Here is a 57671-nt window from a genome sequence, read left to right on the forward strand (position 1 = left end):
AGTCTTTTTTATATTTTCGGGAAGTAGCTCAGCTTGGTAGAGCACTTGGTTTGGGACCAAGGGGTCGCAGGTTCGAATCCTGTCTTCCCGATTTTTTATTTTTATTGATTTTTCTAGAAATGTATTTTATAATTTAAATGAACTGAATATGCGCCCATAGCTCAACTGGATAGAGTGTTTGACTACGGATCAAAAGGTTAGGGGTTCGACTCCTCTTGGGCGCGTTAATACGGAATCCTGCATTCCGTATTTTTTTATATTTTTAATGATTTCTAAGGGAAAAGTCTTTCTTCTTTCTTTCTGATATTAAATTCGCTATAATTAAGGTCAATATTAGTCAAAGGAATGAGTAAGATGGCGCATCAGAATACCTCGGATTTAATTGAATCATATATAAAAAAGTTTTTAGAAAAGAATGAAATGATTGAGATTCGCAGGATTGAACTGGCCGACCTCTTTAATTGTGTACCTTCTCAAATTAATTATGTGATTAATACTCGTTTTACGATTCAGCGAGGTTATTTGGTTGAGAGTAAACGTGGCGGTGGTGGCTACATACGGATTGCCAAAGTAAGAATTTCTGATAAAAGGCATATGTTGGAACAAGTGAATCAGCTATTCAATGAAACGATTAGTGAAAAAAATGCTTTTGCAATCATCCAAAAATTATATGAGGATCAAATTGTTACTAAAAAAGAAGGCAATTTAATGCTGAGCGCAATTGCCAAAAATACACTGAATGTAGATGGTGGGCTAGAAGATTATGTTCGTGCTCGAATTCTTCGAGCATTTCTTGAACGATTAAGCTATGAAGATGGGAAGTGAAGATGAATGGAAGAACTTTTTACGCAAAGAGCACAATTAGTATTAGAAATTGCACAAGATGAAGCAAAAAAGTTTAAGCATCAGTCTGTTAGTTCTGAGCATATTTTGTTGTCATTGGTTATTGAACCGAATGGAATTGCTGGGAAAGTACTACGTGAAGTTGGATTAACTGAAACAGACATCTACGAAGAGATTGAGCATTTGATTGGCTACGGTACAATGACTTCATATCCTCAAGGAACCTTTTTACCTTATTCGCCACGCATGAAACAAATTTTTGCATTGGCAAATAGTGAAGTAAGAAAAATGGGTGCTCAAAAAGTGGGAACGGAACATATCTTATTGAGTATGCTAAGAGATGAAAGTATCATGGCTACTCGGATGATGATCAATTTGGGGATCAGTTTAACGAAAGTCCGACAATCTTTGAAACAAAAAATGGGCATAAAAAATGATAGTCGTAATAATAGTATCCGTCGTAAAAACCCACAAGAAAAGCGTCAAATGGTAAAAGGTACTCCAACGTTAGATTCTTTAGCAAGAGATTTGACGAAGTTAGCGAGAGACGGAAAACTTGACCCAGTTGTTGGGCGTTCAAGAGAAGTAAAACGCTTGATTCAAATACTTAGTCGCCGAACTAAAAACAATCCTGTATTAGTAGGGGAACCTGGTGTTGGTAAGACAGCGATTGCTGAAGGTTTAGCCCAAAAAATCGTGATGGGTGAAGTTCCTGAAGAGATGCAAGAAAAACGCTTGATGATGTTAGACATGGGGTCTTTAGTAGCGGGAACAAAATACCGTGGAGAATTTGAAGACCGTATGAAAAAGGTGATTGACGAAATCTATAACGACGGTCAAGTCATTTTATTTATTGATGAGTTGCATACCTTGATCGGTGCCGGTGGTGCAGAAGGGGCAATTGATGCATCTAATATTTTGAAACCTGCTTTAGCTCGTGGAGAATTACAGACAATTGGTGCTACAACGTTAGATGAATATCAAAAGTACATTGAAAAAGATTCTGCCCTTGAACGACGCTTTGCTCGAATTCAAGTAGATGAACCGACACCTGAAGAAGCAGAAGAGATTTTACGTGGTCTTCGTTCAAGATATGAAGAGCATCATGGTGTAGAAATCACTGATGATGCGATAAGAGCTGCGGTTCATCTTTCTGTACGCTATATCACTTCTCGTCAATTACCTGACAAAGCAATCGATTTGATTGATGAGTCAGCTGCTAAGGTACGCTTAGATCAAACAGATGATCTTTCGGAATCTACAGTAATTAAGCTGGAAATCGAACAATTAGTCAAAGAAAAAGAACGAGCAATCCAAAAACAAGACTTTGAAATAGCAGCACAATTGCGAAGACAAGAAAAAGCATTACACAAAAAATTAGTAAAACTATTGATACTAGAAGAAAAGCAGGAAAATGGTTATGCTGATCGTGTGACTGAAGAAGATGTAGCCACAGTCGTTTCTGAATGGACAGGTGTTCCATTACAACAACTGGAAAAGAAAGAAAGTCAGCGTTTATTGGAATTAGAAGCACTTTTACATGAACGTGTTGTTGGACAAGATGAAGCAGTCAAAGCAGTATCAAGAGCAATTCGTCGGGCTCGTAGTGGGTTAAAAGATCCAAATCGACCAATTGGCTCCTTTATGTTCTTAGGACCTACAGGAGTTGGTAAAACGGAACTTGCCAAAGCTTTATCGGAAGTGATGTTTGGGGACGAGAATTCCTTGATTCGGGTTGATATGTCTGAATTTATGGAAAAATACAGCACGAGTCGGTTGATTGGGTCACCTCCGGGCTATGTTGGGTATGATGAAGGTGGACAATTAACAGAAAAAATTCGACAAAAGCCCTACTCTGTCATCTTATTAGATGAAGTAGAAAAAGCCCATCCAGATGTATTTAATCTGTTATTACAAGTACTAGACGATGGCCATTTAACAGACTCTAAAGGTCGGAAAGTTGATTTTAGAAATACGATCATGATCATGACTTCCAATATTGGTGCAACCCAAATTCGAGAAGAAAAAAACGTTGGCTTCAATGTCCAAGACATTACCAAAGATCATAAAGCCATGCAAAAGCGTATTTTAGAAGAATTAAAGAAAACATTCCGTCCAGAGTTCTTGAACCGGATAGATGAAACAGTTGTCTTCCATTCATTAAGCAAGGATGAAATCCACTCCATTGTTCAAATTATGAGTCGAGCAATCGTCAAACGTTTGAAAGAACAGGATATCCAAGTGAAGATCACTCCGGCAGCAATAGATGTGATCGGAAAAGCTGGTTTTGATCCTGAATATGGCGCTCGTCCAATACGAAGAGCGTTGCAAAAAGAAATAGAAGATCGCTTAAGTGAAGCATTATTAGGTGGAGAAATCCATTTAGGCGATCAAGTGACAGTGGGAGCCTCCAAAGGAAAAATCACTTTGAATGTACGTCTTCCAAAAAAGTATGTAGTTGAATCATAGGAGTTAAAAAAGAAGTGAGAGAATTTTGTTCCACATAACGATTGAAGGTTATGGGCAAAAGGCTCTCACTTTTTTATTTTTTTTACTTTTTTTCTTGTGAATTTAAATTCAAAAATCCACCAATAAATGTAAGAAGTGTTGGCAACTTTTTTAAGCTATGCTACTATTATGGAGTTGTAGGAGGAGGAAATGATGATCGAAATCATAACTACGGTAGAAACTTTTGAACAAGCAAAAGAATTACTTGAAGCAGGAACAGATACTTTGTATTTTGGCGAGGAACTATTTGGTTTGCGATTACCTGCGTCGTTTACAAGAGAAGAACAACGTCAATTAGTTGAATTGGCGCACACATATGGTAAAAAAGTAAATATTGCGATGAATGGGATTATTCATCCTGAAAAAATGAAAAAAGTACCTGAATATCTACAATTCCTGAAAGAAATTGGGGTAGATCAACTGACAGTAGGTGATACAGGTATCATATACACCATGAAGAAACATCCAGAATGGCGTATTCCCTACATTTTTGATGCAGAAACGTTAGTTACTAGTGCTAGACAAATCAATTTTTGGGCAAAAAGAGGAGCTGTTGGAGCCGTTTTGGCTAGAGAAGTTCCTTTTGAAGAAATGAAAGCCATGGAAGAAAAACTAAATGTTCCTGTAGAAATTCTAGTGTATGGTGCTACTTGCATTCATCAATCAAAACGTCCTTTATTGCAAAATTATTATCATTTTACCAAACAAGAAGAGCGAGTAGATCGTGATCGGGGATTGTTTATTTCAGAACCTAAGAAAGACGACACACATTATTCCATCTATGAAGACACTCATGGGACCCATATTTTTGCCAGCAATGACATCAACCTGTCAAAAGAATTAGGGTTATTGTATCAACATCAGTTCCGTACATGGAAACTTGATGGTTTATTTACCCCAGGAGAAAATTTTGTAAAAATTACCAAAGCATTTGTGGAAGCGAAAGAACAAATCCTTGCAGGTACTTGGAATGAGGAAAGTGCTGAAATATTAAGCAAAAAGATAAGTGAATTACATCCTCAAAATCGTGAATTAGATACTGGCTTCTTCTATATTGATCCTGAAGCCATCAAGTAAGGAGTATGACGAGAAAAAATGACAACAAAAAGAAAATTGAAACGACCCGAAGTCTTAGCTCCAGCTGGGACACTTGAAAAATTAAAGACAGCGATTCATTATGGCGCAGATGCAGTCTATATTGGCGGAAATGCTTATGGACTAAGAAGTCGCGCAGGTAACTTTACCTATGAAGAGATGGCTGAAGGCGTAGCTTTTGCAAAAGCACATAACGCAAAAGTATATGTTGCTGCAAATATGGTGACACATGAAGGAAATGAAGAAGGTGCTGGAGAATTTTTCCGTCAATTACGTGATGTCGGAATTTCTGCCGTAATTGTTTCAGATCCAGCGCTGATTGAAATATGTGCGACAGAAGCACCGGGCTTACCGATCCATTTATCGACACAAGCATCTGCCACTAACTTTGAAACTCTTGAATTTTGGAAAGAAGAAGGATTAGAGCGTGTCGTTTTAGCTCGTGAAGTTTCTATGGAAGAAGTGGCTGAGATTCGTAAAAATACGGATGTGGAAATTGAAGCCTTTATCCATGGTGCGATGTGTATTTCTTATTCTGGCCGTTGTACCTTATCTAATCACATGTCAATGCGTGATGCTAATCGTGGGGGCTGTTCACAATCTTGTCGTTGGAAATATGGATTATTTGATATGCCTTTTGGCCAAGAAAGAAATCATCTGACAGAAAACGGCGAAATAGAAGAAGAATTTTCAATGAGTGCAGTAGATATGTCGATGATCGAGCATATCCCGGAATTGATTGAAAATGGGGTAGATAGCTTTAAGATTGAAGGAAGAATGAAATCAATCCACTATGTATCTACAGTTTCTAATGTTTATAAAGCTGCGGTCGACAGTTATATGGAAGACCCTGAAAATTATGTCTGCAAGCAAGAGTGGATTGATGAGTTATGGAAAGTGGCACAACGAGAACTTGCTACAGGATTTTATTACAATACACCAACAGAAAATGAACAATTATTTGGGGAACGTCGTAAGATCCCTGTTTATAAATTTGTAGGTGAAGTAATGTCTTATGATGAAAAAACCAAAATTGCAACGATCCGTCAACGAAATCTATTTTCTGTGGGAGATGAGATCGAATTTTATGGTCCAGGATTCACTCATTTTAGCCAAACGGTTGAGGTAATGTACAATGAAGAAGATGAATCCATTGATCGGGCACCAAATCCGATGATGATTTTAACTATGCCAGTGACACAACCTGTAAAACCAGGAGATATGATTCGGAAAAGAAAATAAAAGCATACGCTAACCAATCGAATAAAAATAAAGCATCAAAGTTATATTATCTGTTTAAACGTGTTAAACTTATTTTTTGTAAGGATAAAAAGAGTAGAGAAGAAATTTTTCTTGAAAATTTATCCAAAGTAAGAAGAAAAGCAAGCATCTTCTTAAATTAGGAGGCATAGCATGAAAACGTATGATTATATAGTTGTCGGTGGTGGTTCTGGAGGGATCGCCTCTGCGAATCGTGCCGGAATGCACGGTGCAAAAGTTTTATTAATTGAAGGAAATGAACTTGGTGGGACTTGTGTGAATGTTGGTTGTGTACCCAAAAAGGTAATGTGGCAAGCCAGCACGATCCTAGAAACAATGGAACGAGATGCTTCAAGTTATGGGATCCAAGCAGATGTAAAAAAAGTAGATTTTAAAGAGTTAGTTGAAAAGCGTGAGAAATATATTGACTTTTTACATGGTGCGTATCAACGTGGCTTAGATAGCAATCAAGTGGATGCAATTAAAGGATATGCTACCTTTATAGACAGTCAAACCGTGGAAGTAAATGGGGAAACCTATCAAGCAACAAAAATTCTGATTGCAACTGGTGGTAAGCCTAGCAAAATGACGATCCCTGGTGGCGAATATGCAATTGATTCAAATGGCTTCTTTGAGATGACAGAATTGCCAAAACGGACAATTGTTTTAGGAGCAGGTTATATTGCCGCAGAACTTTCTGGTGTTTTACACGGGCTAGGTAGTGAGGTAATGTGGGCGTATCGAAAAGAACGTCCATTACGAACTTTTGACAAAATGCTATCTGATAACTTAGTTGAGATGTATCAAGAAGCTGGGATCAAAACTTACGCTGGACATATAGCTAAAGAAATCATCAAAAACGACAATGAGTATACAGTTGTATTTGAAAATGGTGAACGACTCTCTGGTGATTGTGTATTGTTTGCAGGTGGTCGAGTGCCTAATACCGATCAATTAGGATTAGAAAATACCCAAGTAAAATTAGATGAACGTGGTTTTATAAAAGTTGATAAATATCAAAATACCACAGATCCACATATTTTTGCGGTGGGAGATGTGATCGGTAAAATTGATTTGACACCAGTGGCAATTGCTGCAGGTCGCCGTTTATCTGAACGGCTATTTAATGGGAAAGAAAATTCTTATCTAGACTATCACTTAGTACCAACAGTTGTATTTACCCATCCACCAATTGCAACGATCGGTGTAACAGAAGATGAAGCATTGGCTACCTATGGAAGTGATCAGATCAAAGTTTATCGTTCACGATTTACACCTATGTATTTTGCATTGAATGACTATCGTCAAAAATGTGAGATGAAATTGATTTGCGTAGGAGAAGAAGAAAAAATCATTGGCTTACATGCAATTGGTATTGGTGTCGATGAAATGTTACAAGGTTTTGCTGTTGCAATTAAAATGGGCGCGACAAAAGCAGATTTTGATGATACGGTCGCTATCCATCCAACTGGTGCAGAAGAGTTTGTTACTATGCGATAGAAAGTATAACTATAGTGCGAGTCCAAAGTTAGTTTTTAGACTAACTTCAGGTCGCACTATATTTTTATGCTGTGATACCGATGTTAAACGAGCAATGATGTAACTCCCTTATGCATAAAGAAGTTCTTTTAGGTTACTCCAAAAAGCAGAAGTGGGAATTTTTGATATTTTTAACATATTAGTCGAGATCTTCGTTTGATTTAGCTCGATATCAGTTAAAATTAGGTCATATTGATTGATTTTCACATAATCAACAGAGAAAATATTTTCTTGATACATATCAATTTTATATAACGACGGAAATTTTTTTAACAGCAGTTGTTTATAGAAAGACAAAATCCGTTCTTCCTGATAAGAAACAATGACGATGGATAAATGTTTTTTATAAGGAAGGAGTGTTGATAATAATTGTGGAGATAATGTAATCAGTTCTAAAAATAATTCTTCATAAAGCAATTGGTTTTCTTTGATTTCAGTCAAACCGGCTTGTTCGATTGACTTTTCATAAGCTGATAATAGTTTTTCTGATTCTTTGATAAATGTTTGTGACAAAAGATCTATGTATGTCGTCTTAAAGGATTGCAATCGTTCATTAAAATGGATAAAGTCATTTAGTCTTTGTATGTCATTAGGAGATAAGGTAATATCTATACCCATATAACGATAAAAACTATGAACTAAATTTTGTAATTTCTTTTGCTCCATTAATTCATCATTTTTTGAATTAAAAAAATATAAATGACTATATGAACTTAATAGGTTATGGACATTTGACTTTGTAATACTAAAATTATATTTCTTTTCAATGATCGAACAAAGAACGGTACTTTTTGTCAATAAGTCAAAAAATAATCGTTCACTTTCGGTTTCTTTTTTTAAAGGGTAATCAATTATGTGTCGTTGTCCGATACGAATAATGGACGTATAAAAATAGTAACTATTTAAAATTAACTTATATGTACTTACTGAAGAAAACGTATGGTTTTTATTATGATAACGTTGTAACAAGTCAAATATATAGTCAAAATGTGGTAGTTGCTGCGGGGTATAAATTTCACGAAACATGCTACAAAAAAAATGCCGTATAAAACTTTCGTCACCTGTAATTTGTAACTGAGAAGCAACTTTGATCATGATTGGCCAGTTTCTTTCAGAAAAATATTCATTGATTTTAAAAATAATTCGCCGAATACTGGTTTCACTTAAAAATAATGTTTCAGCGAGTTTTGACAAAACAGGCTCATTGATAAAAATCGTTTTTAAGATTTGAACGTTCGTAGAATGATTTAGTATTTTTTTGATTAAGTCTTCCAGATTCATATCATTAGGCATTTTTAATGTTATGATTTGATATTGATCAATTTTAACGACAACAGGTGAATAGGTGTGGTTAAAAAAAACAATGTCACTTAATAATGTTTTTTTTGTCACATTTAATTGCTTTGTTAGCGTGTTGCACTCAATTGATGACATACCCAGAAGTAATGCTAACTTGACTTGTCTTTCTGAAGTTTTTTCCAGTATATTAAGTTCTTTCATCATCATTTTGGATTTCAAAATCTTAGAAATCGCTTCCTCCCACCTTTCTCTTATGGTATATAAATTATTTTATCATATATTTTTGTTATGTTAGTGTTTTTTTTATAAATTTCTATACTTGTTTTTTATTAACTTTATAGTAAATCGTTCATGGTTATTTGTTACATTGGTTATTATTGTATTTAGTTATTGTTATTTAAAAAATGGAATAAATATATTCTATATGATTGGATTTTTAAATTTTATATTTTAACACAATTCAAATATTTTTGAGAACTTAAATTTCTAAAACTAGAAAAAAACATACGGGAAATTAAAGGAATTGACTGTACGATACTCTTACATGATGTTTAATAGAAGGGAGTTTTGTACTTATGGGGTTACTTGAAAAGCAATTAGAAAGGCAAGTTACCTTACTTTATTTGTTAAATACTAGGTCTTCCAATCTTAACAAACTAGCAAGGAAGCTGACAATTACCGATAAAACACTAATTGCTGATATTGAACACTTCAATGATTCCTACTTTCCTGTTCATATTGAGGTAAATAATCACAAAGAAGTGAGTTTGACGATACCGAACAATGTCAATTTAGATGATATTTTTGTAAAAATACTGAATAATTCAATTAATGTCAAAATACTAAAATACATAGTCATATACGAACCAACACTAACTGAAATTTCTCAATCTTTATTTTTGAGTAAAACAAGTATTCGCAGGATTGTGTCAAAAATAAATAATTATTTTTTTACAGAGACCATAAATATTCAGATCGATTTACAAGCAAAATTAATGGTAGTTGGCAATGAAACGGAAATTAGACGTTTATTTGCATGCATGTTTAAAGAGATGTATCGAATACAAGAGTTTGCTTATTTTGATTCTATCTATCAATTAATACGTAGGTGTCTCAAAGCACAAAATAAAACGGCTAGTGCTCCTAAAATTATTTATTCGGTGTATTACATTTTTCTTTCGATCATTCGTATAGGTCACAAGCACTTTGTACCGGAAGATGAGTTGGAGAATAAAGAAATGGTTGTCACTGAGCTTTTAACAGTAATTCAAAAAGATACGGTCTTTACAACGTTGATGAGTCAAAAATATAAGTTTAATGTAACTAGAAATAATGTAGCAAATGTCTTAAGTTCCTATTTCGGCTTGCTCTTTACAACAGATACTAATCGCCAGACAATCATGCCTAAGAAAATTGAAACTTTTCTTACTCATTTTTATTATTTACTTAATATTGAAGGATCGGTCAGTAAAAGGACAATCGACTACTTATCTGACTTTATCAATTTTTATAAAGAATTAATGATCTTTAAAGTCAGTTATGCGGATATATTTTATCAAAAAGTGATGCAAAACAATCCTAAGATTTGGCAAGCGTATCATCATTCGCTAGAAGTTGCAGAACTGAGCTTTATTGAAAAAAGTGAATTATTACATAAAGACTTATTTTTGGAATTACTTATTTCTTCCAATCAATTAGTACATATGATCGAACCACAAGTGAAAGAAAAGTCAATTTTGGTTTTAAGTACACAGGAAATTGGTGTCGCTTTACTTTATAAAAATATTATTTTAAACAAGTATCCTTTTTTTAAGCAGATTGATATTTATGAACAAGATATCTTTTCAATTGATTACCAGGTATTGAATCAATATGACTTGATACTAACAGATCTCTCCCTGAATTTTGAACGAATCAATGCGGATATTTTAAAAATTTCAAAAGTGCCAACGCCAATTTTTTGGTCGAATTTTGAGGCGTGTTTATATTCTTCCTAAGGACAACTTTTACGAGTGCCATCTTTTTTTATTTTTTGGAAAAAATAGGATGGAGCTAGCTAGAAAGTCAGGTATGATTAAAATAAACAAAAAAATAAAAAAATTTCAAGGAGGAAAAAGTGATGAGTTCTGAAGATTGCAATACGTTATTTTGTGTAGGTATTCTATTTTATGGTCTTTGGATTACAGTTAAGGAAATAGTTAAATTTGCTTGGGAAGTAGCGAAGTGGACTGGAGCTAAGCTTTGGAAAGTAGCAAAATGGACTGGGGTTAAACTTCGAGAAGGATATAAAGTTCTTAAGAACAAATGGGATGAACGGCAAGCAAGAAAGGCATTGGCCAAAGAAAAACAAGACCTAAGCCAAGAAACAGATAAGGTCCCATTACTTAAAGATGAACAAGTTCCAGAATTACAACCAATTGATAAACAAGTTCCAAAATTACAACCAATTTGGGTAGTAGCGCAACAACAAAATCCTGAGAGAGTACCAGTACCAATTAAACAAGTAGATGACAAAAAGAGTATGAAAGATGTCACTACGGGAGCAGTAAGAACCAGTATAAATACTAAAAATAGTCTAACAAGTGGTTTCCAAATAAACAACGGTCATAGTGCAATTGCACATCAGCTTTAATCAAATTGCGCTATTACGCAATTAGTATAGATCTAGTAGAATGATCCAAGAAGGATGGAGGAGGAATGAACTACTTGGTAAGAAAGAATATATTGGAGAACGAAACCGGTGAATGGCAAAATAAATCTAATTTAAAGTCAGAGTTTATCAAAGAAGCATCGTCGTTTTCTGTCAAAAAAGAAAATGTCTTTACTCTTTGTGAAAAGCCAATCCAAGAGAATAATGGAGAAAAGACTGCACTTTTAAAAGTGCAAGATATGTTAGATGACTTTAAATTTGAAGTACTTCGACGGATGGCTGGGGATCGTAAAGTGTTTGAATTACAAAGTGAAAAAACTGAGTATGAAGCAAGAATCGAACACGCCGAGGGAAAAATCAGTGGGGAGCAACTTCAACAAAAAATTAATGTATTAGAAAAGGAACAAGAAACGAAGATCGTAAAGCATGAAAGGGATAAGGCCACAATAGAAAAATTAGAAACAAAGGACGTTTTTTTATCTAATAATAGTCATGAAAGTAATGATTATCTTGGAGCCATCGCAATAGATGAAAAAAAGAAGTACTTTGAGAATAAAGATCTGGCCGAAATATTAGCTAGTCAGATCAGTCAATCGAAACAAGAACTTACTGGGCTTAAGCATCACAAACGAAACGAAGTAGCAGATTGTAACAATAAATTAAATGAATTAAATAATGTTAGTCAGAAAAATCAAAAAATGATTCAAGAGATGTTAAATAAGTCAAATACGCCCAATACGCTAGATCCGCCAAATGCGCCAGATAAGGTAAGAGACCAAACAATAACAGACGCTAAGATTGTTGATAAAATTAAGAAGCTTGTTAAAGAATTCATGAGAACTGAGAATTTTGAAATAATAAAAACGGATACTTTGGAAGAGATGTATGCAAAAGCTACTGCAGTTGATATTACGAGGGAGGAAGTAGAAAACAGAAAAGACAAGGCGAAAAAAGTTCTCGTAGAGACAGCCACTATAAGGAGGAAAAAAAGACAGGATAGGGGGAGTGTATTAGAACAAAATCAAGACCAAATGAATGTATCAGAAAGGGTTGCAGCGTTTGAAAAGAATGGAGAGTCAAAACCCGACCAAACAGTATCAGTAAAAACACCTAATAAAAATGGAAGTAATCTACCAAACGGAAGCAAGCATCAAACGAATAATTCTTTCAATCGATCAGAAGTCGATTTGCGAGATCAAGTAAAACCTGAACCTATCAATCGCCTAAGTAATAGTAATCTATCAAAAGAGAACGAGCATCAAACGAATCATTCTCTCGATGAACCAGAAGTCGGTTTGCGAAAGCAAGCTAAGCCTGAAATTCAAGCTACTAATAGTCTCCCAAATGGTGCATCAGAAAAGGATTCGGCAAATGCTAGACCTTACAGTGGCAATGTGCGAGGGCTAATCGATAAATTTAATAGCGAAAAAAAAGACTCTCACGAGCTTCAGAAAGGTCCTAGAATAACATTCGCTCAAGGACATAGCCAACAAGAAGTGTCTAACCCAAACGGAAATAAGCAGCAAACGAATAATTCTTTTAATCGATCAGAAGACGATTTACGAGAACAAGTAAAACCTGAACCTATCAATCACCTAAGTAATAGTAATCTATCAAAAGAGAACGAGCAGCAAACGAATCATTCTCTCGATGAATCAGAAGTCGGTGTGCGAAAGCAAGCTAAGCCTGAAATTCAAGCTACTAATAGTCTCCCAAATGGTGCATCAGAAAAGGATTCGGCAAATAATAGACCTGTCAGTGGCGATGTGCAAAGTATAATCAATCAATTTAATAGCAACAAAGAAACCTCTCCCGAGCTCCAGAAAGGTCCTAGAATAACATTCGCTCAAGGACATAGCCAACAAGAAGTGTCTAACCCAAACGGAAATAAGCAGCAAACGAATAATTCTTTCAATCGATCAGAAGACGTTTTACGAGAACAAGCAAAACCTGAACCTGAATCTATCAATCGCCTAAGTAATAGTAATCTATCAAAAGAGAACGAGCAGCAAACGAATCATTCTCTCGATGAATCAGAAGTCGTTTTGCGAGATCAAGCAAAACCTGAACCTAAATCTAAATCTATCAATCGCCTAAGTAATGTATCAGAAATAGTTTCGACGTTTGAAAAGAATGGAGAGTCAAAACCCGACCAAACAGTATCAGTAAAAACACCTAATAAAAATGGAAGTAATCTACCACAAGGAAACAAGCAGCAAACGAATAATTCTTTCAATCGATCAGAAGACGATTTGCGAAAGCAAGCTAAGCCTGAAATTCAAGCTACTAATAGTCTCGCAAATAGTGTATCAGAAAAGGATTCGGCAAATGCTAGACCTGGCCCTGGCCATGTGAAAAATCTAATCCATAAATTTAATAATATAGAAGAAAAAGACTCCCTCGTGCTCCAGAAAGGTCCTAAAGCAAATTTTATTCATGGACTTAGCCAACAAGAGGAGCGTAGACCAAATAGAATAGCAAGATCTAGATCAATTAGTCACACATTACATGAAGTACATAGAGAACAAACAGATAAAGGTCGCCGAAACAGTGCACCAGAACTCACTATGCCATCTGAATCTCCATTACGTTCAGAAGCTATGCCATCTGAATCTCCATTACGTTCAGAAGATCGAGAAACATCTTCACCCATGTATGATGACAGTCTTCATGAACGGCATTTAAAATTATCAGATTTTGAGTTAGATCCAGAGAAAAAACCATTTGATGATACACAATTTGACAAATTTCAAAGGTTTGAAAATGATATTCCATTGCGTTACATTGGAAAGTTACGGAATTTAACCAATTCAGAACGTATACTATCATCATTATCTACAACTCAAGATTTAAAGAATCATGACAAGTTAGTTCGTAGAAATTCGGCTCCCGGAGTAATGACGGAACAGGCTATACCAAGTCACAGTTTTGACCAATTTGACCGAATTCTTATACCAAGAGTTAAATTGCGTTATGTTAATGGTAAAGTTAGTTTATCAAAGGAAATTACAAATCAAACTGCTGAACTCAATAAATTTCCAGAATTAAGCAGTTTTACAAACCAAGTTTTAACACCAGGAGATTCCTTAGACCAACCGTCTACACCCAATAGCGATTCAGAAATAAATAATTTTACAAATCAAGTTCCACTACCAAAGGATTCTTCAGATTTACGTTCAGTATCAGAAGGTGACATGAACCAAACTTCTATGCCGGAAAACGTCAACAGTACATTAGATGAAACAGATAGTGTGAAAAAATCAGTTTCGGTTGAGGATCTAAAGTTAGCATACGTAGAAAGATTACGATCTCAGGTCGCGTTTGTCGAACAAAAGATAAAGCACGATGAAGAATTAAAAAAATATGGACCGTACAATAATTTTTTCCTTGATCAATCGAAGAAGTCTAAAGCAGCAAGATCTAAGATAGAAATCGATCTTACTAAAAATAAAACACTATGTGAAGGTTTAAAGACAATTCTTGGCGATGAAAAAAAATTAGCTGAATTTTTAGAAGAGATACAGCCAAAGGATCCTCAGGTGCTAGCTAAGGAACTTGAAAATGTTAAGCAAGATACGGCAGAATTGATAGGAAAAGCCGAAGAGTTAAAAGAAATTACTTATAAAGATCTTAAAAAGAAATGGTATCAGGTGCTGACCCGCCCTTCATTTTATTTGTTTTTAGCAAGACAAGTACTGTGGGTTGCACCGATGGCGTTTTTTAGTGCGATGGCTGGCGCTCTTCCGCTAATGCCTACTGGCACACAATTATTACATGGATCCGCTGTAGTCAACTGGTTAAGAGGCGTGATTATTGGTAGTTATGTCGGTCAACGTTTAGTAAATGCCGTACCTAAAATCATTCCACGTACTTCCAAGAGAGTCCAGCGATTTGCTAAGGAAAGATTTCCTAAGACAGTGGCAGCGCTAGAAAAAGGTTCAAAAACAATTGCTAGACCATTTAAATCCATCGGAAAATCTGTGCGCTCGACAGCTAGAACAATTGGTCGACCTTTAAAACCAGTCGGTAAAGTAGTGGCTAGACCATATAAATTTGGTAAGGAAAAATTAAGTAACCTTAACGCTAAAACCTTTGTTCCAATCGGAAAGAAAATAAAAGAAACATTCGATATTGCCCATTCTGAAAAACGTTCATCAGAAGAAAACCAAAATCTGAAAAAAGGGTTGGATGCTAACGGACAGCGGTTGCCGTTTGCTACTCGAGTAAAAAATGCGGCATTGATGACGACAACCAATTTCGCCAAACGTTTATGGAGAAATAAAGTGAAAACGTTAATTGGAGTCGCCCTATTTGTTGGGTTAGCTACTTTCGGCTTACCTTTACTGTTAACCGCAGCTCTTCCTGCGATTTCTGGTACACTTATTGCTTCAGTAGCAGCTATAGCAGTTCCTGCCCTTTTTACGTTGCTAGGTGTGTGGGTTGCTGATAAATACTTATTGAAACCCCTGCAAAATCGATTAGCTAATCGAGAAAATGCGAAGCGTGAACAGTTATTTACCGAACGCTCAGCTAAAGTGCAAGAACTAGGACAGCACCACTCTCTTACCCCTGACTTTAATACGCGAGTAGCACGAGTGGCTCAGATAGACAATGAAAAGCAAACAGCTGAAAAACAGAAAACGCAGACGAGCCAAAAAACGAAAGAACAAGAAACAGCTCGGACGAGTATATCTTCCATTTCTACTTTGAATAAACAGACAGAAACTGACAAAGTAAGATTAAGGGATTCTGTTAGTAGAGTGCTGAATAATCCAACTAATGAAAAACAATCTAGTGGACGAGCATCAGTGAGCAGTAAAAATGATCACCAGCGCTCGGAGGGCTACGGACGTTAGTGATAATATCACATAAACGCTATATTCAAATTAAGTAACGAAAGGGATGAACAACCACTTGAAAAAGTCTCAATATGTTTTATGGGTAGTCCACGTAGTTGTGGTGAGTACATTAATGTATATAGGGAATCGTACATTTTTTTTATTTACGATTGATCAAAATACAACCGTAACATTTGTGGAAAAAATAGCTAGATCTTTTCTTCACGCAGTTGATGAAATAGCTAGTTTTTCCTTCCAATTCTCATTTAACGTAAAGTCATTACTGGGAGGGCTCGCTTTTGTTCTTTCTTATGGATTACTAGTATTATACAAAACGTTTGATGAAAAAAAAGTACGCCCAAATGAAGAATATGGAAGTGCAAAATGGGGGGAATTTCGAGATATCAAACCATTTTTGGCGAAGAAAAAGAGTTTTAATATCATATTGACTAAAACAGAGAGTTTATCCCTGTCAGGACGAATGAAAATTACTGGTAAAGATAATTTTAACCGTAACAAAAATGTCGTTGTGGTTGGAGGAGCCGGTAGTGGTAAGACGCGATTTTATGTAAAACCGAATCTGATGCAAATGCATTCTTCCTATGTAGTCAGTGATTCCAAAGGATTGTTATTGATGGAAACAGGAAAAATGTTTGAGGAAGCGGGTTACAATATCAAAGTCTTTGATTTGATCAATCGGCGTGACACCCATCACTACAATCCATTTAAATACATAAGAACGGAAGACGATATTCTAAAAATCGTAAATAATTTGATTAAAAACACTTCAAATCCTGATAAAAAAGGTGGCGATGATTTCTGGGAAAAGGCAGAGACTGCTTTATTAATGGCAATTTTTAGCTATTTGATCCAAGAAGTCGTTGAAGAAGATCGCACATTAGGAAATGTGATTGAATTGGTACGTCTAGCAGATATTGACGAAAATGTTCCTGGATTCGTCAGTCCTTTAGACGTGCTGTTCAATGAGTTAGAAGAGAAAGATCCAACAAACTTCGCGGTTGCGCAATATAAAATTTTCAAACTATCAGGAGATAAGACGACCAAGAGTATTTTAGTTAGTTTAGGGGTAAGATTGTCTCCGTTTGATATTCCTAGTATCAAAGACTTGGTCTCTAAAGATACATTAGAATTGGACACCATTGGGGATCGGAAAACGATTTTGTACATCTTACTGCCAGATACAGATACCAGTTTTAACTTCTTAGCCAGTATGATGTACCAACAGCTCTTTGATATGCTGGTCTACAAAGCAGATAATATTTATAAAGGACGCTTACCATGTCATGTTCGCTGTATTCTAGATGAATTTGCCAATATTGGTCAAATTCCGGATTTTGAGAAAGTTATTTCGGTTATTCGAAGTCGAGAAATCTCAACAAATGTGATCTTACAAAATATTAGTCAGTTAAAAACGTTGTATAAAGACACTTGGGAAACCATCATCGGTACGAGTGACGTCTTTTTATATTTAGGTGGGATGGAACAAAGTACGCATGAATATATTTCTAAACTTTTAGGTAAAGAAACGATCGAACAAAGAAATATCAGTGTCACTAAAGGCTCAAATGGATCATTCAATGAAAGTTTCCAAAAGTTGGGGCGTAATTTGATGGACCCCGATGAAGTAGCCAGTTTGAAAGGGCAACAATGTATTTTAAAAATACGTGGAGCAAATCCTTTCCTGTCTGAAAAATATGACATTGTTAAACATAAAAACTATAAAAAATTAGGGGATGTGACAGACTCATATATGTATGAACGTAATCTCTCTACACCGTCCACTACGTAACATACATATGTAATTATTAGGAATTTAATCCTTGTCAATGATGCTGAGTGAAACTAGTAGAAGATGATATAAGGACTGTCTGGCACTCGGAAATCATGGTGAATCCAAAAGTGGCTTCTTGTTATTTTGAGCATTTTTGATTTTTCGACTTATTTTCAGGAATCAATTCTTAAGCGCTGTGCATTTATTTGAAAAAAATGAATAGATGTTCCAAGTTTTGTAGATGAATCAATCTATTGTGTCCAAAATAACGAATTTTAAAATTTTTTAGAGTAACTATTCTTCTCAGCTAGTCTGCTTTTTGATAAGGACCTCTTACATATATTGACTAAATTAGTCAATTATAAAATTTGAGAGAGGGAGTTTCTAAAATTTCTCAACTTAGAAATAACTGGCAAACATCGGTTGAAAAATTACCATATACTAAAAGTAGTAACAAATAATAAATAACTCAAAAAAGGGGAAATGTTTAAATGAAAGATGCAGCTTTATTAGAAAAAGTTTTTAGTTTAGTATCAAACTTCACTTTAGTAGGTGGAGGTCTTTGGCTAATTTGGGGAACGGTCATTTTAGCTGGTGCATTAAAAGATAAAAATGGTCCGCAATTACAGCAAGGAATTTGGCAAATTGTCGGTGGTGGATTGATTTTAGTTGCTGCAGGCTGGTTCGCAACTCAATTTGATTTTTCTTCACTTTTACAATAATACACTGAAAGCAGGATTTAATTTATGACATCAGCGATAATGTGGCTCTTTAATCAAATCATGTTTTATTTGAATGGAGATGATTTAAAATACACTCTGAGTAAGAATCTATCAGGATACATGTATGATGCATATAAATTAGTAGTAGATTTACAGGAACTAGTTGTTATTCCGCTTTCATTGTCTATTTTAGCCATCTTTATTCTTTTGGAATTTCAAAAAATTTCACTTAAGGTTGAGGGAGCTGGAGGAGCACCAATGCTTGGGTTTGAAATGATCATCAAATCATTTATTAAATTTGCGATTTGTTATGTGGTTATTTTAAAAATCCAAGTTTTGTTAGACGGAATCATAGTGATTACTTCTAATTTGACGTATAAAATTTTACAAGTAGGTGACGAAAAAACTGTAGCGAATGTAGCAGCAAGAGTAGAACAGGCGGTAAACGATCTAGATTTCTGGTCACAAATCGCTGTGCTATTAATTATGTTCATTCTATTTTTAGTGTCACTTGTTGTACGGACGTTGATTCAGGTAACGATTTATTTACGATTTATGGAGCTTTATATTTTTAGCGCGATGGCACCAATTCCGATGGGGGCTCTACCAAGCCAAGAATTTTCTGCTATGACCAAAGGCTTCTTTAAAAATTTTGCCGCCACGGGGTTGCAGTCAACCTTTATCGCCCTGGTTTTAGTTACATATCCAATGCTATTCATGAGAATAATGGAAGACGTTGGCACCCATATGTTTGGGATTATTTTAGGATTAACGATCTATATGATTGGAATCTTACTAGCTATCAATAAAACTAAAGGATGGGCCAAAACACTAATATCTGCATCATAAGGAGGGGAGATATGGCAATAGAAGTAAAAGTTCCAAAAGATATCAAAGAATACAAAGAAAAAGTAATAGCAGGAATGAATCTAAAACAATTATTGTGTCTTTGTATTGCTGGCGGGGTAAATGTCGCGATCGCACTGATATTCATTGCATGGTTAAAAATGCCAATCGAAATCATCAGTTGGTTGATGATCATTGCCTCTATTCCAATCGTATCTTTTGGATGGTTCAAACGAAATGGCTTATCATTTGAAGTTTATGTTAAGCAATTTTTTAAATACCATATTTCGACAGGAACTAGAAAAAAGAAACGAAAAAAGAATGATGGTCAGCAAGACATGTCAGAAAGTAAAGAATTAGGCGGACAAGAACGATGATGAAATTAAAGTCAAAAATTAAGAATAATCATAAAAATTTAAAGAAGACTTCTAAAAATATAAAGAAACAACAGAAAAAAAATCCACAAGATGTGGATTTTTTGCGCGATACTTTTTACTTTAAAACAATTTTTCCCAGCGGTGTTTGTCAACTGGATGATAATACGTACTCCATCACAGTCGAATTAGAAGATATCAACTATCAGCTTTCATCAGAAGAGAATCAGATTGAGATTTTCTCGCAATATTGTGATTTCCTTAATTCTTTAAGTAGTAAAACCCAGCTACAGTTAACTGTCTACAAAAAGAAACGACCGTTGAGTGAATTGCAATCAATTCTCTACTACCAAGAAAAGAATGATTTTTTAGACCCTTATCGCGTAGAAATGAATGATGTTATTTCCAGAAAACTGGATGAAGAAAAAAATGGCTATAAGAAACGGATTTTGTTTACCTTCATCCAGCAACATCAAACAGAAAAACTTGCTCATAAAGAGCTGGAAATGGTTGTAGATCGCTTTGCAATGTTTGCGAGTCGATTAGGTAGTGGGATCAACCGTCTTGAGAAAAAACAGATGTTGACAATTTTGTCTGATATCTTATTAACAAAAAGCGATAAGGAAGAACCAGAGATTGAGGATATCCTACCAGAAGTGATTGAACTGAAACAAAACAAAAATTACTTGAAAATGGATGATCATTATGCCAAAACTGTCTATTTGCAAGAATATCCATCGGAACTAGCAGATACCTTTATTTTTGAACTGTTAGAAATCCCTCAAGAGTTGGTGATTACATTACATATCAAGCCACTTGAGCAAGATGAAGCATTTGACTTAGTGAAGACCAAATTAGCTTTTATGGAACAACAAAAAGTGGATGAACAGAAAAAAGCCCTACAAAACGGCTACGATTTTGAAATGCTTTCCTATGATTTGACTTATTCGCTAACAGAAGCGAAAAATTTAGTTGATGATTTACAGAACAAGGGTCAAAAGCTTTATTCGATGACTGGAAGTATCCATTTCCATGCCCCAACAGTTGAAAAATTAACAGAAGTACATGACGAGGTATCTTCTATTGGTCGACAATTTGGATTTAAGATCATCGAGTTAGAATTTATGCAAGAGGCTGGGCTGAACGCAACCTTACCTTTAGGAAATAATATATTACCATTGGATCGAACACTAACGACTGCCAGCACTGCGATATTTGTGCCGTTTACTATTTCAGATCTAATTCAAGAAAATGGGAAATATTATGGTGTAAATGCTATTTCAAAGAATATTTTATCTCTTGACCGGAAATTATTAAAAGCACCCAATGGATTTGTTCTAGGAACTCCTGGTTCTGGTAAAAGTTTCTCGGTGAAGCGTGAGATCGTAAATGTACTATTGCGTGATGCCGAAGATGAGGTCATCATTATTGATCCTGAACGTGAGTATTCCGTTATCGGTAAAAATTTTAATGGTGAGATTATCAAGATCGCTAGTGATTCCGCTACCACGATCAATCCAATGGATATCAACGAAAACTATGGAGATGACAGTGACCCGGTTGTTTTAAAGTCGGAGTTTTTGATTTCATTGTTCGACTTGATCATTGGCGGCGCATTGGGGCTAACCTCTACCCAGAAAACGTTGATCGACCGTGTATGTCGTCGAACGTATGAAACGGTTAGCGATCGGATGCCAACTTTTGTAGATTTCTACCACATCTTACAAGAGCAAGAGGAAGAAGAAGCGCACCAATTGAGGACGGACTTGGAAATTTATATCGAAGGAAGTTTGTCAGTATTCTCCTCTGAAACAAATGTCGATATTACCAAACGGCTCGTTGTCTATGATATCAAAGATTTAGGGAAACAGCTCAAAACAATGGGGATGTTGATCGTGTTGGACCAAGTCTGGAATCGGATCACCACCAACCGGGAAAGAGGCGTTCGGACCTGGTTGTATATCGACGAAATGCAATTACTGTTTACAAATGAGTATTCTGAAAATTATTTCTTTGAATTATGGAGTCGTGCCAGAAAGTGGGGGGCAATTCCAACTGGGATTACACAGAATGTGGAGACACTTTTACTTTCGGACCTTGCGCGGCGGATGCTTTCAAATAGTGATTTCGTCATGATGCTCAATCAAGCAAAATCTGACCGTTCACAATTAGTCCGGTTATTTGATATCTCAGAAGAACAAGAAAAATTTGTTGTGAATTCACCAGAAGGTTATGGACTGATGGTATTTGGCGATACAACTTTACCTTTTTATGATCATTTTCCGAAAGATACGCAGTTGTATAAGATGATGTCAACCAAACCTGGTGAAGACTAAAACGAAAATGGAATCAGAAAGGATACGTCACAGTGCCCGATTTGAATGAACCCAATAACGAACAGCAGGAATCACAAAATAGTATTATCAGCACAGGATTAGAAAAAACCAAAGGTCTCATCAAAGACCAAAAAAAAAGTTCAGAACTAACAAAAGCGATTCTTAAAAACAATCAGACAATTAAAGTAACGATAATTGTCCATAGAAATGATAAACTACCAATCATTAAAAAAAAATCTCGTTTAAAAAGAGTTATTAAACAAGGGAAACAAAAGATTAAACTGACTAAGAAACAAATTTCAAAAATAAAACGAGACGTTGAAGAATTTGGAAATAAAACCGTCGTATTAGCTAAAAATAGGTTCCGTAAAGTTTTAGGCATAAAACGCAAAAATGATCAAAAAAAAGTGCGACAGGAATTACGTGCTGATTCAAAAAGTCAGAATAATATCCAGGGAACAAAACAGTCGACAGATCAACCAAAAGTGAATGTGCAAAAGAAACAGCTAAAAAAAGAACAGTTAAAAAAAGTAGCAGAAGAAACAAAAAAAGGCAATTTGGTTGCTCGTTCTTCTAAGGATAGTACCCCTTACAGCTACATTGCTTACAAAGATCAAAAAGGATTTGCACCTCAAGATTCAGTGAAATCCACCAAAAAAAAATGGTACAATATTTTTGGTAAGGGTAAAAACACGGAAGTTGTCTATGTAAATCCTACAAAAGGCGTTGGTAAAAAGGGTGGTTTCTTCAAGAATTTTCTAGGTAAAGCAAAATCAGCGCCAAAATTTTTAGATATGGCTCAAAAGCTGTCACCAAAAGGGCAAGCAAAAGAAGCGGCTATGAAAATGCTTGGTGGGCGAGATGAAAAGGGAGATTTAACGATTATCGGGATCCTCATTACGCTGATTTTTTTAGTGATTACAATCAAGGCGCTATTGATCATCGCGATAGTTATCGTTATACTGGCGATCATTCTCGTGGTAATCTCGGTCGTTTTAGCGATTTGGACTTTTATTGTCGCCTTGTTCACATTGAAAACAGAAGATATGGCGATCGCTGAAGCATTTGAGTATATTTCCTATTTGGATGCCTCTAAAAATAGAGATGTTTATAATCGTTACAATCAATTAGTTGAAGAACATGATGAAGTTTATTTTGAAGTGAATGGAATGGTTGCCGATCCGGAACAATTTTCGTTTGCTTCAAATGGGGATAACTATATCTATTACTTAAATGCCAAATATGAAAATTATAATATTAAAAATAGTGCGCTTCCTAATTATCTGAAACGACTAAAAGACCAAACATCCATGAGTCCTCCATTATATATGTCTTTTTATGCCCAGTTTAAAGATAAGTATTCACCAATGGAGGAAGAGCCAGTTAAGATTGCAAAAGTAGAAGATGAACTTCGCGCAATCCATGATGGCACTTTTACATACAAAGTCGAATTTGAAGAAGATAAAGATACAGAAGAAAAAGTTAAAGACAAAGAAGAAGAAGACAAAGAAGAAAAAGACAAAGACAGCGTCACGCTGAATGTCAAAGTACAAACGATTGCTGAATTTCTTGATTTAGATCCTCAAATCGAACTCTATTCAAACAATAAAGTGATAGGAACGATCTCAGCATTCTCACAAGATGAAATCGATAAATATTATCCTGTGTTAGAAATCGATCGTTTTCAGGATAAGATTTTTATGGATAATCCTTTAGGGAAAGTTTCGTATGCTTCTGTTATTGGTAATTATGGTTATCGCGGTCGGGACGATGCCAATATGAATGATGAAATAATCATTGATGCGAAACCACAAACGCCTGTCTATGCCACATCAAACGAGAAGGTAACAGAGATCAGTACACGTACGGCTCGAGATCTAAATGGGAAAAAGCAAACGACAACAAGTATCAAAACGGAAACAGGGAAATACCAAGCTTATTATATTAATGTGACGCCGATCATACGTGAAGGAGCTTCTTTAGAAAGCGGAGATTTGATTGGTTACACAAGTGACAAATTTGACGGTAATTTATTGATGATCATGAAAGAAAAACGAATCTTCCTCTACCGCAATCCAGAAATCAATCCGACAATTTTTATTGAAAATTTGGTTTATGGAAATCGTACGAAATTAAGTCAGTATGATCGAGAACAATCGCAAGGTGAGCTTATTTATCCACCTGAAAAAGTGGTTCAATGGCGAGAAAAAGTAGTAACAGAAGCAAAAAAACAGAACATTGAATCATTTACCAATGTCATACTATCCATAATCTGGGTAGAAAGTGGTGGGGATGGTGAAACCGTTCCGGATATTATGGGAATTGCTAAAGCACAAAATTTGAATCAAACGATCAACCCAGAAAAGTCAATTGAATTAGGTGTAGCTTATTTTGCAAATTTAATAAGAAAAGCACAAATGTATCAATTAGGTAACTTAGCAGCGATCCAAGCTTACAATTATGGGGAAGACTATTTGGACGAGTTGATCCGTACAGATAGTAAATATACATTTGAGCATAGCAAAGCTTATGCGCAAGAAAGAAGTAATGGGGAAGTTGTTTCTTATAATAAGGGCGTGGCTTTAGATCTTGGCTATAACTGGCGTTACGCATTTGGTGATATGTTCTATGCACGCTTAATTTCTTACAACCTCTCAAACTCTACTGGCAAGTTGGTAGAGGTGGCAACTAAAGAAATCGGTACGTTAAATGGCAATAAATATTGGGAGTGGGCTGGCTATGAGAGCCGAATGGAATGGTCTGCGATCTTTGTTACTTGGGTAGCAGAACAAGCAGGGTATCTCAGTCAAGGTCGTGTACCTAATACTGTAAGACCGTTAGATATGTTCAATTGGTACAAAAAGAATAATAAATTCAAAGCCACTGATATAGGCTACATCCCGCAACCAGGGGATTTGATTTTCTTTGATTGGAAAGGTAATAAAACGGGGAAAGACCAGGTGGGGATCGTTGAATTTACAGGTGGAAATACGATTCAAGTAATTGAAGGTAATTCAGAAAATATGGTTCGAAGAAGAACCTATACACTCGATCATTCAGCAATCTCTGGATATGGGGTGCCTTAATCTTTCGACTAGCTAGTTAATGATTCATCAGTCAATTCGTGAAAAGTAAAGGTGGTGAGTAATTCCTAAAAATAACGAAAATATTTATTTTTAGGAAAAAATATGATCAAAAATTTTTTAGAAACCAAAACAGGTAGAAATTTTTTAATAGGGGTAACAGTTTTTTTCGTTGTGGTCTTGGGTTTGACAAGCTATTCATTGTTCTCAAACACAGCCAATCGGGAAGAGACGACTAAAAAAGGTCAGACAGAAGAAACAGCGGAAAGTAAGGAACGATTAGGAGAATACAGTGCCACTACTTATAGTGGTAAATGGTACTCCAATCGAAGTGACGAAATGGTACTAGAATTAAAAACCGACGGGACCTATCGTGCTTCTTCTTGGCTAGCAGCTGGTAAATATTACTTAGTCGATAACGGGTATTTAGTGCTAGAAGATAAAGAAGGAACCATGAAAAAACTCAAATTACAATCACGTATGGGAAGTACAATCTTTTATTTAAAAGAAGATAAAGAAGAAATCTACTTCTATCCAAATGAAGAAGTTAAAGTCAAAATGGAAGAAGAAATCACCGAACAAGCAGAAGCAGCCCAACAAGTGATTTCACAAGCTTGGTTAGACGTCTTACAACAAGGCGCATGGGAAAATACGAATACCGATCGAACATTTACATTAGAATTTAAAGACGGTAAGTTAATCCAGAAAAAAATCGAAGAAGACAAAACGGTCAATGAGCTCACTTATGATTATCGTGTTGTCACCGTCAACCCAGATCAAGACGGTGCAGTATTTGTCATCACGAAAATCGACGATAACGGTAGAAAAGAAGAAGTTTCTTTCTCTATTGGAGAAAAAGGCTCGAAATATGCCCTAAGAGGCGACCCTGGTTCATTTAATTGGATTACGATATACGAGAAAGAATACGAAGCGGTATCTCCCACTCAAGATGGGACCACACGTGAAGAAGCAACGAAAAAGAATGTCTGATTCAGATGAAAAATAAGAAGGAGGTGATAAAATATGATGGAACCGGGAACGGAAAGAGAACTAGATTATACCGAAAGACTCTTTAAAAAGATGCCAAGATGGGCTGTTACTGCGACACTTTTTATTGGAAGAACGCTAATACGCGTAGGTCGAGCTGGGAAAAAATTATGGAATAAACGGAAAGAGAATCAACAACGAGCTTTTCTTACTCAACTATGTGAAGGAAAAAACGGTAGTGAAATAGAAAAAATAATAAAAGCAGATCCTAAACTAGCTAAATTAATCGAACCGAAAAAGAGAGGGTTGATTGGGCGAATAATTGATAAAGTGAGAGGTATTACGCCAGAAGCTAGGCAAAATAAATGGAAAGATAAACTACTTCAACAACCACTTCATAAATTTGATAAGAACCTATTAAAACCACTCATGAATGAGAATGAGGTCATTCGCGATAAAGTCCTAAGTGAGAACAGATTCTTGGGTTCGATTGATCCAAATGCAAGAAAAGTTTATCAAGCCACTCTAAAAGATACAACTAATCAGAGAGCTTTCGTTACGCAACTATGTGCAGGGAATCCAGCGGTAGTAGAGGCACTAAAAAACCAAAACTCTCCATTACTTAAATTAAACGGTCCGAAAAAAAGAGGCTGGGTTGGGCGAATGATTGATAAAGCGAGAGGTATTACGCCAGAAGCTAGGCAAAGAGAATTGCTCCAACGACCACTAAAAACATTTAATAAGTTAGCATTAGAAGACCTCATAACTAGAGATACTACTAAGGTAATTGAAGATCGAGTCAATAGTCATATCAAATTCAAGAGTTCGATTGATCCAGTTGCAAGAGTAGATTATAAAAATCATTTAATAGATGCAAAGATACAGGCTCAAAATGCTAAAAAGGGAGTGAGCGCACTTGACGTCGGTAATACCATGTCTCGTAAAGGAGAACTAAGTAAGCTTACTGATCTTACGAAACATGCAATACCACAGGCTAAAATACTAACTGCACAAAACCAACGAATAAACGGCGGCAATACACTAACGAAAGGTTTACAGGGACAGCTTTTGCAAGCACCTGTAAGGTAAAAGATTAGCATTCTAAGATAACTTAAAATTAACCCATGAAGTCACAGCTTTTCATTGACTTCATGGGTCTTATTTTTATTTGAAAAATCAATGGATCTCTAAACATAAGACAACAGAATACTGCAAAGTAAGCCCAATGCATAACTACTGTTGAACAAGATCATATTTTTGATGGCATAGCTAAAACTGATGGGGTGAGGCAAGGATTGTTTGAATTGTTGCAAGTTACGATAGATCGTTGGTAATGTGAGAAAAGTCAACAAGATTGGCCACTGGTAGACATGGCTCAATAGTCCAATCAAGACAACTAGATAACAAGCATACATCAATAACTGGAACAACAATTGTCCAATGGGACGCCCAATATAAAAAACTAAAGTATAGCGATGATTTTCGATATCTCTTTCTAAGTCCCGTAGGTTATTAGCTAACATGATATTGGCAATCGTAAAAACCAAGGGGAGTGAAGCTAGGATGATCGTCAGGATACTCCAAATGTTTCCTTCTAAACGGAAGGTTCCTGTCTGAAAAGAAAGAATCAGATCAAATACTTTCGTACTGTAAGTATTGATGTAAATGACCATGGCAAAAATTCCCAACCCCATTGTTACACCGCTGAAAATTTCCCCTAAAGGCATTCGTGATAAGGGAATGGGCCCAAAGGTATAAAAAATGCCAATGAAGCAACAAGTAGCGCCCATCAATAATAATAAAATCCCAGTTCTAGCGGTTAGGATTACACCAATCAGTAAGACAAAGAAAATCATTCCTAGGATCATTTTTTGGATCAGTTTTGGTGAGATGCCAGTTCGTCCAATTACGTTTTCTTGGTATTTATAAGTTTTCGAATGGGCTTTTTGGTAGTCCATATAGTTGTTGATTGCTGTTGTTGCTAAATCAAAAACCAACATACCAATAAAAAACAACCCTGTATTAAGCCAATGTATTTCATGAAAAAAAGCGATAGAGAATAAAACCCCTATCGCAAAAGGAAATACACTAGCCACCTTTGTTCGTAGTTCTACTACTTCTAAAAAGATCTTTAGTGTCATAGTTCATACTCCTTATTTCAATTCAGAACGATCGCCCATCGTATATTTAGAATCTTTGTCCAAAACGAAAGTATCTTTGATCGGATCGGTCACGTATACTTTGTTTTCTTTGGTAACAAAAATGGCTTCCGTTCCATCATTCAGTTCACTTTCGACGTATTCCAATCCTTTTTTCACACCCATTGAGAAGACAGCTGTCGACAAGCCATCACCATCAATTGATTTATCTGTGATGATTGTAACACTAGCAATATCATTATCAAAAGGATAACCAGTATCTGGATCAAATAGATGATGATATTTTTTACCATCTACTTCTAAATAACGCTCATAGATGCCAGAAGTCACTAATGTTTTGTTCCGTTCTTTGATCGTCCCTAAAACAGAACCACGTGCTAGATTCGGATCTTGGATACCAACTGTCCAGTCTTGATCTTCACCACGTGGGCTATGACCTAAAACATAGACATTTCCACCTAAGTCAACGATAGCAGTCGTTACACCTTGCTGTTTTAACACTTTGACAACTTCATCTGTGATATAGCCTTTAGCAATGGCTCCAAGATCGATGATCATGCCTTTTTCTTTCAGATAAACAGTTTTGTCTTTATCGTTCAGCTCAATTTTATGGTAATCAACCAGCTTTAATGCTTGATCGATTTCTTCTTGGGCCGGTTTTCTCGCATCGTCAAACCCAATACGCCATAATTGAGTAATAGCACCGATTGCCATGTCAAAACCACCTTGTGAATCTTGACTATATTCATAAGCACGTTTTAGTAACGTGTAGATATCATCAGAAACCTTTACTGGCTTGATACCCGCTTGTTGGTTCACTGCGTCGATTTCGGAACCCTCCTGATTGATCGTGATTTTATCACCTAGTTCTTTGACCCGAGCAAAGGCAGGTTTTAATGCTGCTTCTTTGCCTTCATCATAGATTCGAATCCGAACATAAGTCCCTAATAAGAACTGTTCATCAGAATAAGGTTCTTGTAAAATTTTGGTGGTCGTTTTGCTCTCAGAGCTCGTTTGTTTCGTCGCTGTGCTGCAAGCTGCTAACGTGAACAAACTTAAAAAGGCTACGAAAGAGAGTAATCGTTTCTTTAACATGTGTTTCCTCATTTCATTAGTGGAAGGGACGGTTGCTGAGAAATCAAAAAGTGTACTTTGAGAAATAAGCCGAAACATCACAAAAATTTTTCAAAGAAAAATTTTGGACATCTCGGCTTGGATCTCAAAGAAACAACTTGTGCAATCGTCTCTTCCACGGATAATTATAGAAAATTTATTTTGTTACGATATTGTCAACTTGAATTGTTTGAGTGTCGCCTTTTTCAGCAGCATTCACTAATTGTTGTGCATACATTACAAATGAATGTGAGCTGTGAGTCGCACCAGTGACAACTTCAACATCTGCAGGTGAACCATCTTCTTCGCCCATCGCTTTGACAAGTTCATCATTCAATTCAGGAATGTATGTCTCTGGAGAAGTACCACTTTTTGCTTTCATATTTTTGTTGTAGTCTGCATCGTCTTGTTTTGAGTTGCCGTCTTTGTCGACATAGTCAAATTTAGATTCAGATACTTTACCATCAGCGACTGTCATTTCAAATTGGACACGGTAACCATTAGAATAGTTTTTCTCTTCTAATTTGTATGTGCCATCTTGAAGATCTGCACCGTTATTGATTTCAATTGTATCAGTATTACCAGCTTGAGCAGCTTGGATCAATTGTTGTGCATAGTTTTGGAAGCTTTCTGAAGAATGAGTTGCACCAGTAACAACTTCAACTCCACTTGCGCTTTGTGCTTCGACTAATTGTTCATTCAATTGTGGAATGAATTTTTCTGGGCTAGTACCAGCTTTTGCTTTCATGTTTTTGTTGTATTCTGTATCTTTGGTTTTAGACTCGCCATTTTCGTTGATGTTGTCATATTTAGATTCAGTGATTTTGCCATCTTTGACAACCATTTCGAAGACTGCACGATAACCGTTAGAGTAATTTTTTTCTTCTAATTTATAAGTACCATCTTGTAACTCGCCGCCAGCAACGATTTGTGCTGAGCTTTCAGTTGTTTTTGTTTCTGATGTCTTAGCAGTTGAAGCTTCTGTTGAGCTGTTAGAGCTTCCGTTATCATCCGCACCACAAGCACCTAACATTAAAGCTGAAAAAGCTAATACAGCAAATCCAGTAATAAAACGTTTTTTCTTCATTTTACTCCCACCGTTTCCTTTTTTAGTACACAATATTCTTTGTGATTCATTATACATTCTAATGAAAATCAGCCATAAGTCAACCGTTTTCGTCAAATAACTAGTGTAATCTTTAAACCGTTTTCTTTCTGTAAATTTCGTGAAAAAGAGCTTAACCACAAATTTTTAAAAATAATGAAAATGAGTTAGACAAAAGGGAATAACATCTATATAATGTATAAAGATTGTGTAATAGGTAGCAAACTAATACAAATGTTAATCATTTCAAATAAAGGATTACCAATAAGGAGCGGATGAACAATGACAAAGCAAAATATTGTCGTTGTGGGTGCAGGTTATGCCGGGGTATCAGCAACAAAATACTTGGCAAAAAAACTTAAAAAAGAAGATGTGACAATCACTTTGATTGATCGTCATTCGTACCACACGATGATGACAGAATTACACGAAGTTGCAGGTGGACGGGTTGAACCAGAAGCAATCCAATATGATCTACAGCACTTGTTTGCTCGACAAAAAAATGTTCAATTAGTGACAGATACGGTCACTGGTATCGATAAAGAACAAAAAGTTGTGAAAACAAAATTAGGCACTTACCCATTCGATCAGTTGATCTTGGGAATGGGGGGAGAACCAAATGACTTTGGGACTCCTGGAGTAAAAGAAAACGGCTTTACCTTATGGTCATTTGAAGATTCAGTTAAAATACGTGAACACATTGAACGTACCGTGGCAAAAGCAGCTTTAGAACCTAACGATGCGTTACGTAAAGCAATGCTGACGTTTGTGGTCTGTGGTTCAGGATTCACCGGAATCGAAATGATTGGTGAATTGATTGATTGGAAAAACCGTTTGGCAAAAGACTACAAATTAGACCCAAGTGAAATTACATTGATGGTTGTAGAAGCAATGCCGACGATTTTAAATATGCTGGATCGTAATGATGCAGCCAAAGCAGAGCGCTATTTAAAGAAACATCAAGTAGAACTACTATTGAATGCACCAATCGTGGAAGTAGCGAAAGACCATATCAAGTTAAAAGATGGTCGTCAGATTCCTACCCACACATTGATCTGGACAGCTGGTGTCAAAGGAACTTCTGATGCTGCTGATTTTGGCTTAGAGTCCGCTCGTGGTCAACGTTTGGTAGCGAATGAATATATGCAGGCAAAAGGATATGAAGATAAAAACATCTATATTATCGGAGACTTGGTTTTCTATGAAGAATTTCCTGGAACACCAACGCCACAAATCGTTCAAGCGGCTGAACAAACAGGTCATACAGCAGCAGCCAATATCGTAGCTGCCATCAAAGGCGGCGAAAAGCATAAGTTTAAAGGAAACTATCAAGGTTTCATGGTATCGATCGGTGCCAAATGGGGCGTTGCCAATTTATTTGATAAGATCCATTTAAGTGGTTTCTTAGCAATTGTGATGAAACACATCGTCAATTTGAAATATTTCTTTGATATCCGTTCTGGCTATTATATGTTCCAATACATGATGCACGAATTCTTCCATATCAAAGACGATCGTAATGTGACACGTGGCCATTCTTCCCGTTATGGAAATGTCTTATGGAGTGTGCCTTTACGAGTGTTCTATGGTCTGGTTTGGTTTATCGAAGCCTTCAAAAAAATTGTTGGTGATGGGCAAGTGTTGAAACCAGGTACTTGGTTTGGTGAAGGTTCATGGTTTACAGGTAACAGCGTGTTCCCTTGGACTTGGGAATACAATGTGACCGATGTAGCAAGTGGGGCTTCCGCTGCTGGCGATGCAACAACAGCAGCTACTGGTGCAGCAACCAGTGGTGCAGGAGAAGCTGCGACACAAGCTACTCACTTTGGTCTAAGTTATGCTTATGGTGAACAGCCTATGGCCGTGATTGAAAAATCACCAGACTGGTTCACGAAAATGATGCAAGTAATCATGCCAAATAATGATGTAGCAATGTTTTTCCAAAAATTCATGGTATTCTTTGAAATTGCTTTAGCACTCGCTTTGATTGCTGGTTTATTTACCTGGTTATGTAGTGCAACGACCATTGTTTTAGTGATTACTTTCTGTTTATCTGGAATGTTCTATTGGGTAAACATCTGGTTTATCTTTGTTGCTTTTGCATTGATGAACGGTTCAGGTCGTGCAATTGGTCTTGATCGCTGGGTGATTCCATGGTTACAAAAAACACTAGGCAATTGGTGGTATGGGAGACCTAAATCCCGATATGGATCAAAATAAAAAATTAGCCTAGAGCTTAAACTGAACAATTTGAGAATAATGGCTGATTGAAGAAAGTTCTAGGGAAACCTAGGACTTTCTTTTGTTTCATGCTAAAATTGGAGAACAGTTCAGCAAGAGGAGGCGTGCGAAAAGATGAAAGAATTTATCAAGAAAAGTTTGCTTAAACCTTGGGATATTTTCATTATCGTTCTTTTGATTGCTCTTTCTTTTTTACCCATCATCGTATTTAGTTATCAACAAGACAATGTAGCTCCTGATAAAGAAGCTGTACTACGCGTTGATGGTGATGAAATCAAAACCTTCCCATTAGTAGCTGGGAGTAAAAAATATACGTATACTTATGAAGATCCACATGGTGATTATAATTTAATCGAAGTTGATGGCGACAAGATACGCATAAAGGAAGCAGATTGTGGCGATCAGATTTGTGTGAGACGAGGGTGGGCTTCTAAGAATGGCGAAACGATTGTTTGCTTGCCTCATAAATTAGTGATCGAGGTTCGGTCAACAGATGGGAGTGACAAAGATGGTCTGATCTATTAGGCTATCCACACCATGACAAAATTACAAAAAATGATTTATATATCTTTACTAGTGGCGCAAGGAGTCATCATTGGATTAATTGAGAACATGATCCCATATCCTTTTTCATTTGCTCCTGGAGCAAAGTTAGGACTTGCTAATTTGATTACCATTGTAGCGATTTTTACGATGAAAAAACGGGATAGTTTTTTATTGTTATGGCTTCGCCTATTTTTAACAACTTTGTTAGGTGGGACGATCTCTACCTTTCTTTATAGTATGAGCGGCGCGTTACTCAGCTATGTAGGAATGCTGTTAGTGAAACAGTTAGGTCCTAAGCGAGTCAGTATTATTGGAATCAGTGCAACAGGTGGCTTTATGCATAATGTCGGACAACTAGTGATGGCTTCGTTCATTGCTCAATCATGGACAGTCATGTTATATCTGCCGATTCTATCTTTCTTAGGTATTCTGTCTGGAATTGCGATCGGGATTGCAGCCAATTATTTGTTGCAACATGTACGTACATTACAACTTTTTCAAAGAGACTATGAGAAAGAACAAAAAGAGAAATGGCAACCGCTTTTTTTGAAAAAATAATGGTTATACAAGGAGTTTTTTTATGAAGCTACATCCAATGTGGAGTGAGTATCCAACTTTGAAAAACGAATTAAACGAGACGTTGAAAAAGATGGAAGATGTTGTCCGCTTAAAGAACAAGCCAGTCGAACAAGCAATCAAAGAGACGATTCATGCGGGAGGTAAACTGCTAAGACCTGCCTATCAATTGCTCTTTTCTCAATTTGGTCCAGAACAAGATCGTGAAAAGGCAATTGCGCTAGCTGCTTCGATCGAAATGCTTCATACCGCTACATTGATCCATGATGATATCGTTGATGAGGCAGATGTTCGACGTGGTCAGCCTAATTTACGTGGTCGATTTGGGAATACGGTAGCCGTTTATGCAGGAGACTATTTATTTGTTTGCTGTTTCAAATTACTTTCAAATTATTCTAATTCGCTAAAGAGCTTACAATCTAATTCTCGGAGTATGGAAAAAGTATTAGATGGTGAGCTTGGACAAATGGACGACCGTTACAATTATCATTTAACTGTGCCGGAGTATTTAGAAAACATCTCAGGGAAAACGGCCGAACTCTTTCAATTAAGTTGTTCAGTCGGAGCTTATGAAAGTGGAATGAATGAACGGTTTGCTCGAAAAGCAGGTTCAATCGGTTTAGCTGTCGGGATGGCGTTTCAGATCATTGACGATATCTTGGATTACACGAAAGATGCGGTCGATATCGGTAAACCAGTATTAGAAGATATGCGTCAAGGCGTGTATTCTCTACCATTGATTTACGCATTACAAACAGATAAAAAAGCAGAATTGATTGCATACTTGGATAAAAAAACTGAGTTGACACAAGAGGAAGCAGAAAGTGTTCGTCAGATTGTCAGAGAAGTCAATGGTGTGACAAAAGCCAAAAAATTAGCGGAAGATTACACAAAAAAAGCTTTAAAGGAAATTAGTAAGCTCCCTGATACAGCCTTTGATACACGTGAGATTCTTTTGTCAGTTACTGAGTTGATTTTAGATAGGGAAAATTAAAGAAAAATATCATAAATCAGCCGCTACAATGGCATATTCTATTTCAAGAATCAAGAAGTAAAAAGAGTAGGCATGTGATGGTTGAACTTGAGAACCTTATTGTTGAGGAGTTGCTTCTTGAACGCCGTTTATTCGTTTTTAGATATACCAGAAGAGATTGAGGAAAGTTTTGGCTCAGTCTCTTTTTTATTTTAGAAAAATATTGGATCTATTTCAATCACTTTACTTCTTTTGGCTTTTTTCCAACAATTTGTATTACTTCTTTATTTGGAAGATCGGTCTAAAGTTTATTCTTTAATTTTACCAATTTTTTTTATTTTTAGAAAAAATAGTTGTCAAAGAGTATTGAGAAGAAAGTATGCTAATAATAGATGCCAGTGAAATCAGAGGACTTTGCTGTTGCAGTCTGAAATTTACTTAACTTTAGGCATGTACTTATAAGTGAGACTTTGTATACACAGAAAGTCGCTATCTGTATAAAAGGAGGGATCAGACTATAGGTTACAATCTTTAACTGACTATTCGTAGTTTTGGGGGAAACGACGAATAAATTTTAAATAACATTCAGCCGGTTTTCTATTTAGGAAATCGGTTTTTTTATAACTGGATGACAAATCCAAAAGGTAAGAGTGAAAAAAAGAAATTTTAACGTGTATTATTCATTAAAACAACTATTTTGCGAAACAATCTTTCCTAATTTTGAAAATAATTGTTCTGGACCAAGACTAAAAATATGTTATATTCACTAGTGAAGAAATACAATTAGAAAGGAAGATGTTGAGTGAAAAAACGATTAACAACGGATTTAACCAGAGTAGATGTAAATAAGATTTTAACCCGAATGATCAGTAAAAAAAATCATTTCTCATTTGAAGATATTGAAAAAGAATGTCAAAAACCGTTAACCACGGCGGATAAATTTCTAATTAGGACACTTGTTGTCAAAAAATTTAAGCTGAATGTAGAATATCTTTTATCTAATCAGTTAAAATTTTATCGTGTAAACAAAGAAGCGTGTTTGTAAGTCCTTTTTGTACATAATAAAATTAAAAATGTTGCAATACCATACAAAATAACACAGACCTTAAAGAATAAGGTAAGATAGAACCAGAAAGAGAAAAGGAGGAGAGCTGGGAAAGAAAAAGTGTTGTTGTGTATGGATCAAGAAGTAGCATGTTTGATTGAACAAGATTTTGGGGAAATCCGTTTAATGAAACATTATATATTGGGGAAGCGACAAATAGTAAGTAGAAGTCATACTTATATGACAGAATAGCATCAGAAAAACAAACCTTTTATAGGTGGAAGTTTGTCTGTGGCTTTTGATTGAAACATTCGATACATCAGATCAATGATATTGCAGTTGTATAAAAAAGCACATAGAGGTTTAAAAATTGTGTAGCATTTTTGTTATGAACAGCAATAGCACATAGAATAACAACTTCATTTTACAACTCGCTAAATGAAGGGGCTATGAAGTATTCTGCGAGATCACATAAAAAAGGAACCACCATTGATGAAGAAAGGGATGGGCATTTTTGCCCATCCCTTTCTTTTTGACTTACTCAATGGAGGTTAAACTAATTTCGCCAGAAAAAAGAGTGAGAAATTGGTCTTCTACTTGTACGATCAACTCTCCATGTTCTCCGATTTCTTTAGCAATCCCAGTATAATGCTGCCCTTTTTGGGTAAATTGTACTTTTTTTCCAAGAACGAAAGACTTTTCACGATAAAGTGTTAAGTATTCGTCTGTGGGTTCTGAAAGATAGTGAAAGAAATTTTTCCAAATTTGACTAATCAATTGATTCCGTGTGATGGATTTCTGACCATCAGGGAAAAGAGACGTTGCTTTCTGTTGAATGGTTTCAGGAAACTGTTTTTGCGGGACGGAAAAATTTAGACCAATGCCAATAATGATCGAACTGATCCCGCCAGTTTCCATGTCACTGATTGCTTCAGATAAAATCCCGCTAATTTTTTTTCCATTTAAATAAAGATCATTGACCCATTTGATCGAAGGATCTTTTTTAGTCAATTCTTGAATGGCTTTCACGCATGCACTTGCTGCAATAACTGTATATTGGGGCAATTCATCAAATCGTTGATTGGGATGGATCAATAAGCTCATATAAATGCCTTGTCCAGGGGCTGCAAAAAAAGGACGTCCAAATCGGCCGTGTGCCTGTTCTTGGGTATCGGCGATAAAAAGAGCGGGTCCGATTTCTTTGGTTGCCGCAAGCTTAGCATCTTTCATCGTAGATTCTGATCGTTCTTGTACCGACACCGTCAAATCTGGTATCCAAGGTTCTAATGCTTGGCGAATTTCTTGGGCATCTAACACATCAGAAGGAAGATAACGGTATCCCTTAGCTTGATGCTCAAAATGATAACCTGTTTTTTCTAATTCTTTGATTGCTTTCCAAATACTGGTACGTGACACTTGTAATTGCTGTGCCATTTTTTCACCTGATAAAAAATCAGGAGATTCTTTTAATAGTTGGAGTACTTTATCTTTTGTCGTCATCCATTGCAACTCCTTTCATGTAGTATTGTATCAATAAGAAAGCAGAAAACAAATGAGAAATTTGTCAGTTGTTATGGAAGCGACAGCAGATGATTGCTAACTTAAAAGTACTTGGTCGTCTTTCAATGCAGCGCCACTATTTTGTTTGAACATTTCTAGTAGCTGAGGGACAGTCAAATGTTGTTTTTCTGCCTGTTGGATATCCACGACGATTTGCCCTTGGTGTAGCATGATCAATCGATTTCCGTAGCGGATGGCATCTTCCATATTATGGGTGACCATGAAAGCCGTCAAGTGCTGTTCACTAATTAATTTGTCCGTGAGTTCCATCACTGTTTTTGAAGTTGCCGGGTCGAGGGCTGCAGTATGTTCATCTAATAAAATCAATTCAGGACGTTGTAAAGTAGCCATTAATAAAGTGATCGCTTGACGCTGTCCTCCAGAAAGCAAGCCGATTTCAGTGGTCAAACGATTTTCTAACCCAAGATTCAAGCGTGCGAGATGTTCCTTGAAAAAGGAACGATCTTGCGGCTTGACTCCTCGGAAAAAGCCTCGTTTTTTACCACGTTTCATTGCTAGTGCTAAATTTTCTTCCACCGTCAATCGGACAGCAGTGCCTAATTTAGGATCTTGAAAGACACGACTGATTTCTTTGGAGCGAGCAACCACTGACTTTTTGGTGATATCTTTGCCATTCAATAAAATCTTCCCTTGATCCACTGGAAAAGAACCAGCAATACTGTTCAATAGTGTCGATTTACCTGCACCATTTCCGCCAATAATTGTTACGAAATCACCTTGTTTCAACGAGAGATTAACTCCTTTTAGCACATGGTTTTCATTGATGGTTCCTTTTTCAAACGTATGGTGGATAGATTGAAGTGTTAAAACATCAGTCATTGATAGATCCTCCTTTTGCTTTCGTACGCTTAGGTAACTTTAATTTTTGTTGGATTTGTGGAAAAGATAAACAGATAACCAGAACAAGTGCAGAAGCTAATTTTGAATCGCTGGGTTGAACGTTCAACTCAAAAACTAACGCTAAGATAAAACGATAGATCACGGCGCCTAAAATAATTGTCAATAATCGAAGAAGCAATGGTTGGTTTCGAAAGAGGACTTCAGCGATGATGATTGAAGCCAAGCCAATCACGATCGTACCGATCCCAGAGTTTAAATCAGCAAAGCCATTGTTTTGTGCAAGCAACGAACCAGATAAAGCAATACAGCCATTTGAAATCATATACCCAATGATTTTCATCGTATCGGTGTTGATGCCGTTTGCTTCACTCATTGCTAAATTATCGCCAGTCGCTCGAATCGCCAACCCCGTTTCTGTCCGTAAAAATAAAACAAGCAACGTGACAACGATCAATGCGACAAGTAAGCCAGCAATCAATACAGCATTTTCTTTTGAAACACCGAGTGATTCTGCCCATGTAAAGACGGTTTTTTGTCCTAATAATGAAAGATTAGGTGCGCCCATGATCCGTGAGGTAACGGAATATAAGCCAGTCATCGTGATGATTCCAGCTAGAAGTGCCGGAATTTTAAGTTTGGTATGGAGCAGTCCTGAAACTAAGCCAGCTGCTGCGCCTCCTAAAAATCCTAAGAGGCAAGCAACGATCGGGGAAAGTCCATTAGTGATACTGACAGCAGCAATCCCAGCACCTAAAGGGAAACTGCCTTCAGCTGTTAAATCAGCGATATCCAGGATACGAAAAGTAAGGAAGACACCGATTGCCAGCAGTGCCCAAAGCACGCCTTGTGAAGCAGAAGATAAAAAGATACTTATTAAATTAGTCATGATTGTCCTCCTGTAAAATTATTCAGTCTCTTTGATTGTTGTTGGATCGATCCCAAGGGCTTTTGCCATGTCTTTATTGACATATAAGGAAAGATCATCTGCTGATTCAACCGGTAATTCACTCGGTTTTTTGCCAGCTAAGATTTTGGCAGCCATTTCACCTGTTTGTCGTCCTAATTCTTCATAATCAATCCCAACAGTCGCTAAGCCACCTTCTTTGACTTGATCCACGGAACCAGCAACGATCGGTGTTTTTGTTTCTTTGGCTACTTCACCGATAACGCTAGCAGCACTGGCGAATGTATTATCCGTTGGGATGTAGATACCGTCGACATCTTTGGCTAAACTTTTTGTCACTTGTTGAACATCATTGGTGGAGTTTGCCGTCAATACTTTGACTTTCACTCCGGCTTTTTTCAATGTTTTCTCGGCTAAGTCTCCTTGGATTTTGGAATTTGCTTCCCCGTTGTTGTACATGATCCCGATCGTTTTTGCTTTTGGTACGATCTGTAATAATAGTTCGATTTGTTTTTCGATCGGTACCATATCCGTTGTACCAGTCACATTTCCACCAGGTTTGTCATTAGAAGAAACTAAGTGTGCTTTTTCTAAGTCGGTAACTGCTGTCACTGTAATAGGAATCGTGGTTGTTTCATTAAGGAGCGATTGCGCAGCTGGAGTTGCAATCCCTAATAATAAGTCGGGTTGGTCTTTCACTAATTTTTCACTCATGCTTTTTAGATTGTCTTGATTGTTTTGCGCATTTTGATAGTTGATTGTTAAATTGTCGCCTTCTTTATAGCCATTTTCTGCTAGCCCTTCTTTGAACCCTTTATATGTAGCATCTAATGAATTGTGTTGAACCAGTTGTAAAACACCGATTGTTTTCGAGTCATCCGATTTTGCTGAGGAACTATTTGCAGTTCCACATCCACCAAGTGCTAGTAATAATGTTGCGCCTAATCCGATCAATAAACTTTTTTTCATTTCTTTTTCCTCCTTCAATTTTGAAAACAAAAAATCCATTTAGACAAAACGTCTAAATGGATTGAGTATCGAAAGAGTATGTAAGTAAGAAATCGTGATTACTTTGTACTTTTCGCTTAGCCACTTAACGTAATGTCTACGTGGCTTTTGCGTAATACAAAGTTCTTTAGCCATCATAGATACAAACCAGTTGTTTGGTGTTTGTATCCATAATTCATGAATACAAACCTATCTAAAGTAGCTAAAGTAAAAGTTATTCAATTGTGTCGGGATAAGTTGTATATTCGGTTTTTGCATAAATAAATCCTCCACAAATAATAAATTTTCCTAAGTATAGCGGAGATGTAAGGGGATTGTCAAGACGAACATTCAGAAAATTCTCAAAATCCGTGAATGTTTATTCGATATATTATAGTAAGAAAAGTTTAAGAAAAAATGATGAAAAGAGGAGGGAAACGCCAGGAAGTGTTGACTTTTATGAAAAAAGAGTGTAATATATGAAGTTGCAAAAACTATCTGATGAAGTAAAGGCAGAAACGAAATATTGTCCGTTTCGGCTTTATAATAAGGAAACAAAAATAGAAGCGCATGAAGAAATGGTTTCAAAAGAATGCTCTATTTTTGGTTTTTTTTTGCCTAAAAGCCGCAAAAAATGTCTATTGTTATCTAAATATAATATTTTTAATATTATTGTAACAATTGATCGGGTAGTCTTTTTGAATGACATTTTAGAGGGGTGAAGAGCTTGGCTGGACACGTAGTAAAGTACGGAAAACATCGCGAACGTAGAAGTTTCGCACGAATCAGTGAAGTGTTGGAATTACCAAATTTGATCGAAATTCAAACAGACTCTTACCAATGGTTCCTAGATGAAGGACTAAGAGAAATGTTTGAAGACATTTTGCCAATTGATGACTTCAATGGCAATCTATCTTTGGAATTTGTGGATTATGAATTGAAAGAACCTAAGTATACGGTAGCAGAAGCACGCGCACATGATGCAAATTACTCTGCACCATTACATGTAACGTTACGTCTAACAAACCGTGAGACAGGTGAAATCAAAGCGCAAGAAGTCTTCTTCGGTGATTTCCCATTAATGACTGAACAAGGAACATTCATTATCAACGGAGCAGAACGAGTAATCGTTTCTCAGTTAGTGCGTTCACCTGGTGTGTACTTCCATGGAAAAGTAGACAAAAACGGAAAAGAAGGTTTCGGTTCAACTGTGATCCCGAACCGTGGTGCATGGTTAGAAATGGAAACTGATGCAAAAGATATTTCTTACGTACGTATTGATCGTACCCGTAAGATTCCTTTGACTGTGTTAGTTCGTGCCCTAGGATTTGGATCAGATGATACCATCTTTGAAATCTTTGGTGACAGTGAAACGTTACGCAATACAGTTGAAAAAGACTTGCACAAAAATGCAAGTGACTCAAGAACAGAAGAAGGATTAAAAGACGTTTACGAACGTCTACGTCCAGGCGAGCCTAAGACAGCCGATAGTTCTCGGAATTTATTGAATGCTCGTTTCTTCGATCCAAAACGCTACGACTTAGCCAACGTTGGTCGGTATAAAGTAAATAAAAAATTAGACTTGAAAACACGTCTATTGAACTTAACATTAGCAGAAACATTGGTTGATCCAGAAACTGGTGAAATCATCGTTGAAAAAGGAACTGTGTTGACTCACCAAGTGATGGAAACATTAGCACCTTTCATTGATAATGGATTGAATTCAGTGACTTACTATCCATCAGAAGATGGTGTTGTGACTGATCCAATGACTGTTCAAGTGATCAAAGTCTTTTCACCAAAAGACCCAGAACGTGAAGTGAATGTGATCGGTAACGGTTATCCTGAATCAGCTGTGAAAACTGTTCGTCCGGCAGACATCATCGCATCAATGAGTTATTTCTTAAACTTGATGGAAGGGATCGGCAACGTGGACGATATCGACCACTTAGGAAATCGTCGTATCCGTTCAGTCGGTGAATTACTGCAAAACCAATTCCGTATCGGATTAGCTCGGATGGAACGTGTCGTACGTGAAAGAATGTCGATCCAAGATACAGAAACTTTGACACCACAACAATTGATCAACATCCGTCCAGTGGTTGCAAGTATCAAAGAATTCTTCGGTTCTTCTCAGTTGTCTCAGTTCATGGATCAAACGAACCCACTTGGGGAATTGACACACAAACGTCGTCTTTCAGCCTTAGGACCTGGTGGTTTGACTCGTGACCGAGCTGGTTATGAAGTTCGTGACGTTCACTATTCTCACTATGGCCGTATGTGTCCGATTGAAACGCCTGAAGGACCAAATATCGGGTTGATCAATAGTTTATCTAGCTATGCGAAAGTTAATAAATTTGGATTTATCGAAACTCCTTACCGTCGTGTTGATCGTGAAACTGGTCGTGTAACGGATCAAATCGACTATCTAACAGCTGACATCGAAGACCACTACATCGTTGCCCAAGCAAATAGCCCATTAAATGAAGATGGTACTTTTGCACAAGACGTTGTTATGGCTCGTGCGCAAAGTGAAAACTTAGAAGTTTCAATCGATAAAGTCGATTATATGGACGTATCACCTAAACAAGTAGTTGCGGTAGCGACAGCATGTATTCCTTTCTTGGAAAACGATGACTCCAACCGTGCCTTGATGGGTGCCAACATGCAGCGTCAAGCAGTGCCATTGATCAATCCACAAGCTCCATGGGTTGGTACTGGTATGGAATATAAATCAGCTCATGACTCAGGAGCTGCTTTGCTATGTAAACATGATGGTGTCGTTGAATTTGTGGATGCCTCTGAGATTCGTGTTCGTCGTGACAACGGTGCATTAGATAAATACGCTGTAACAAAATTCCGTCGTTCAAACTCAGGAACAAGCTACAACCAACGCCCAATCGTTCATTTAGGCGAAAAAGTTGAAAAAGGCGATACTTTAGCAGATGGACCTTCAATGGAACAAGGTGAAATGGCGCTAGGACAAAACGTTTTAGTTGGTTTCATGACTTGGGAAGGTTACAACTATGAAGATGCGATCATCATGAGCCGTCGTCTTGTGAAAGACGATGTCTATACTTCGATCCACATCGAAGAATATGAATCAGAAGCTCGTGATACAAAATTAGGACCTGAAGAAATCACTCGTGAAATCCCTAACGTTGGGGAAGATGCTTTGAAAGATCTAGACGAGATGGGTATTATCCGTATCGGTGCGGAAGTCCAAGATGGTGACTTGCTAGTTGGTAAAGTAACACCAAAAGGGGTAACCGAATTATCAGCTGAAGAACGTCTTTTACATGCGATCTTTGGTGAAAAAGCTCGTGAAGTCCGTGATACTTCATTACGTGTACCACACGGTGGTGGCGGGATCGTCCACGACGTAAAAATCTTTACTCGTGAAGCCGGCGATGAATTATCACCAGGTGTAAACATGCTTGTACGTGTGTATATCGTTCAAAAACGTAAAATCCATGAAGGAGATAAGATGGCCGGACGTCATGGTAATAAAGGGGTTGTATCCCGTATCATGCCGGAAGAAGATATGCCATTCTTACCAGATGGAACACCAATCGATATCATGTTGAATCCTTTAGGGGTGCCATCACGGATGAATATCGGACAAGTATTGGAATTGCATTTAGGGATGGCTGCTCGTCAGTTAGGTATCCATGTTGCAACACCAGTATTTGATGGTGCAAGTGATGAGGACGTTTGGGAAACGGTTCGTGAAGCTGGTATGGCTAGCGATGCGAAAACCATCCTTTATGACGGACGTACAGGTGAACCATTTGACGGCCGAGTGTCTGTTGGTGTCATGTACATGATCAAACTTGCTCACATGGTCGATGATAAATTGCATGCTCGTTCAATCGGACCTTACTCATTGGTTACACAACAACCATTGGGTGGTAAAGCACAATTTGGTGGACAACGTTTTGGGGAAATGGAAGTTTGGGCTTTGGAAGCTTACGGTGCCGCTTATACCTTACAAGAAATCTTGACATACAAATCAGATGATGTAGTTGGTCGTGTGAAAACTTATGAAGCGATCGTCAAAGGCGAACCAATTCCAAAACCAGGTGTACCAGAATCATTCCGAGTATTAGTAAAAGAATTACAATCACTAGGATTAGACATGCGTGTCTTGGATATCAAAGATTCTGAAATCGAACTCCGGGATATGGATGACGAAGATGATGATTTGATCACTGTAGATGCTTTGACAAAATTTGCTGAACAGCAAACAGCCAAAGAATTAGAAAAGAAAGCTGCTGAACAAGTGGAAGATGAAAGACAAGATATCATCCAAAACTTTGAAACCGCAGAAGATAACTTAGACTAATCCGGTCTATGAGCTGTAAGGCGGTCGATGATCAGCCGCCTTGCGGTTTTGCCATTAAACGAAATGGAGGGAACCCCTTTTGATCGATGTAAATAAATTCGAAAGTATGCAAATAGGTTTGGCTTCTCCCGAAAAAATCAGAAGCTGGTCTTATGGTGAAGTAAAAAAACCTGAGACGATTAACTATCGTACCTTAAAACCTGAACGCGAAGGGTTGTTCTGTGAGCGGATTTTTGGTCCTACGAAAGACTGGGAATGTGCCTGCGGAAAATACAAACGTATCCGTTATAAAGGAATCGTTTGTGACCGATGCGGTGTTGAAGTGACACGTTCAAAAGTTCGTCGCGAACGTATAGGTCACATTGAATTAGCAGCACCTGTTTCACATATCTGGTACTTTAAAGGAATTCCTTCTCGTATGGGACTTGTTTTAGACATGAGTCCTCGTGCCTTAGAAGAAATCATTTATTTTGCTTCATATGTGGTTATCGAACCAGGAAATACCAACTTAGAGAAAAAACAATTGTTGACAGAACGTGAATACCGCGAAAAACGTGAACAATATGGACAAGAATTCCAAGCAGCAATGGGTGCAGAAGCAATCAAACAATTACTAGACAGTGTTGATTTAGACGCTGAAGCAGCTGAATTGAAAGAAGAATTGAAATCTGCTCAAGGGCAAAAACGGACTCGTGCGATCCGCCGTTTGGACATTTTAGAAGCTTTCCGTGCTTCAGGAAATGAACCAAGTTGGATGGTTATGGACGTTATTCCAGTTATTCCACCAGATTTACGACCAATGGTGCAATTAGAAGGTGGACGTTTTGCAACAAGTGATTTGAATGATCTTTACCGTCGAGTAATCAACCGTAATAACCGTTTGAAACGCTTGTTAGATTTGAATGCTCCAGGAATCATCGTTCAAAACGAAAAACGGATGTTACAAGAAGCTGTTGATGCGTTGATCGATAATGGTCGTCGTGGCCGTCCAGTTACTGGACCAGGTAACCGTCCATTGAAATCTCTTTCTCACATGTTGAAAGGGAAACAAGGTCGTTTCCGTCAAAACTTACTTGGTAAACGTGTTGACTATTCAGGACGTTCCGTTATCGTTGTAGGACCTTTCTTGAAAATGTATCAATGTGGGTTGCCAAAAGAAATGGCGATCGAACTATTTAAACCATTTGTGATGCGTGAATTGGTTCAACGTGAACTAGCTTCTAACATCAAAAATGCGAAACGTAAAATCGAACGTCAAGAAGACGAAGTTTGGGATGTCTTGGAAGACGTAATCAAAGAACACCCAGTATTACTTAACCGGGCACCTACGCTGCACAGACTTGGTATCCAAGCATTTGAACCTGTTTTAGTACAAGGTCGTGCGATTCGTTTACACCCACTTGTATGTGAAGCTTATAATGCCGACTTTGATGGAGACCAAATGGCCGTTCACGTACCATTGAACGAAGAAGCACAAGCGGAAGCACGTATGTTGATGCTAGCTGCTCAAAACATCTTGAATCCAAAAGACGGTAAACCAGTTGTAACACCTTCCCAAGATATGGTTTTAGGTAACTACTACCTAACAATGGAAGAAGAAGGTCGTGAAGGTGAAGGAATGGTCTTCCGTGACCAAAACGAAGCTGTGATCGCATGGCGTAACGGCTACGTTCATTTACACTCACGTATCGGTGTGAATCCTAATTCATTAGGTGAAAAACCATTTACTGACTGGCAAAAAGAACGTACGATGATTACAACTGTTGGTAAGATCATCTTTAATGAGATCATGCCTCCAGAGTTCCCTTACTTGAATGAACCAACAGACTTCAACTTAACGGTACAAACACCGGATAAATATTTTGTTGAAGCAGGTACAGATATTCCTGCGCATATCAAAGAGCAAGAATTAGTCTTACCATTCAAGAAGAAAAATCTAGGAAATATCATTGCGGAAGTCTTCAAACGTTTCAAAGTAACTGAAACTTCTAAGATGCTTGACCGAATGAAAGACTTAGGGTATAAACATTCTACACATGCTGGTATCACAGTAGGTATCGCAGATATCAGTGTACTGAATGAAAAACAAGGAATCATCGAAAATGCCCATAAACAAGTTGAAACAATTACAAAACAATTCCGTCGTGGATTGATTACTGATGACGAACGTTATGAACGAGTAATCGCTGTTTGGAATGCTGCTAAAGATAGCATCCAACAAAAACTGATGGAAGGGTTAGAAGCGAAAAACCCAATCTTCATGATGTCTGACTCTGGAGCCCGTGGTAACATCTCCAACTTTACTCAGCTTGCTGGTATGCGTGGACTGATGGCTGCTCCGAATGGTCGAATCATGGAATTACCGATCATCTCAAACTTCCGTGAAGGACTTTCTGTCTTAGAAATGTTTATCTCTACTCACGGGGCTCGTAAAGGGATGACCGATACTGCCTTGAAGACAGCCGATTCAGGTTACTTGACTCGTCGTTTGGTTGACGTTGCCCAAGACGTTATTATCCGTGAAGAAGATTGTGGAACAGACCGCGGTCTTGAAATCCAAGCGATTCGTGAAGGAAACGAAATCATTGAATCATTAGAAGATCGTTTGATTGGTCGTTACACACGTAAAGAAGTACGTGATCCAGAAACGAACGAATTGATCATCGCTGGTAACCAATTGATTTCAGAAGATATTGCAAAACAAATCGTGGATGCAGGTGTGGAAACTGTCACAATCCGTTCTGTCTTCACATGTAACACAAAACATGGTGTCTGCAAACACTGTTATGGACGTAACTTGGCAACTGGATCTGACGTTGAAGTTGGTGAAGCAGTTGGTACGATCGCCGCTCAATCAATCGGAGAACCAGGTACTCAGTTGACAATGCGTACCTTCCATACTGGTGGGGTAGCCGGAGACGATATCACTCAAGGTCTTCCTCGTGTCCAAGAAATTTTTGAAGCACGTAATCCTAAAGGGCAAGCAGTGATCACCGAAGTAACTGGTGACGTCATCGATATCTCAGAAGATGCTTCAACTCGTACAAAAGAAGTAACAATCAAAGGGAAAACCGATACACGTACGTATACTGTTCCTTATACAGCACGTATGAAAGTCGCTGAAGGCGATATGATCCACCGTGGTGCGCCATTAACGGAAGGTTCAATCGATCCTAAACAATTGTTACAAGTTCGTGATGTATTATCAGTTGAAAACTACTTGCTGCGTGAAGTACAACGTGTATACCGTATGCAAGGGGTAGAAATCGGCGATAAACATATCGAAGTAATGGTTCGACAAATGTTACGTAAAGTCCGTGTAATGGATCCAGGTGATACGGATATCTTACCAGGTACATTGATGGATATTGCTGACTTCAAAGACCAAAACTACAATACATTGGTAGCTGGAGGCGTACCTGCAACATCTCGCCCAGTCCTACTAGGTATTACCAAAGCATCATTAGAAACAAACAGCTTCTTATCTGCTGCATCCTTCCAAGAAACAACTCGTGTCTTGACTGATGCTGCAATCCGAGGCAAAAAAGATCCACTTCTTGGTTTGAAAGAAAATGTTATCATCGGTAAAATCATCCCAGCTGGTACTGGTATGGCACGTTACCGTAACATGGAACCAAAAGAAGTCGGTGTTGCAAGTGAAAATGTTTATAGCATTTCAGACATCGAAGCACAAATGGCTGCAGAAGATGCAATGAATGAACAAACAAAATAATGTGACACCAAACAGAGCTAAGATGAACATCTTAGCTCTGTTTTTTTGTCGTGCTAAAGTTGATAGAAACAAACGAATTTGAGAATTTGTTCATTACGGACGAGCATTTTTTCTTATTTTTGTACTTCTAGAAAAATAGGTCCATGAATCATTGAATTGCTTAGCAAAACTTGCTAAAGGTTGCTATGCTAGATCAGGTTTGTTCATCGTTCAGGTGAAACTGCTATGTAGGAGCGGATGGGTTGAGATTTTTTCAGATAATAAACGATACATAATCGAGTTTGAACCAAACGTTTCAGTAAGTGATGCGAGTGCTTGTTGAGCTTGAAGTATAAAAACTTCTCCTTGTAGTTGGGAATGTGGGGACGAAGGATGTGTTGTATTGAGTATCAATTCTTCAAGTAGATTTTTTGGGTTCTCTTGATCTGCTAGCGTATCTGAATTCTTTACTGACTTACTTGGTAAAATTTGTTGAATTTTATCAGTGAAATTATTTTTTTTGGAATAACGTATCCCCCTGAAGTTAAAAATTTTAGCGGTTGTTAATTCAAAATCTGTGGAAAAGTATAATATAAAAGAACTATCCACAAGGAAAAAGAAAAACCGTTTATTCTCCCCTGTGGAAAAAATAGTTGAGAGGAAAAAGAAAGTTATCCACAAAAGAGAATGAAAATAGGGAAAATTGATAAAAATACCGGGAGGGGGTAAAATGAGTATTTCTTTCAATAAATATAAAAAATGTGAGAACAATAAATGGCGTTTAGGTTTAAGTCCTAGGAGTATTGTATATACTTTTAAATAGATGGATAAAAAAATCAAATCAATGAAAAGATTAGTAAAAAAGAAAATGCTGCAATATTCTATCTTAATAAAGCAAGCAGGTAAGTATAGGAGTATCGATTCTTTGTTTATTCGTTTCGAAGGTAAGCAAAACAGTATCACCCTTTTATAAATCAAGGTATGATGAAAGACAAAGGGGGATTTTATATGACGAAAAAAGCAGTTTTTGCAGGTGGTTGTTTTTGGTGCATGGTCAAACCTTTTGAAACACAGCCAGGAATCATAGCGGTAACCTCTGGCTATACGGGGGGACATGTCCCAAATCCTACCTATGAACAAGTAACCACGGGTACGACAGGTCATACGGAAGCGGTAGAAATCGAGTATGATCCGTCTCTGGTTTCTTATGAACAGTTAGTCGAAATCTACTGGCAACAAACAGACCCAACGGATGCTTTCGGTCAATTTGCTGATCGCGGAGATTCTTATCGACCGGTCATTTATTATAGCAATGAAGAAGAACGTGAAATCGCTGAAGCATCAAAGAAACAACTACAAGAAAGTGGTCGATTCGATCGTCCGATTGTCACAAAAATCGAACCCCGAAGTGAGTTTTATCCCGCTGAGGAGTATCATCAAGACTATTATAAGAAGAATAAAATCCACTATAATCTTTACCGAGAAGGCTCTGGACGAGGGAGTTTTTTACGCAAACATTGGTCTGGAAAATAAGACACAATGCATTTTGAAAAATTTCAGTTAGGGATAAAAGCTTTCTATGCTTTGGCTTGCAGTGAATTTAGTGGTTTTTAAAGTTATCTAAGTGTCAATGGATCGACCATCTGGTTGATCCATTTTTTTATAAATCAAGGTTCATTGTCATTTGTTGAATGACAGCAAGCAGAAAAAGATACTAAGCTATCAAAAACGTACGTAATGATGTGCAAATAAGCGAAGTCCCTCAAGTCATTAATCATCATCAGCTAAAAGGCTCGCATCGTTGATAACCAATAAATAGACAACTAAATTACCACACATGAAGGAGAAAAAGTGCGACACTCAAAAAAGGCACAAAAGGTACTCTTTTAGATTTTTTATCGTGAGAGAGAAAAATAAAGAAAAAAAGTAATCCCAATAAACTAGCAAGAAAGAGGAGTTGCATCAGTTGATTGAGAGTTAGACCGCCACTCCAGTTTAAAAGCAATAAAACATCGCCTAACCCTAAAAATTCACTCCCGTAACGAGTAAGGAAAAAACTGATCAAGAATAAAACAGCAAAACTAAGCCATTGAAATTCTCCTTTGATCAACCAAGTCATCCATAAGATAAACCAGATAAAATAAAGCGTTCTTCCCTCGATCATCAAATAAAAACTATCCATTAACGAGAGTAAAAAGGCTGACAAAAACCAAAAAATAAGTAACCCGTCTGGGCGCTGTGAAAAATAAAATAGCCAAACAGATAAACAACCACCGATCCATTCTGCTATAAAATAAATCGGTGAAAGCTTGCTGCGACAGTTTCGACAACGAAAACGTTGGTAACAGATGGAAAGCAATGGGACCAGTTCATACCAAGCCAATACATGCTGACAGTTGACACAATGAGACCGTGGGTAAATAATAGAGTGTCCTTGTGGCAGGCGTTGTGCCACTAAGCATAAGAACGAACCAATGCAACAACCAATGATAAAATAGAGAAACATAGCGAGGGCCTCCTTTTAAAGAAAGATACGCCAATAACAACCATTTTATTTATTTTTAGTAGAGGTGACAAAATGAAGATTTCGATCGGAGTCGATATCGGTACGACACAAACAAAAGCAGTGGCATTCAACGAGCAAGCTGAAGTCATCGCTTCAGCTTATTTTCTAAATCCGATGATCCAAGAAGCACCAGGAATGGCAGAACAAGACCCAGAATTGATCTTCCACGGTGTATGTACAGTAATCAAAGAAGTCGTCAAACAGTTACCGAAGTCGACAACTATAGAAGTGATTGCCTTTTCAACAGCGATGCACAGTTTGATTCTGTTAGATGATAATAAACACCCTTTGACCCGTATGATCACTTGGGCAGATAATCGTGCGAAAACACAAGCTGAAAAACTAAAAAACAGCCAACTAGGGTTTCACTTTTATCAACAAACAGGCACCCCAATCCATCCAATGACGCCACTAGTTAAAATCCATTGGTTGAACGAAACCCAACCAGAACTAACGAAGCAAGTGGCGTATTATGTGAGTATAAAAGAATATATCTTTTTCCGTTTGTTTGGACAATTAGTCTGCGACTACAGTACAGCCTCAGGCACAGGTTATTTTGATATCCATCAATTCAAATGGGCAGAAGAAGCGTTAAATTACTTATCAATCACTCAAGAACAACTACCTGAAGTGATGCCGTCAACCACGATACTCAATGGATTATCAAAAGAAATGCAAGAAATCCTAGGATTAGAAAATGATATATCATTTGTTTTAGGTGGTGCTGATGGCCCGCTATCTAATTTAGGACTGGGAGCATTTGGCGAAAAGATAGCTGCGTTAACAGTCGGTACCAGTGGGGCATTAAGATTTATTACAGACAAACCACAACTACATCCCGAGATGGAAACCTTCTGTTATGTACTGGATCGTACACACTGGGTGGTCGGTGGCGCAACAAGTAATGGTGCAGGGATTTTTGATTGGGCAAGTCAAACTTTGATGCAAGAAGTAACACAAGCAGCTATTGACCAAGGTGAAAGTCCTTACGATGCCCTTTTCTCAGCAATTACGTTTGTCCCACCAGGAGCGAACGGATTACTCTTTCAGCCCTATTTATTAGGAGAACGAGCTCCTCTATGGGAGGCAGAAGCTTCTGGGAGTTTTTTAGGTTTGCAAAGAGACCACACGGAAAAAGAAATGATGCGAGCCATTTTAGAAGGAATTTGTTTCAATCTAAAAAGGATTTTGACAGGAGTTTGTTCAGAAGATCAGTTAACAGAAATCAGAGCTACAGGCGGATTCTCACAATCGCCTGTCTTTCGCCAATTAATGGCTGACGTTTTGGGGTATCCGCTCATTTTCCCGGCGGTGTCTGAAGCCTCCGCTTTAGGAGCCGTTTTCTTAGGGTGGCAAAGTATCGGGAAGATCACTGATTTAAGCGAAGCTATAGAAAAAGTACAGCTTGCTTCACAAGTACCAGTTCAACAAACGGTCAAAGAGACATATCAAAAAATCTTTCCGATTTTTGTTGAAACACAAAAACAAGTAGCGGCAACTTATCAGCCTTTAGCACATTTACGTCAAACTTTAAGTACTATGAATGAAAAATAGGATGAAAAAGTAGAATGACGGAATAAGAGAGGAATAGTGTAAGAACTAGAAAAAACGACTAAAGCAATAGAAAGTCTTTTCTAAGAAATGATAGGATGAAAATCGTTCTCAACTAATTGGTTTTATTGTACTTTTGTCTCAAAGTTTACTATGCTTTTATTGTAGACAAAAGTTAGGAGGAGAAAAGAAAATGAAATTTCCACAAACAAAAGAAGTATTAAATCAATTAGTTGCAGACTTGAGTCAAATGTCTGTTGTTGTTCACCAAACACATTGGTATATGCGTGGACCAGGTTTCTTGACATTGCACCCAATGATGGATGAATTTATGGATGACTTGAATAAACAATTAGATGAAATCTCAGAGCGTTTGATCACACTAGATGGTTCTCCTTATTCAACCTTACGTGAATTTGCAGACAACACCAATATTCCTGACGAAGTAGGCAATTGGGATCGGACTATTCCAGAACGCTTGGAAATTCTTGTGAAAGGCTACCGCTATTTGGCAGACCTTTACCAAAAAGGAATTGAAGTAGCTGGTGAGGAAGGCGACGACCCAACACAAGATATCTTTATCGAATTCAAAACAGCGACTGAAAAACGAATCTGGATGATTCAAGCACATTTAGGAAAAGCACCAGAAATCGATGCGTAAAATGATCATCAGCTGATGATATTATATAATAGTAGAAAAACTGCGAGGGAAGTTATTTCCTTGCAGTTTTTATTTTAGAAAGAGAAAGAAACGTTCTTCGTTCTAAAAAAGAATGAGTGCATCACAAGGATACGGGCAATAAAAACGAAAGTTTTGGATTGCTAAGAAAAAACGTTGACATTAAGGGGATTAGCAGGTAATATGTTAAATGGTATTGTTTGCCCCACAAAGAGCCCCGGAAACTCGAAGTGTATGTCAAACATCAGAACTTAAATTGGAGGAAACTAACGTGCGTACAACATATATGGCCAAACCAGGCGAAGTAGAACGTAAATGGTATGTAGTAGACGCAACTGATGTTCCATTGGGACGTCTTTCAACAGTTGTTGCATCTGTACTACGTGGTAAAAATAAACCAACTTTCACACCTCATTTGGACACTGGCGATTTCGTCATCGTAATCAATGCAGATAAAGTGAAATTAACAGGTAAAAAAGCGACTGATAAAATTTATTACCGTCACAGCAACTACCCAGGAGGATTGAAATCAATCACTGCTGGTGAATTGCGTGCTAAAAATTCTCGTCGTTTGATCGAAACTTCTGTAAAAGGAATGCTTCCTAAAAATACTTTAGGCCGCAAACAATTTACAAAATTGAATGTATACGCTGGAGCTGAGCATCCACATGCAGCACAACAACCAGAAGTTTTAGACATTACAAACTTAATCTAATAGGAGGGAATTTCATTGGCACAAGTTCAATATATCGGCACAGGCCGTCGTAAAAATGCAGTTGCTCGTGTACGTTTAGTACCAGGAACTGGTAAAATTACTGTAAACAAAAAAGATGTTGAAGAATACATTCCACATGCTGACTTGCGTGAAGTAATCAATCAACCTTTCGCTGTTACTGAAACAAAAGGCGCTTATGACGTATTTGTTAACGTAAACGGTGGAGGCTACGCTGGACAATCAGGAGCTATCCGTCATGGTATCGCTCGTGCATTGCTAGAAGTTGATCCTGACTTCCGTCTAGCTCTTAAACGTGCTGGCTTACTTACTCGTGACGCACGTATGGTTGAACGTAAAAAACCAGGTCTTAAGAAAGCTCGTAAAGCTTCACAGTTTTCAAAACGTTAAGAATTCTATTATATCAACGTTTCAGACACTTTCCATTTTTGGAAGGTGTCTTTTTTGTACTTTTGGGTACGACAATGATTTGCGTTTATTGGATAAAACAATGTCTTCATTAGATAGTGTTTCCAAAGAGAGCATTCCTAATTTGGCATCAGGACAAGTTATATTGACTGGTGTATTATTTGAGCTTCCAATAATTATACAAGTTGATCAGCTAAATAGTGCATTAGCGCCAAATAGTGAAAATATCCCATTATTAGATATTTGGAAATTGAAAGGAAATAGTAAGGGATAAAATTCAATGAAATTTAGTGAATCTACTCTGTTCGTGAGCTTAAAGGCTCTTTTCAATTTTTTGGTAGTGTTTTTCTTCCAACAAGTATGTAAGGAAAGAACGTAAAGATGAGTACTAGCAAAAGTTGCCCTCTATCTCGTACAAGTTGATCCCTGTAAAACAAATTATCTATCTTTTGAGGCGTTAATAGGCTACTACTTATGGGTACTGAATCCTTTAATATAGACAATTTGATTTTTTGGATTATTCTTGATATGATGATGGTGCGAAGTGATATTAATTTTTACCAATGGAACACAAAAACCACTCTACGGCGAATAGAGTGGTTTTCTTTTACAATCGTTGCGACTTCGAATGTGTGGGTTAGAAGCAACTTGCTATTAGTCATTGTCTTTCTCATCTAACCAGTGAGAAATTAGTTGAATAACTAAACCTACAAAGATAGGTGCAATAACTAGCGATATTAATTTTTCCAATGGAATCACCCCCTTGGGGGCAAGTTGCCAAAGTGAGTATAGCATATTGTGCATTAGGAAGTGAACTTAAATTTTATGGGTGAGAAATTGTTATAAAATAGTCTTTTTGATTCACGCATATTTTTTGGGTACGTCTTTAGGTACGAAGGTTTTAAAATGTGGTGAAATCCATTAAAACCGTACTTGTTGAAGAGTTGCTCAATCTATTGCTATCCATCCCCTTCAAAATCTCTGCCACAGAACTAGCTCTTAAGAAAGCTCGTAAAGCTTCACAATTCTCAAAACGTTAAGAATACTATTATATCAATGTTTTAGACACTTTCTATTTTTGGAGAGTGTCTTTTTTTTGTACTTTTGGGTATGGAAATGGATACTAGCTTTTTAAGCATGCTATTCATTTAGCATTTTTTACTTCTGCTAATCGTTGTTCAAATTTTTCATAGGTGGATAGATCGATAATTTAGTAGTTATCTTAGGAATGTTTGGGGTATATAAATAATGATATTGGATATTTTTTGACTTTTCTTGCCTAAAAAATGTTGTTTTTTTACAGTGTAGAGAAAATATAATAAATGAAATACTTTCTCCGCCATTATTTGTTTTTCTCCGCCAAATAATATAAAATGACGGAGAAAATAAGTGGATGGCGGTGAAAGAATTTAATTATTCTACACGCCTTTTGTTCGTTATCTTGTCGGAATCATTTTGCGAGCTTACGGAAACTTCTCAGACAGATCGGGCGAGTTACGAGAATCACACTGGTCAAAGCTATGCTGAGTGCAGTTACCTTGAGTATGACTTTCAAGGCACTTTCCAAACTTTGGAGAGTGTCTTTTTTCATTTTAAATCAAAAAAAAGATGTCATGATTTCACCAACATCAAAAATTATAGGGTCATAATAATCTGTTCCACTTTAATGTGGAACAGATTACGTATTTATCTTTAGGGAGAAAAACTCTATGATATAAACAAGGAAAACGTTTTCTGAGGTGATGATGGATGTTATCAAAGCGCGAGAGTCAGTTAATTGAATTACTTTTAGAGGAGGAGAATTTTCAACCAGCAAGTTTCTTTAGTGAAAAACTCAATGTTTCGAATAAAACAATTTATCAAGATATTCAGAAGCTGGGACAGTTCTTGAATCGTTTTGAGTTAAAAATTGAAAAAAAACCTCGCATTGGGATCTACCTAATTGGAACGTCAACTAAAAAAAATGATGCCAAAATATTTATCACTAGTAAAGAAGCTATGTCAACAGAGGTAAAGTATAGTTCAAATTATCGGAGAGTGTACTTATTCGCCAATCTAATTTTTAAAACGGATAAAAAAAGATATGAGTATTTTGAAAAAAAGTTTTTTGTCAGTATTGCAACTTTGCGTAAGGATTATGAGGAAATCATCAAATATTGTCGGTTAGCTGGGATTAGGATTACTTCAAATCATGTAATAGACACACAAAAAACACCTGAAGAGTTGATCCAGCGGACATTTGTTAATTATTTTGAAAAAAACATCGGTGTAGGGAATGAAAAGTGTCAATATCACTTTGTTTTTGATCAAGCGATGGTTAAGTTTGTGGATGATTTTGTAAAAAATTTTTACCAACAGTCTAAGCAGCAACCAACAAATTATATTGTCCATTCACTCAAACTTTCGTTGTTAACTTTGATTGGTCGAGTGAAGCATGGCTATCATTCACAAACAAATAAAAACCCTTTGTTTGTCGAAATAAAGAAAATGGAATTATATATGGTGGCACTAGATTTTTCAAATGGGGTCAAAGATGAATTGAATTGTTCCTTTACGATAAATGATCTTTACTTTATTTGTTCGTTGTTTATGGGACATGGAGTGAGACCGTTTGTGAATCTGGCAACCCATAGTCAACAAATCATGGAGACCACCAAACAATTCATTCGAGATATGTCGACACTGGTTGAGAAGGATTTGGAGCAAGATAGTCAGTTGCTTCAATCTCTATTTGCCCACATTGAGCCAATGGTTTATCGGTTGCAAATGGGGATTACCATTAAAAACCCGTTAAAAGAGGAAATCATTCGACAATACAGCACAATGTATACGCTAACAACTTACTGTATTCCAAAATTGGAAAAAGCAATGGGAATCAGAGTAACGGATGATGAAATTACTTTTTTGACTATTCATTTTCAGTTAGCTTTTGAAAAAATTGTGAATACGAAGCATGTTTTTCTTATTTGTCCAACGGGGTTGGGAACTTCGCAATTATTATTTCAGCGTATTCGTCATAGTTCTCCTAGCACCGTAGTCTATGAAGTGATTGATGTTCAAAAGTTGCAGGATTACAACTTAGATAGTGTCGATTTGATTATTTCAACAGTCAAATTGGAAAATGAGTATCAAACGCCGATTATTTATGTTCGACCATTACCAACGAAAGAAGAAATTGCATTGATTAATCGTCATCTTCTTACCTTGAATCAACAAGACAATACATTTTTACCATCTATTGCACCGGATAAAACGATTTTAAAGAAATATTTGAAGGATGGTTGGATGTTTTTGAATCAAGATTTTGATAGTAGAGAATCAGTACTTTCTTTCATCACTGAGAAATATAAAGAAGAACAATTAGTAAAGGATAATTTTCTTGAGGTTGTACTTCAAAGAGAAAAACTAGGAGCTACCGGACTTTCATCAGGCGTA

The 57671-nt window shown here is 37.0% G+C and carries 41 protein-coding genes and 2 tRNA genes (1 of these 43 running past the window's edge); 33 read left to right on the plus strand and 10 right to left on the minus strand.

Features of this window, described 5'->3' with window-relative positions; translation table 11 throughout:
- Window positions 1-17 precede the first annotated feature (17 nt).
- The 7 genes from AB3H93_RS09785 (at window position 18) to gor (ending at window position 7206) form a co-directional block, all read left to right on the plus strand.
- Window positions 18-91 (plus strand) — tRNA-Pro (locus tag AB3H93_RS09785).
- Window positions 92-150: 59 nt separating this feature from the next.
- Window positions 151-224: transfer RNA gene (locus tag AB3H93_RS09790), tRNA-Arg, on the plus strand.
- Between the two features lie 130 nt (window positions 225-354).
- Complete coding sequence (locus tag AB3H93_RS09795) at window positions 355-825, plus strand: CtsR family transcriptional regulator (RefSeq protein WP_034700167.1); 471 nt, start codon at window positions 355-357, stop codon at window positions 823-825.
- Window positions 826-831: 6 nt separating this feature from the next.
- On the plus strand, window positions 832-3312 hold the full coding sequence (locus AB3H93_RS09800; RefSeq protein WP_010720716.1) for an ATP-dependent Clp protease ATP-binding subunit: 2481 nt from the start codon (window positions 832-834) through the stop codon (window positions 3310-3312).
- A gap of 192 nt (window positions 3313-3504) precedes the next feature.
- Window positions 3505-4428, plus strand: a complete 924-nt coding sequence (locus tag AB3H93_RS09805) for a peptidase U32 family protein (protein WP_014834383.1) — start codon at window positions 3505-3507, stop codon at window positions 4426-4428.
- A gap of 18 nt (window positions 4429-4446) precedes the next feature.
- Window positions 4447-5688 carry a U32 family peptidase gene (locus AB3H93_RS09810; protein ID WP_010720714.1) on the plus strand — a complete coding sequence of 414 codons (1242 nt, stop codon included), beginning with the start codon at window positions 4447-4449 and terminating at the stop codon, window positions 5686-5688.
- Window positions 5689-5859: 171 nt separating this feature from the next.
- A complete protein-coding gene (gene gor, locus AB3H93_RS09815; protein WP_063627678.1) occupies window positions 5860-7206 on the plus strand; it encodes a glutathione-disulfide reductase in 1347 nt (448 codons plus the stop codon).
- Between the two features lie 108 nt (window positions 7207-7314).
- Here the strand turns inward: gor and AB3H93_RS09820 are convergent, their stop codons facing one another.
- On the minus strand, window positions 7315-8748 hold the full coding sequence (locus AB3H93_RS09820) for a helix-turn-helix domain-containing protein (RefSeq protein ID WP_242697219.1): 1434 nt from the start codon (window positions 8746-8748) through the stop codon (window positions 7315-7317).
- A gap of 371 nt (window positions 8749-9119) precedes the next feature.
- Here AB3H93_RS09820 and AB3H93_RS09825 point away from each other — a divergent pair, with 371 nt between their 5' ends.
- From AB3H93_RS09825 to AB3H93_RS09875, 11 genes are all read left to right on the plus strand, one after another.
- On the plus strand, window positions 9120-10541 hold the full coding sequence (locus tag AB3H93_RS09825) for a helix-turn-helix domain-containing protein (RefSeq protein ID WP_368020499.1): 1422 nt from the start codon (window positions 9120-9122) through the stop codon (window positions 10539-10541).
- A gap of 122 nt (window positions 10542-10663) precedes the next feature.
- Window positions 10664-11176, plus strand: a complete 513-nt coding sequence (locus tag AB3H93_RS09830) for a hypothetical protein (RefSeq protein ID WP_368020500.1) — start codon at window positions 10664-10666, stop codon at window positions 11174-11176.
- A gap of 65 nt (window positions 11177-11241) precedes the next feature.
- Window positions 11242-16050 (plus strand): hypothetical protein, encoded by a 4809-nt coding sequence (locus tag AB3H93_RS09835; protein WP_368020501.1) that lies wholly within the window; start codon window positions 11242-11244, stop codon window positions 16048-16050.
- 58 nt (window positions 16051-16108) lie between these two features.
- Window positions 16109-17842, plus strand: coding sequence for a VirD4-like conjugal transfer protein, CD1115 family (locus tag AB3H93_RS09840; RefSeq protein WP_368020502.1), 1734 nt, complete (start codon window positions 16109-16111; stop codon window positions 17840-17842).
- Window positions 17843-18315: 473 nt separating this feature from the next.
- Window positions 18316-18546: a hypothetical protein gene (locus AB3H93_RS09845; protein WP_010720705.1), complete on the plus strand. Its 231-nt coding sequence runs from the start codon at window positions 18316-18318 to the stop codon at window positions 18544-18546.
- Window positions 18547-18570: 24 nt separating this feature from the next.
- Window positions 18571-19395 (plus strand): hypothetical protein, encoded by an 825-nt coding sequence (locus AB3H93_RS09850; protein ID WP_010737215.1) that lies wholly within the window; start codon window positions 18571-18573, stop codon window positions 19393-19395.
- Between the two features lie 11 nt (window positions 19396-19406).
- Entirely contained in the window at window positions 19407-19769 is a 363-nt protein-coding gene (locus tag AB3H93_RS09855) for a PrgI family protein (protein ID WP_010737216.1), read from the plus strand.
- A complete protein-coding gene (locus tag AB3H93_RS09860) occupies window positions 19766-22102 on the plus strand; it encodes a VirB4-like conjugal transfer ATPase, CD1110 family (protein WP_053765982.1) in 2337 nt (778 codons plus the stop codon). The genes AB3H93_RS09855 and AB3H93_RS09860 overlap by 4 nt, the downstream gene beginning before the upstream one ends.
- Window positions 22103-22134: 32 nt before the next feature.
- Window positions 22135-25188 carry a lysozyme family protein gene (locus tag AB3H93_RS09865; RefSeq protein WP_368020503.1) on the plus strand — a complete coding sequence of 1018 codons (3054 nt, stop codon included), beginning with the start codon at window positions 22135-22137 and terminating at the stop codon, window positions 25186-25188.
- Between the two features lie 102 nt (window positions 25189-25290).
- Window positions 25291-26175, plus strand: coding sequence for a hypothetical protein (locus tag AB3H93_RS09870; protein ID WP_010737219.1), 885 nt, complete (start codon window positions 25291-25293; stop codon window positions 26173-26175).
- 33 nt (window positions 26176-26208) lie between these two features.
- Complete coding sequence (locus AB3H93_RS09875; protein WP_232088541.1) at window positions 26209-27261, plus strand: hypothetical protein; 1053 nt, start codon at window positions 26209-26211, stop codon at window positions 27259-27261.
- A gap of 98 nt (window positions 27262-27359) precedes the next feature.
- On the opposite strand, the gene menA is transcribed toward AB3H93_RS09875, so the two are convergent.
- From menA to pplA, 3 genes are all read right to left on the minus strand, one after another.
- On the minus strand, window positions 27360-28313 hold the full coding sequence (gene menA, locus AB3H93_RS09880; RefSeq protein ID WP_010737221.1) for a 1,4-dihydroxy-2-naphthoate polyprenyltransferase: 954 nt from the start codon (window positions 28311-28313) through the stop codon (window positions 27360-27362).
- 12 nt (window positions 28314-28325) lie between these two features.
- A complete protein-coding gene (locus AB3H93_RS09885) occupies window positions 28326-29426 on the minus strand; it encodes an FAD:protein FMN transferase (protein WP_368020504.1) in 1101 nt (366 codons plus the stop codon).
- A 175-nt stretch (window positions 29427-29601) separates the two neighbouring features.
- Window positions 29602-30531 (minus strand): extracellular electron transfer flavoprotein PplA, encoded by a 930-nt coding sequence (gene pplA / locus AB3H93_RS09890; RefSeq protein WP_368020505.1) that lies wholly within the window; start codon window positions 30529-30531, stop codon window positions 29602-29604.
- A gap of 300 nt (window positions 30532-30831) precedes the next feature.
- Here pplA and AB3H93_RS09895 point away from each other — a divergent pair, with 300 nt between their 5' ends.
- The 5 genes from AB3H93_RS09895 (at window position 30832) to AB3H93_RS09915 (ending at window position 35930) form a co-directional block, all read left to right on the plus strand.
- The gene (locus tag AB3H93_RS09895) at window positions 30832-32769 is read left to right on the plus strand and encodes an NAD(P)/FAD-dependent oxidoreductase (RefSeq protein WP_034700146.1); all 1938 of its coding nucleotides are present in this window, start codon (window positions 30832-30834) and stop codon (window positions 32767-32769) included.
- Window positions 32770-32904: 135 nt separating this feature from the next.
- On the plus strand, window positions 32905-33315 hold the full coding sequence (locus AB3H93_RS09900) for a NusG domain II-containing protein (RefSeq protein ID WP_010737224.1): 411 nt from the start codon (window positions 32905-32907) through the stop codon (window positions 33313-33315).
- A 12-nt stretch (window positions 33316-33327) separates the two neighbouring features.
- Window positions 33328-33894: a Gx transporter family protein gene (locus AB3H93_RS09905; protein WP_010720692.1), complete on the plus strand. Its 567-nt coding sequence runs from the start codon at window positions 33328-33330 to the stop codon at window positions 33892-33894.
- Window positions 33895-33916: 22 nt separating this feature from the next.
- On the plus strand, window positions 33917-34906 hold the full coding sequence (locus AB3H93_RS09910; RefSeq protein ID WP_010737225.1) for a polyprenyl synthetase family protein: 990 nt from the start codon (window positions 33917-33919) through the stop codon (window positions 34904-34906).
- A 781-nt stretch (window positions 34907-35687) separates the two neighbouring features.
- Window positions 35688-35930 carry a hypothetical protein gene (locus tag AB3H93_RS09915; protein ID WP_368020506.1) on the plus strand — a complete coding sequence of 81 codons (243 nt, stop codon included), beginning with the start codon at window positions 35688-35690 and terminating at the stop codon, window positions 35928-35930.
- A 537-nt stretch (window positions 35931-36467) separates the two neighbouring features.
- Here AB3H93_RS09915 and birA read toward each other — a convergent pair.
- The 4 genes from birA to AB3H93_RS09935 form a co-directional block, all read right to left on the minus strand.
- A complete protein-coding gene (birA, locus tag AB3H93_RS09920; protein ID WP_368020507.1) occupies window positions 36468-37430 on the minus strand; it encodes a bifunctional biotin--[acetyl-CoA-carboxylase] ligase/biotin operon repressor BirA in 963 nt (320 codons plus the stop codon).
- Between the two features lie 96 nt (window positions 37431-37526).
- Window positions 37527-38330 carry an ABC transporter ATP-binding protein gene (locus tag AB3H93_RS09925; protein ID WP_368020508.1) on the minus strand — a complete coding sequence of 268 codons (804 nt, stop codon included), beginning with the start codon at window positions 38328-38330 and terminating at the stop codon, window positions 37527-37529.
- Window positions 38323-39237: an ABC transporter permease gene (locus tag AB3H93_RS09930; protein WP_010720687.1), complete on the minus strand. Its 915-nt coding sequence runs from the start codon at window positions 39235-39237 to the stop codon at window positions 38323-38325. The genes AB3H93_RS09925 and AB3H93_RS09930 overlap by 8 nt, the downstream gene beginning before the upstream one ends.
- Window positions 39238-39255: 18 nt before the next feature.
- Entirely contained in the window at window positions 39256-40224 is a 969-nt protein-coding gene (locus AB3H93_RS09935; protein WP_368020509.1) for an ABC transporter substrate-binding protein, read from the minus strand.
- 497 nt (window positions 40225-40721) lie between these two features.
- Between AB3H93_RS09935 and AB3H93_RS09940 the strand changes: the two genes are divergently transcribed.
- The 4 genes from AB3H93_RS09940 (at window position 40722) to msrA (ending at window position 49832) form a co-directional block, all read left to right on the plus strand.
- Window positions 40722-40964 (plus strand): hypothetical protein, encoded by a 243-nt coding sequence (locus tag AB3H93_RS09940; protein WP_010720685.1) that lies wholly within the window; start codon window positions 40722-40724, stop codon window positions 40962-40964.
- A gap of 5 nt (window positions 40965-40969) precedes the next feature.
- Complete coding sequence (gene rpoB / locus AB3H93_RS09945; RefSeq protein WP_010720684.1) at window positions 40970-44587, plus strand: DNA-directed RNA polymerase subunit beta; 3618 nt, start codon at window positions 40970-40972, stop codon at window positions 44585-44587.
- Window positions 44588-44666: 79 nt separating this feature from the next.
- A complete protein-coding gene (rpoC, locus tag AB3H93_RS09950; protein WP_368020510.1) occupies window positions 44667-48320 on the plus strand; it encodes a DNA-directed RNA polymerase subunit beta' in 3654 nt (1217 codons plus the stop codon).
- A gap of 987 nt (window positions 48321-49307) precedes the next feature.
- Window positions 49308-49832, plus strand: coding sequence for a peptide-methionine (S)-S-oxide reductase MsrA (gene msrA / locus AB3H93_RS09955; protein ID WP_010720682.1), 525 nt, complete (start codon window positions 49308-49310; stop codon window positions 49830-49832).
- A 295-nt stretch (window positions 49833-50127) separates the two neighbouring features.
- On the opposite strand, the gene AB3H93_RS09960 is transcribed toward msrA, so the two are convergent.
- On the minus strand, window positions 50128-50805 hold the full coding sequence (locus AB3H93_RS09960) for a prepilin peptidase (RefSeq protein ID WP_368020511.1): 678 nt from the start codon (window positions 50803-50805) through the stop codon (window positions 50128-50130).
- Window positions 50806-50877: 72 nt separating this feature from the next.
- Between AB3H93_RS09960 and AB3H93_RS09965 the strand changes: the two genes are divergently transcribed.
- From AB3H93_RS09965 to AB3H93_RS09985, 5 genes are all read left to right on the plus strand, one after another.
- Window positions 50878-52419 carry a gluconokinase gene (locus tag AB3H93_RS09965; protein ID WP_368020512.1) on the plus strand — a complete coding sequence of 514 codons (1542 nt, stop codon included), beginning with the start codon at window positions 50878-50880 and terminating at the stop codon, window positions 52417-52419.
- A gap of 190 nt (window positions 52420-52609) precedes the next feature.
- Window positions 52610-53077, plus strand: a complete 468-nt coding sequence (locus AB3H93_RS09970; protein ID WP_368020513.1) for a DNA starvation/stationary phase protection protein — start codon at window positions 52610-52612, stop codon at window positions 53075-53077.
- Window positions 53078-53381: 304 nt separating this feature from the next.
- Window positions 53382-53810 carry a 50S ribosomal protein L13 gene (rplM, locus tag AB3H93_RS09975; RefSeq protein ID WP_034686358.1) on the plus strand — a complete coding sequence of 143 codons (429 nt, stop codon included), beginning with the start codon at window positions 53382-53384 and terminating at the stop codon, window positions 53808-53810.
- A gap of 15 nt (window positions 53811-53825) precedes the next feature.
- Window positions 53826-54218: a 30S ribosomal protein S9 gene (gene rpsI / locus AB3H93_RS09980; RefSeq protein WP_002287505.1), complete on the plus strand. Its 393-nt coding sequence runs from the start codon at window positions 53826-53828 to the stop codon at window positions 54216-54218.
- Window positions 54219-54318: 100 nt separating this feature from the next.
- Complete coding sequence (locus AB3H93_RS09985; protein WP_368020514.1) at window positions 54319-54510, plus strand: hypothetical protein; 192 nt, start codon at window positions 54319-54321, stop codon at window positions 54508-54510.
- A gap of 380 nt (window positions 54511-54890) precedes the next feature.
- On the opposite strand, the gene AB3H93_RS09990 is transcribed toward AB3H93_RS09985, so the two are convergent.
- Window positions 54891-55040, minus strand: a complete 150-nt coding sequence (locus AB3H93_RS09990; protein WP_320339157.1) for a type I toxin-antitoxin system Fst family toxin — start codon at window positions 55038-55040, stop codon at window positions 54891-54893.
- Between the two features lie 945 nt (window positions 55041-55985).
- Here AB3H93_RS09990 and AB3H93_RS09995 point away from each other — a divergent pair.
- Window positions 55986-57671 carry the 5' portion of a transcription antiterminator gene (locus AB3H93_RS09995; protein WP_368020515.1) on the plus strand. Its footprint extends 258 nt past the window's final position, so only the first 1686 of its 1944 coding nucleotides appear in the window; it begins with the start codon at window positions 55986-55988; the stop codon falls past the right edge of the window.

It is taken from the genome of Enterococcus sp. C74 (genome assembly GCF_040887125.1).
GTDB classification, from domain to species: domain Bacteria; phylum Bacillota; class Bacilli; order Lactobacillales; family Enterococcaceae; genus Enterococcus_B; species Enterococcus_B hirae.

Bases quoted from the DNA above. Each gene is read 5' to 3' on its own strand.
- AB3H93_RS09795 (WP_034700167.1), top strand. From the start codon at position 355: ATGGCGCATCAGAATACCTCGGATTTAATTGAATCATATATAAAAAAG.
- AB3H93_RS09800 (WP_010720716.1), top strand. From the start codon at position 832: ATGGAAGAACTTTTTACGCAAAGAGCACAATTAGTATTAGAAATTGCA.
- AB3H93_RS09805 (WP_014834383.1), top strand. From the start codon at position 3,505: ATGATCGAAATCATAACTACGGTAGAAACTTTTGAACAAGCAAAAGAA.
- AB3H93_RS09810 (WP_010720714.1), top strand. From the start codon at position 4,447: ATGACAACAAAAAGAAAATTGAAACGACCCGAAGTCTTAGCTCCAGCT.
- gor (WP_063627678.1), top strand. From the start codon at position 5,860: ATGAAAACGTATGATTATATAGTTGTCGGTGGTGGTTCTGGAGGGATC.
- AB3H93_RS09820 (WP_242697219.1), bottom strand. From the start codon at position 8,748: ATGATGAAAGAACTTAATATACTGGAAAAAACTTCAGAAAGACAAGTC.
- AB3H93_RS09825 (WP_368020499.1), top strand. From the start codon at position 9,120: ATGGGGTTACTTGAAAAGCAATTAGAAAGGCAAGTTACCTTACTTTAT.
- AB3H93_RS09830 (WP_368020500.1), top strand. From the start codon at position 10,664: ATGAGTTCTGAAGATTGCAATACGTTATTTTGTGTAGGTATTCTATTT.
- AB3H93_RS09835 (WP_368020501.1), top strand. From the start codon at position 11,242: ATGAACTACTTGGTAAGAAAGAATATATTGGAGAACGAAACCGGTGAA.
- AB3H93_RS09845 (WP_010720705.1), top strand. From the start codon at position 18,316: ATGAAAGATGCAGCTTTATTAGAAAAAGTTTTTAGTTTAGTATCAAAC.
- AB3H93_RS09850 (WP_010737215.1), top strand. From the start codon at position 18,571: ATGACATCAGCGATAATGTGGCTCTTTAATCAAATCATGTTTTATTTG.
- AB3H93_RS09855 (WP_010737216.1), top strand. From the start codon at position 19,407: ATGGCAATAGAAGTAAAAGTTCCAAAAGATATCAAAGAATACAAAGAA.
- AB3H93_RS09860 (WP_053765982.1), top strand. From the start codon at position 19,766: ATGATGAAATTAAAGTCAAAAATTAAGAATAATCATAAAAATTTAAAG.
- AB3H93_RS09870 (WP_010737219.1), top strand. From the start codon at position 25,291: ATGATCAAAAATTTTTTAGAAACCAAAACAGGTAGAAATTTTTTAATA.
- AB3H93_RS09875 (WP_232088541.1), top strand. From the start codon at position 26,209: ATGATGGAACCGGGAACGGAAAGAGAACTAGATTATACCGAAAGACTC.
- menA (WP_010737221.1), bottom strand. From the start codon at position 28,313: ATGACACTAAAGATCTTTTTAGAAGTAGTAGAACTACGAACAAAGGTG.
- AB3H93_RS09885 (WP_368020504.1), bottom strand. From the start codon at position 29,426: ATGTTAAAGAAACGATTACTCTCTTTCGTAGCCTTTTTAAGTTTGTTC.
- pplA (WP_368020505.1), bottom strand. From the start codon at position 30,531: ATGAAGAAAAAACGTTTTATTACTGGATTTGCTGTATTAGCTTTTTCA.
- AB3H93_RS09895 (WP_034700146.1), top strand. From the start codon at position 30,832: ATGACAAAGCAAAATATTGTCGTTGTGGGTGCAGGTTATGCCGGGGTA.
- AB3H93_RS09900 (WP_010737224.1), top strand. From the start codon at position 32,905: ATGAAAGAATTTATCAAGAAAAGTTTGCTTAAACCTTGGGATATTTTC.
- AB3H93_RS09905 (WP_010720692.1), top strand. From the start codon at position 33,328: ATGACAAAATTACAAAAAATGATTTATATATCTTTACTAGTGGCGCAA.
- AB3H93_RS09910 (WP_010737225.1), top strand. From the start codon at position 33,917: ATGAAGCTACATCCAATGTGGAGTGAGTATCCAACTTTGAAAAACGAA.
- birA (WP_368020507.1), bottom strand. From the start codon at position 37,430: ATGACGACAAAAGATAAAGTACTCCAACTATTAAAAGAATCTCCTGAT.
- AB3H93_RS09925 (WP_368020508.1), bottom strand. From the start codon at position 38,330: ATGACTGATGTTTTAACACTTCAATCTATCCACCATACGTTTGAAAAA.
- AB3H93_RS09930 (WP_010720687.1), bottom strand. From the start codon at position 39,237: ATGACTAATTTAATAAGTATCTTTTTATCTTCTGCTTCACAAGGCGTG.
- AB3H93_RS09935 (WP_368020509.1), bottom strand. From the start codon at position 40,224: ATGAAAAAAAGTTTATTGATCGGATTAGGCGCAACATTATTACTAGCA.
- AB3H93_RS09940 (WP_010720685.1), top strand. From the start codon at position 40,722: ATGAAGTTGCAAAAACTATCTGATGAAGTAAAGGCAGAAACGAAATAT.
- msrA (WP_010720682.1), top strand. From the start codon at position 49,308: ATGACGAAAAAAGCAGTTTTTGCAGGTGGTTGTTTTTGGTGCATGGTC.
- AB3H93_RS09960 (WP_368020511.1), bottom strand. From the start codon at position 50,805: ATGTTTCTCTATTTTATCATTGGTTGTTGCATTGGTTCGTTCTTATGC.
- AB3H93_RS09965 (WP_368020512.1), top strand. From the start codon at position 50,878: ATGAAGATTTCGATCGGAGTCGATATCGGTACGACACAAACAAAAGCA.
- AB3H93_RS09970 (WP_368020513.1), top strand. From the start codon at position 52,610: ATGAAATTTCCACAAACAAAAGAAGTATTAAATCAATTAGTTGCAGAC.
- rplM (WP_034686358.1), top strand. From the start codon at position 53,382: ATGGCCAAACCAGGCGAAGTAGAACGTAAATGGTATGTAGTAGACGCA.
- AB3H93_RS09985 (WP_368020514.1), top strand. From the start codon at position 54,319: ATGTCTTCATTAGATAGTGTTTCCAAAGAGAGCATTCCTAATTTGGCA.
- AB3H93_RS09990 (WP_320339157.1), bottom strand. From the start codon at position 55,040: ATGCACAATATGCTATACTCACTTTGGCAACTTGCCCCCAAGGGGGTG.